This window comes from Slackia heliotrinireducens DSM 20476, from assembly GCF_000023885.1.
Lineage (GTDB): Bacteria > Actinomycetota > Coriobacteriia > Coriobacteriales > Eggerthellaceae > Slackia > Slackia heliotrinireducens.
Genome location: NC_013165.1, coordinates 2983656 through 3041326 on the forward strand (window position 1 = coordinate 2983656; position 57671 = coordinate 3041326).

A 57671-nucleotide genomic window follows, 5' to 3' on the forward strand; every position below is an offset into this window, starting at 1 on the left:
GCTCGACACCGGCATCAAACCTGGCCAACACGTCGATGACGGACGGGTACAGTGCTCTTCCCGACTTGGTCAGCGAGACGCTTCTGGTGTCTCGCACAAACAGTTTGAAGCCCAGTTCACGCTCGAGCACCGCCATGCGCTTGCTCAGATTCGGCTGAGACGTATGTACGGCCTCCGCCGCCTTCGTGAAATTCTGGCTTTCGGCAAGCACGACGAAGTCCCTGAGTACCGATAGATCCACGGCCCCTCCTTAGTAGCCAATGCATTCTCAGAGAAGGGTACCACCCTCAACACGTACCCGCCCCTGCGACGCTGCGTTGTTTAGGGAACGGTTATGGACGCGCGGCCTTCTCTACCACGTTGGCGATGACCTCCATGAAGGCGTCGTCGGTGCCCAAACTGGGCACGAAGGTGAACTTCGTGTTCATAATGCCCAGCTCACGGGCGGCCTCGGTGTGGGCCTTGCGCGCCTCGGTGTCGATGTCCCAGACGGTCTCGATGCAGTCCGTGGCGAAAATGGGGCTCACGGCGCACACGTCGAGCACGCCTTCGGACCCCAGCCGGGCCGCTTCGTTTTTCAACATGGGACCCAGCCACTTGCGGCTGTCGAATCGCGACTGGTAGGTGAGCACCCGGTCCTCGGGCGGGATGCCCAGCCGCTCGCCCACGCGCCGCATGGTTTCTGCGGTGGTATGGGGATACGGGTCGTGGCCCTTCGTGATGTACGAGATGGGAATGGAGTGGTACGTCATGATCAGCTTGGAGCCCGGCTTGTACGTCCAGACCCGCGCGATGGAGTCCGCCAGCGCCTCGATGTAGCCCGGCTCCTCCCAGTACTCGAGGACCTTGATCAACTCGGGGCCGGCCTCGCCGAACACCTTCTTATATTGGATGTCGAATTCGTCCAGCACGGTGCCGGCACAGGGAATGGTCCACTGCGGATAGAGCGGCAGCGCGACAATGCGGTCGCAACCGGCGTTCTTGCAGGCCTGAAGGGCGCTTTCGATGGACGGGTTGCCGTAGCGCATGGCCAGTTTCACCAGGTAGGGCTCGTCCAGGCGCGACTGCAGCTTCTCGTTTACAATGCGGCACTGCTCCTGGGACGTCAGCATGAAGGGGCTGCCTTCCGGCGTCCAGAAGGCCTGGTAGCGCGGCAGGGTCTTGCGGGGTCGGTTCGGCAGGATGAACAGCTCCATCACCGGTTTCCAAATAATCGGCGGCACGTTGATCAGGTGCCGATCCGCAAGAAATTGGCGAAGGTACCGACGGATGGCTTCCTCCTCGGGAGCGTCCGCCGTTCCTGTATTCGTAACGATGATGCCGAGCATGCTCGTCCTCTTCCCCATAACGGGCACGTGCCCGCAAGCGTCCATACTATGCGTTCGGCTACGGCGACGGTGCATGTGTGCCTTCGCACGAACGCGTCCCTACGTTTATATCATTGTTCGAGCCTATTGAACCTAGCTAAACCGTCTGGGATTTGCTGCCTAATCGCGCTGCGGCACGCCGAACAGCGTCAAGATCACCATGCCCGAAAGCGCCACGATGTTGGGGATGAACACCACCAGCATAGGAATGACCGTCGCACCGTCGCTGGAGATGAACTGGGCACACAGGATGGCCGCCAGAATGAGCGCCGCGCCGACGAACATGCCTGCGCATGCCAGCCAGCGAACCCCGCGCGTGCACGACAGGGACACGACCATGGCCGCCACCAGCCACGCCACGAACAGCAGCCATATCTCAGGCCGCATCAGTACGTGCAGCAGGCTGTCGTCCATGCCCGACGTGATGAATGAATGGGCCAGCATGCCCCAGCCCGCCAGCGTCGACGAGCCCGTGCAGGCCAGCGCGAAAGACACCACGCCTCCGAACGCGGCCGATGCCAGCGCGTCGCGCCACCTGAGCAGGTAGCCGCCCAAAAGCGGAGCCGCCGAGGCAATCCACATGCCGCCCAACAGCGGAGCGGCCAGCCCGCAGAACGTCTCCTTCATGCCGAAGCGCCCGCTCAAGAACCACCACACCGCTCCCGCTACGCCCACGACCAGGCCTAACACGGGATTGCCCGCCAGCACCAAGGCCGTTGCCATCACAACCACCGCCGCCAGCGAACCAATGGTGGGCAGCGCTCCGCCCAAAACAACCATGGCCGCCAGCACGCCCCAGAACACCGCCGTGGCGTTCGCGCCCAGCGACTGGAGCTGGTCGATGCCCATGAGCGACAGCGCGCCGATGAACCCGCATTCGACCGCCGCGGCCAGGCGCCCGAGAAACTCCCAGCCCCGGCTGCCGATGCGGTCCACGTAGGTTATGTCCGACGGCGGCATCTCCGCGGTGTCGCCGATGCCCGAGTCCTCCCGTGCGTCGCCCACGATGACCGCCAGCTCGCGACGTCCGCGGCGGGCATCGCCCAAATGCGGCTGCAGCTCGGCGGCGAACTCCTCCACGGAGTCGTAGCGCCCTTCCCGCTCGATGGCCAGCGCCTTGAACAGCACGTCGTCGGCTTCTTCCGAAAAATCGTTTCTGACCTGCGACGGTATGACGATTTCCGCGTTCTCGATGGCCGATTCGGCCGCTGCCAGGTCGTTGGCGTAAAAGGGGTTGTCGCCGGTCAGCATCTGGTAGGTCATGGCCGCCAGGGCCCACTCGTCGGTGCGCTCGTCCAGCGCCTCGAGCCGCATCTGCTCCAGCGGCATGTAGCCGATGGTGCCGCCCACCGCCCGGCCGTAGCCCGCCTCGTGGGACAGCTGCGCCAGTCCGAAGTCGGACACCTTCACTTCGCCCTGCCGGTTGATCAACACGTTGTCGGGCTTGATGTCCATGTGCAGCACCAGGTTGTCGTGGGCGAAATCCAGCGCGTGGGCCACCGCCCCGAACACGCAGGCGCACACGTCGGCGGACAGCATCCCCTCGCGCTGCATGAGCTCGGTCAACGTTACGCCGTCCACATATTCCATAATCAGATACGCCATGTCGCCTTCGATTTCGAAGTCGAGCACGCCCACGATGGAACGGTCGCTCAGCATGGCGGCCGTGCGGGCCTCGGTCAGACCCGGAATCTCGGATTCGGGCACGTCAAGACCGATGGGCATGTTGTCCAGCCGCAGGCATTTGATGGCCACGCGGCGCTGGATGCGGGTGTCCCACGCCACCTGCACGGTGGCATAGCCGCCCTTTCCGGCCGTACCGAGTGGACGGTATCTGTTCAAGATGAGATTTTGCACGTGACAAGCCTTTCATCTACAATGAAGAGCTATTATATAGGTCTTAAGCTCACATGAACTATAACCGCAGAAAGGCTTGAGGTTTCCATGGGTTTTTTCTCTAAATTTGAAGGCAAAATGGAGGATACGTTCGAAGGTACGGCGAACAAAATCTCCAACGCCCCTATCTCTCCGGTCCAAATCGTGAAGAAAGCCGAAAAGCAGATGCGCCGCGAACGCGTCGTTTCCGCCGGCAAGGAGTACGCGCCCACGCTGTACACCGTTCTGGTCAACGCCGACGACGATCAGCGCCTGTTCGGCTTCTACCCCACGCTGGCCGGCGAAACCGAAACCCGCCTGGCTGCCACCGCAAGCGACGAGGGCCTGTTCATGGACGGCCAGCCCCTGGTGCGCTTCATCGTGGATGAAAACCTGAAGCACGGCAAATTCGACGTCATCGCCGAAGTGGTCAGCGCGCCCATCATCGAGGAGCTGCGCAAGGAAGAGATGCAGCGCTACGGCATGGCCGCATCTGAGCAGTCTGTGGTTTCCGCCCAGCCCGTCGCCATGCCCGACCCGCAGCCTGTCGTGGCCCAAAGCCCCGTCCAGGTCCGCCCGGGCCTCGATTTGCCGGACATCTTCGGCGCCGACCCCGAGCCCGTCGCTGCCGTGCCCGCCTTCGCACAGCAGCCCTTCGGTTACCAGCAGGACGCCTACGGCATGCAGAACGGAGCCTATCCGCAGACCGCTAACGATATGGCCTACCCGCAGGCTTCCGACTACCAGCCCGTCGAAGAGGTCAAGCCCCCTCTGCCCTATGTGCCCGAGGAGGAGATCGACCGTTCCATCGATTACGGCGAGTACACCTTCGACAGCCACAATTTCACCGATTACAACGCACCCCAGGAGCCTGAGGCCGAAGAGCAGCCCGCTCAGAACGCCGCCCATCCCGTGACCTCCAATCCGCTGGTCGCAAGCGGCACCGCTCTGCCCGACCTGCCTTCCACGGCTCCGGACAACGACACCTATGCGGCCCAAGGCCAGGTATTCGGCGCACCTGCCGCCCAGGTCCAGGCTCCGCAGCAGTATCAGCAGCCCCAGTACCAGCAGCAGTACGGCTACCAGCAGCCCTACCAACAGCCCTACGGTTACCAGCAGCCTGCCCAGCAGTACAACCCCTATGCGCCCGCTACCAGCGCGTTCGTCGGCGGCCAGCAGCAGGTCGGATATCCGCCTGCGCAGCGTGCGGCTGTAGCGCGCCTTATCGACACGGCGTCCAACCGCGCCTACGCACTGGCAACCCAGCGCGTACTGGTGGGTCGCGAAACCTCCAATGACATCGTGGTGAACGACCTGAACACCAGCCGCCACCACGCTGAAATCCACTTCGAGCCCCAGGGCGTCTGGGTCATCACCGATTTGGGCTCCACCAACGGAACCTACGTCAACGGCCAGCCCGTTTCCCGCCGCGGCCTGCAGGAAGGCGACCGCATCACCCTGGGCGCCACGGATTTCATCTTCACGCTGCGCTAACGTTAGGAGACTTGCTTGATTGACGTCATCCTGCTCGGAGTGCGTTTGCTCTTCGTAGCGCTGCTCTACCTGTTCCTGTTCGCCATCATGCGCACAGGAGTCGGCCTGGTCAAAGGCCAGCGTAAAAAAGAAAAGGCCTGGCGCCTCATCGTGGAGAAGGGGCCCAAGGAGCTGCGCGGCGTGAAAACGCCGGTCCACGGCCCCATCATCGTCGGCCGCGCCCCCGGCGCGGACATCGTCATCGGCGCCAGCTACGTGTCGGGCCGCCACGCCCGGTTCTCCCTCATGGGCCAGAACCTGTTCGTGGAGGACCTGGGCTCCCGCAACGGCACGGCCGTCAACGGCCAGCGCATCGGCCAGCCCACGGCACTGCATGACAACGACCTCGTCAACGTAGGCGACGTCGCCATCCGGGTGAGGTTCGAATAATGGCTTCATCCGGCACTACACGCGGAAGGCACGCCAGGGGTTCCGTCCTGACCTTCGGCTCCCGCACCGATGTGGGCCTGGTCCGCGACCACAACGAAGACAGCCTCGTGGTGCGCGCACCGTTCTTCGCCGTCGCCGACGGCATGGGCGGGCACGCCGCAGGAGAGGTCGCCAGCGAAATCGCCGTGCAGACCCTTTCCGCCGAGGCGCCTTCCACCGCAGACGCCGACAACCTGGCGCGCGCGGTGGTTTCCGCAAACCGTAACATCATACGCGCAGCTCAAAGCGGCAAGGGCCGCAAAGGCATGGGCACCACCGTCACCGCCGCCATCGTCGAGGGCAAACGCCTGGTGGTGGCTCAGGTCGGCGACTCCCGCGCCTACCTTCTGCACGAAGGATCGCTGCAGCGCATCACCCGCGACCATTCCCTCGTGGCCGATCTGGTCGAAAGCGGCCAGATTACCGAGGAGGAGGCCCGCGTGCACCCCAACCGCAGCGTCATCACCCGCGCGCTGGGGTCGGATTCGCATACCCTGCCCGACATCTACGAGCTCAACGTCAACCCTGGCGACCGCCTTATGATCTGCTCCGACGGTCTGTCCAGTATGGTGCCCGACGAGGGATTGGAGAAAATCCTCGCCGGCATCGCCGACCCTCAGGCCTGCGCCGACAAGCTGGTGGCTGCCGCCCTGCGCGAAGGCGGCCACGACAACGTGACCACCATCGTCGTGGACATCCCCGGTGACGAGGAGCGGGTCCGCCGCCGCGTCAGCCGCAAATCCCGCATCTCGGCCATCTTCGGGCTGATCATATTCCTCGCCGTCATCGCCGGGGCCGTGTTCGGCGGCAACGCCTACCTGAACCACGTGGCGTTCCTGACCGCCAACGACACGGGCGAAGTGGTCATCTGCCGCGGCCTGCCCGGCAAGGTGCTGGGCTTCCAAACCTGGGAGGTCGACACAGCCACCGGCGTTTCCGTCGAGGACCTGGACCTGCCCACCACCACCATCGAACGCCTGACCACCGAAGGCATCCGCGTGGATTCCGTCGAAGACGCCGAGGGCCTGCTTGCCACCTGGCAGGAGCAGGCGAAGGACTCCACGGCAACACCCGGCGCCAGCAGCACCGATGCCGCCGTGCCCGGCGCGGAGGGCGCCACCTTCGAAGAGATGGAAGACCCCGCTGCCGACCTGACCGACGAGGAGCAGCAAGCCCTTGAGAACAGCAACGTGGAAGCCGGCGGCAACGCCGTCGCCCCCTCGGGAGGTGATCGATAATGTCTCGCCGTACCACCGAGCTTCTGCTGCTCTGCCTGGCAGCCCCCATCGTGCTGCTGCTGTTCGCCAGCATCCTCATGCACGACGGCCTTGCCCTGTCCGTGGAATCTCTGGCCGTGCCCATCGGCCTGTTCGCCGCCTTCGTGGTGGCTCACGTGGCCGTGCGCATCTTCGCCAAGAACGCCGACCCGGCCATCCTGCCCATCGCCTTCGCACTTTCGGGCATCGGCATCGCATTTGTCACACGACTCGCTCCTGACCTGGCAATACGCCAGGTCGTCTGGCTGTTTGCCAGCATCATCTGCATGGTTGTCGTGCTGGCGGCCGTCCGCAACTTGGACCGCCTCATCCGGTACAAGTACACGCTCATGCTGGTCGGCATCATCCTGCTCATCTCGCCGATGCTCCCCGGCATCGGCATGGAGGTCCTGGGCAGCCGCATTTGGCTGCACATCGGCCCCTTCAGTTTCCAGCCCGGCGAAATCGCTAAGGTTTGCATCATCTTGTTTTTGGCCGGATACCTGGCCCAGAACCGCGAGATGCTGTCGGTCTTCACCGTGCGCGTAGGCCGCTTCCGCATTCCGGATCTGGCCACCCTGCTGCCGTTGCTGCTCATGTTCGCCATCTCGTTCCTCATCGTCGTGTTCGAGAAGGATCTGGGCTCGGCTCTGGTCTGCTACGTCCTGTTCCTGGTCATGCTGTATGTGGCCAGCGGCCGAAAGCTCTACCTGGTCGTGGGCTTCGGCCTGGCCGGCATCGGCGCCGTTGCGCTGTACATGCTGTTCGGCCACGTGCAGATTCGCGTCAACACCTGGCTCGACCCCTTCTCCGATGCCCAGAACACCGGCTACCAGCTGTGCCAGTCCATCTACTCGATGGCCGACGGCGGCATGCTGGGCGTCGGTGTCGGAAACGGCCTGGCTCAATACATCCCCGTCGTGGAATCCGACTTCATCTTTGCCGCCATCGCCGAGGAAATCGGCCTGTTGGGCGGCGCGGCGGTTCTGCTGCTCTACCTGTCGCTGGCCATCCGAGGTTTCGCCACGGCGGCCCGCGCGAAAAGCGACGTCTCCGCACTGGTGGCCGTGGGCTGCACCACCGTCATCGTGCTCCAGGCCTTCATCATCGTGGGCGGCGTCACGCGCCTCATTCCGCTGACCGGCCTGACCCTGCCCTTCATCAGCCAGGGCGGCTCCTCGCTTCTGGCCACCTTCATCGAGATAGCCCTGTTGCTGCGCTGTGGCGACGAGGGCACCGGCCTGACCAGCGAAATGACCGACGGCACTCGCGCCATGAAGCCCATCGGCTCGCACGCCAGCCTCGCCGATGACTCCGGCGTGCTGGGCCGCGTGGCCTTGGGCAAGCGCCTGACCGCCTGCATGGTAGCCTTCGCCCTGCTGTTCGCCGCGTTGGTCGCCAACCTGACCTACGTCATGATCGTCAAGGCCGACGACTACCAGAGCTATCCGGGCAACAACCATACGCTATACACCGAGGCGAAGACCGAGCGCGGCTCCATCTCAACCTACGACGGCGTGGTGCTGGCCCAAAGCGTCCGCCAGGACGACGGCACCTACGTGCGCGAATACCCGCAGGGTTCCATGGCGAGCCACGTGGTGGGCTACTACTCGCAGCAGTACGGCCTGTCAGGTATCGAAGCCTCCATGAACGACGCCCTCAAGGGGCAGTCCAACTACGCCACCTGGCAGGACGTCGTCGACAGCATGGCCGGCATCGAGTCGCCGGGCAACGACGTAACCCTGACGCTGAACTCCGAGATCCAAACCCTGGCCGAGCAGCAGCTGGAAGGCTACGCCGGCGCCATCGTGGTTATGGATCCGTCCACCGGCGCCATTCTGGCCTGTGCCAGCGCACCCACCTACTCCAACGACCAGATCGATGCGATCCTGGCAGGCGAAGGTTCCGACGGCGCGCTGGTCAACCGCGCGACGGGCGCCCTGTACGCTCCGGGCTCCACCTTCAAGGTGGTTTCGCTGGTGGCCGCCATCGAAAACGACGTGGCCGACGGCGACACGCTCATCGAGTCCCCCGCCGAGATGGAAATCGGCAACGCCAGCGTCACCAACCTGCATGACTACGACTACGGCCAGATCACGCTGGCAGAGGCCTTGGCAGTGTCCTCCAACACCGCCTTCGCCCAGCTGGGCGTGGATGTCGGCGCCGAGAACCTGGTCGCAACCTCCGAGGCCTTCGGATTCAACCGCGTGCTCAACGGCTTCGAGCTGCCGCTGACCACCAGCCTTATGCCCGACCCCGACGAGATGACCACGTGGGAAACCGCCTGGGCCGCCGTGGGTCAGCCCGTCGGCGAGCACGAGAGCCCCGCCGGCCCGCAGGCCACGGTCCTGCAGATGGCCATGGTGGCTTCGGCCATCGCCAACGACGGCGTGCTCCAGCAGCCGTATTTTGTGGAAGGTGTATACAATGCCGACGGCGAGCGGAGTTATGCCGCCACGCCGCGTTCATTGGGCACTATTATGAGTAAGAGCACCGCAGAAGAAATGACCGACATCATGATCGGCGTGGTCGAAGACGGCACGGGTACCGACGCCGCCGTCTACGGCACGACAGTCGCCGGCAAAACCGGCACCGCCGAAACCGGCAAGGAGAACCCGGACAGCTGGTTTATCGGGTTCGCCCCCGCCGACAACCCCACCGTGGTTGTGGCCGTCCTGATAGAGGAAGGCGTCAACTACAGCACCGACGACATGGCCGGTCTGGCCAGTGCCCGTGCCTCGGTCATCATCGAGCGCACGCTCGAGCTGGAAGGGGTGCTATGATGCCCTTGAAATGCCGTTTTACCCGAGGATTCGCCTCGGTTGCTTTGATAGATTACATCCCCGCTTGCGGGATGCCGACGTATACGAAGGAAGTGCACCGTGATAGGTAGAGTGTTCAGCGATCGCTATGAGATTACCGAGCGCATCGGTATCGGAGGCATGGCCGAAGTCTACAAGGCCCAGGACCAGGCGCTCCGTCGAGTCGTGGCCGTCAAGGTCATGCTGCCGCAGTACGCCGCCGACAAGGAATTCACCGAGCGCTTCCGTCTGGAGGCCGCGGCGGCCGCACAGCTGTCCAGCCCCTACATCGTTAACATCTACGACTGGGGCCAGGATTCCGGCACGTACTACATCGTTATGGAATACGTCCGCGGCATCGATCTGAAGAGCGCCATCCAGCAGCGTGGCGCCATCAACCAGCGCAAGGTCGCCGAAATCGGCAGCCAGGTGTGTCAGGCCCTGTCCGTCGCACACGGCCAGGACATCGTGCACCGTGACATCAAGCCGCAGAACATCATGGTCCAGCCCGACGGCAACGTGAAGGTGATGGACTTCGGCATCGCCCGCGCGAAGAACAGCGTGAAGGCCCGCACCTCCAACGTGCTGGGCACGGCGCACTACATTTCCCCGGAACAGGCCCAGGGCAAAGAGCTCACGGGCACGTCCGACATCTATTCGTTGGGCTGCGTGCTGTACGAAGCCGCCACGGGGCATCTGCCCTTCGACGGCGAAGAGGCCGTCAACGTGGCGTTGAAGCAGGTCCAGGAGCCGCCCGTTCCGCCTTCGCAGGTGAACCCCAACATCGACGCCGACCTTGAGGGCATCATCCTGAAGGCTATGGAGAAGAACCCGTTCAACCGCTTCCAGACCGCACAGGAGATGAAGCGCGCGTTGGACGATTACCTGCGCGGACGCGCCGTCAACCTGGGCGCGGGCGCCGCAACCACCACGATCATGGGCAACAACGCCCAAACCCAGGTCATGGGTGCGAACGACTACGGCTACAACAACTTCGCCGGCGGCACCGAGGTCATGACCCCCATCGAGGGCACGAGCAAGACCGCCGTACGCGACTTCCGCGTCGACGACTCCGCCCAGAAGAAGAACCGCAGCCGCCGCATTGCGGTGGGCATCACCACGGCGGTGCTGCTTGCGGTCATCGCGGCGATCGCCGCATGGGCACTGTTCTTCAACCAAGACGACGGCCTCGCTAAGGTTCCCGAGCTGTCCGACCTGACCCAGGCTCAAGCAGAGGCCGCCATCGAGAAGGCCGGCTTCGAACTGGGCGACGTGGAGGAAGTGTACGATGCCGACACGGTTGCCGGACACGTCTGCGGACAGGACCCGGAGGCCGGAACCGAAGCCGAGAAGGGCACGAAAATCAACATCACGCTTTCCTTGGGTGTGGAGAAGGGTCAGATACCCAATTTGAAGGGCCTGTCTGCGGATGAGGCCCAGGACGCCATCGAGAAGGCCGGTTTTGTAGCCAAGTTCGGCGGCAACGAAAACTCCGACGACGTGGAACAGGACAAGGTCTGCCGCCAGGATCCCGAACCGGGCACCGAAGCGGACGCCGGCACCACCATCACGTACTGGATCTCCTCCGGCGTCGAGAGCGTTTCTGTTCCTGACGTGCGCGGATATCCCGAAAGGGACGCCATCGCCACCCTTGAGGGCGCCGGTTTCGTGGTCGAATCCCAGGCCGGCGACTACAGCGAAGCCTACGACGAGGGCACGGTCATGAGCCAAAGCCCCAACGGAGGCAAGCTTGAAAAGGGCGAAACCGTCACCATCTACATCTCCCAGGGCGTCGATCCGTCCACCCTGTCGAAGGATGTTCCCGACGTATCCGGCATGTCCGAAAGCGCGGCCATCAGCGCGCTCAACAACTACGGCTTCCAGAACGTGAGTTCGGAGTACCGCAACTCCACCGAAGTGCCCGAAGGCAACGTCATCGGCCAGAACGTGTATTCCGCCACGGCCGATTCGCAGATCGTCATCTATGTGTCCATCGGCCCGGCCGCCTCCACTCCGGACGACGGCGGCAACAACGGTAACAACGGCAATAACGGCGACAATGGAGGAAACAACGGCGGCAACGGGGATAACGGCGGCAACTCCGAAACCCCGAACACCGACGACCAGAACACGAATCCCAACGAGAACCTGTCCACGGATCCCAACCTCTAGCGACATCGGCAGCCGTCCGTAATCCGGCACGCCACTTCGCTGGCATTCGATACAACTTATCGGGGCAGCAGTCCGACCGGTTCGGATTGCTGCCCCGACGTTTCGCAAGAGAGGATGCGAACCGCCATGAACGCCAACAAAGAAAGGCATCTGCACCTGCCCGTCTGGGTATACAAGGGCATGCTTCTGCTTGCCGCCGCCGTCTGGGGCCTGGGCACCGTCGTGCTGAAAGACACGGTGGACGCGCTGCCGCCGCTATGGCTCATCGCCGTGCGCTTCGTGTTGGCGGGCATCATCCTGGGTGCGGTGTGCTACCCACGCATGCGCGACCACCTGGACCGCGACACGCTTCTGGCCGGTGCCTTCCTGGGCGTGTTTGTCGGCGTGAGCTACGGGCTTAACACCATCGGCCTGCTGTACACCACCGCTGCGAAAAGCACGGTGCTCACATCCGCTTACTGCGTCATGGTGCCGTTCGTGGCCTGGGCCGCCTCGAAGATCAAACCCAGCCTGTTCAACTTAGTGGCTGCCGCGCTCTGCCTGAGCGGCGTCGGGTTCGTGTCGCTGCAGGGCAGTACCGAAGGCCTGTTCACCATCGGGCTCGGCGAAAGCATCACGCTGCTTGCCGCGGTGTTCTTCGCGCTGCAGATCGCCTACATGGCCAAGCTGGGAGACGGACGGGACGCCATGGTGCTTACGGTCGTCCAGTTCCTGGTCGGAGGCGGGCTATGCGCCGTCGGCGGCCTTCTGTTCGAAGGACCCCTGCCTCTGGAGGCCTTTTCCGACCCTGCCGTCGTGCGGAACCTGGCCTACCTGATCGTCGTTGCTTCCTGCCTGGCGCTGTCGCTGCAGAACGTCGGCCTGGCGCACGTATCCCCCGCCCCCGCGGCGCTGTTTTTGGCGTCCGAGAGCCTGTTCGGCGTTATATTCAGCATTCTGTTTTTGGGCGAGGCCGTATCTGCCAACGTGATCGTCGGCTTCGTGCTCATCACGAGCAGCATCGTCATCAGCGAGACGTTCCCCTACCTGCGTTCACGTTCCGCCGATAATCGCTAGCGGGCACGCTCCACGGTAACCGAAACGCACCCGAAGGGCAGCGGGATGGGTGCGCGGGGCTTCTTCACGGTCAGACGCAGGCTGTCCACTTTGTCGAATCGCTCCAGGATTCCAGCCGCCAGGTGTTCGGCCACGGCTTCGATCAGGTCGAAGGTCACGGCGTGCATCTCGTCGTTGATGTAGGCGCACACCTCGGCGTAGTTCACGGCGTCGTCCAAGTTGTCGCTTTTGCCGGGGGCGCTCAGGTCCATGCGCAGCTCCACGTCAACGTAGAACGTCTGGCCCTGTTCCCGTTCTTCGGGCAACACCCCGTGATGGGCGAACACTTCCAAGTCGTTGATGCATACACAATCCATGGCGTTAAATCCTCACGTTCATGTTCTTCTTCTCATCGGGCCACGAGCACGTGCCCCTGGCATCGCAGTCGAAGCACAGGCGCGACGCCTTATCGGCCGCATACAGAATGCGACCCAGTTCGGAGGAAGACCTGTCGTAGCGGCGATGCTCCCGAACCGCATGCACGATCTGCTCCTTCTCCTGATCCGTGAACCCGTCGATATCCGAAAGAATCTGGCGCGCGATGCCTTCGCCCACCACCTCATGGGGATCGCCGCATTCGTACTGCGCCGCCTTGCCGATGTCGTGCAGCAGCGCCGTGGCGTAAATCAGCTCTTTGGAATAGGGAAGCCCCTGCTCCAGCACCATGATGTAGGCGATGCGCGCCGCGCCGATAAGGTGGTCGGCGCCGTGGCGGCAGTATTCCCGGTCGGTTTCGCAGTCTTTCAGACGGGCATACCACTTGCAGTAGAGCGGATGTGTCCGGATGGCCTCCACCTCAGGCATGACCGCAAAGGGGCGCAGCTCAGTGGCCTCGGTGGGATGATATGTCAGTTCTTTGTCGTCCATGGCTGCATATTATAGGACGAAATGCCGCAGGAGTCCCATTGTTTGCGCCGTATATGTGACAACCGCCCGAACATTTGCTGCCACGCGTACGTTCAGAAAAGCCCCGGATGGTCGCTATAAAACAGGAAACCTGCCAGAACCGCACAATAACAGCAAGAGAGAGGAATGCGCCGCCAGCGGCCCCAGCAGGCAGAGGAACTATACCACTTCATGGCCAGTCTGCATTGCGCTGCCAGATTTCAACACAATAATATCCATGCTGTGCATATTATTGATTATTTATACAACTATTCTGCATATTGGCGATTCACTACCTTGCAAATACCGATATGGACGGCCCTTTCTTCCCCATGTGCATGCCACCAGACGTCAGCCCCGATGCATGTCTTGCGAAATACTGCCCAATTCTTTTCAGTAATGCTAGAATAGCCGCATGCCTCCGTAGCTCAGGGGATAGAGCACCGCTCTCCTAAAGCGGGTGTCGACGGTTCGAATCCGCCCGGGGGCACCATGAAGCGCCAGGTCGACCGCTCATATTGCGGTCGACTTTTGTTTTCTGGAACGCACATGACGTTCCGACCCGTCGGATGCTGAACCAACATGTTCCTATCGTCGGGAACTGTTACAATAACTATACCCTACAGTCAACCAACGTAGGCGTGACCGCGCTTGCGCGAGCTGCGGAAAGTGGCGTCGGCCATGAACAAATGGCGGAGCACCCTTTCCACTTTGGGCCATTTCTCCTCGGCCCGCTTGACCCTGAACAGGTACGCGTACCAGTTCAGATATGACTGCAGGTTCTTGACGTCCATGCCGACGTAGCCGTGCAGGTAGCGCCTGATCCAGGAGCACAGGTTGTTCACCATCGCCATCTTCTCGAGGTACTCCGGGTCCTTCGTGTCGGCCTTGTAGGGCCGGTCGACGCCCTTCACGGCCTTCACCAGCGACTTGTGGGACTTCTCCATGTCGTGGAAGATCTCGGAGCCCTCGGCGATGCTGGCCTGCAGCGCGTCCTTGATGCGCCTGGCCGAGGGCTTGCCGTGGCCGCAGCGCACGGCGACCACGTTCTTGTGGACGTCGATCGCGACCGCTATGCAGACCTTGTCCTTGCTCAGGCCCCTCTTCGGCCTCCAGCCCGGGCCTCCCTTCAGGTCGGAGTCCGTGACGTACATCTCGTCTATCCAGACCTTGTCCCGCAGGACGATGCGGTCCTGGTAGCCGTCTATCGTGCTCATGACCCGGTGGCGCCACTCCCAGGCCGTCTGGTGCGACATCCCGCAGAGCTCCGCCGCAGCGTCGAGCTGCACGTTGTAGCACATGAGGCGGATGAAGAGGACCCATGCGGACAGGGGCTTCTTCGAGGATTCGAATATCGTGCCGGCCAACGACGTGTACTTGCGACCGCAGTCGCGGCATTCCCAGAACCTGCGGCCGGCACCCGTGCGGCCTCGGCCGACGGTCTCGCCGGAACCGCATCTCGGGCACGGGGGCCGGGGCCTCCACTCGTCGGCAGCCTCGTCGTAATCTCCGACGCCGACGGACTCGCGGCACCTTCTCGTCTCGACGGCCTCTTGCAAGAGCGCGAAATCGCCCTCATCGAGGGCGTTGACCCGCTTCGCGAACGGGTTCGTACGGGTGGACATGGCGGTATCCCATCCGCCCAGGCGCCCATCCGATCGGGATCGTCGCCAAACAATGGACCGGATGGGCACCTGGGCTGATCATTGTTTGGCTCCGCCATTATAGCCTTTTGCACAGCACGGCGGCCGACTGCTCGGGAGTGCCTAGCATGCCTACGTTGGTTGACTGTAGGATAACTATATTTGTCCGACAAACCAAAAGGAGTGATGCACTATGTTCTGCCCGCAATGCGGAACCGAAAACCCCGATGGAACCGCCTTCTGCGCCAACTGCGGAACGACCCTCGGTGCAGCCGCTGCGCCTACGAGCGCCCCAACCCCCGAGCCGGTTGCGGCACCCGTGAACGCTGCGTACGACCCTCAGCAGCAGCAGCAATATCAGCAGCAATATCAGCAGCAGCAGTACCAGCAGTATCAGCCGGCCAACGTCTACACCGGCCCCATCGAGGGTGACGCCAACAAGCGCGCCTTCGCCGCCAGCCTCTATTGGAACAGTCTCATCGGCGTCATCATCGCTGTCGTTACCGGCAACATGACCGACCCCTTCATCAAATTCCATGTGAACCAGATCGTCGTCCTGCTGATTTCCTACGTCGTCTGCGGCATCCTGTCCATCATCCTCATCGGCTTGATCGCGATGATCTTCGTGTTCGTCTGCCAGATCCTGGGCACCGTCGCTGCGTATCACGGCGAGATGAAGGAGATGCCGCTCCTCGGCAAGCTCCACATCATCAAGTAGCACCACACTGCGCATTCACGCACCAATCGAAACGCCCGACGTCCTTGCAACGACGTCGGGCGTTTCTGTTTTTTGGTGCGTTGGCTTCGGCATCCACACGCAGGCACCGCCATCGCCCCGCCGTGCAACGAAAAACCAATCTCGGGAGCACTTGAGGGGATAATCTGCCGCGAAAGCCTCCAAATCGCTTGCTTTCGGCTTAATCCATCAAATGTTACACCACAGATTTACTTGATTTGTGGTGTAACTCTTGGCGAGACTTGATACGAAGCCTCGTCGAACGCTGTCGGGTTGCAGATTATCGCCCTAAGTGCACAGAAAACGGAGGCGTCGTTGCACGAGCTGGGAGATTAGGAAATGTTTGGCCGTGGGTTCTGGCGCTTTGGTATATGTTCCCTGTTATGTATTGAGGAATATACTTGGAATCACGAGGCGTGATGAGGGTCAGACGCTTCATACAAACTAGAGGGAAAATCGAGGGGAGAATCCACGATGAAGAAACTGCTTTCATCTAAGCTTCTGCTTGCTACCGTATTCGCAGCAGCGCTTGCACTGTGCATGGTAGCTTGTTCCGGTGGTTCCGGCACCGCAAACAGCGATGCCGAATCCACCGACACGGCCGCAACGGAAGAAGCCGCCACGGAAGAAACGACCGAGGAAGGAACCGCGCCTGCCGCGCCTGAGAACCCGGTCATCCGCGTCTCCACCACCACGTCGGTCAACGACTCCGGCCTGCTGCCGTACCTGCAGCCCTACTTCGAAGAGGATACGGGCTATCAGCTGGAGGTCACTTCCGCCGGTACCGGTGCCGCCATCAAGAAGGGCGAGACGGGCGACGCCGACGTGCTATTGGTCCATGCCAAGGCGAGCGAAGAAGAGTTCGTCGAGGCTGGCTTCGGCGTCGAGCGCGTTTCGTTCATGTACAACTACTTCGTGATCGTCGGCCCCGCCGATGATCCAGCAGGCGTCGCCGACTGCGCAACGGCCGCCGACGCATTCGCTGCTATCGCCGATTCCCAGTCCGCATTCGTCTCCCGCGGCGACGATTCCGGCACGAACAAGAAGGAACTCCAGATTTGGGAAGCCGCTGGCATCAACCCTGACGGGCAAGAGTGGTACATCAACGCCGGTAGCGGCATGGGCGCAACGCTGACCCAGGCCAACGAGCGCCAGGCTTACACCCTCTCCGACAAGGGCACCTTCCTGTCCAACGACGCTAGCGAATCCCTGCAGATTCTGCTGGGTGAATCCGATGACATGAAGAACACCTACACGATGATCGCCATCAGCCCCGAAGCCTGGCCCGACACCAACATCGACGGCGCCAATGCCTTCATCGAGTGGATGACCAGCGACAAGGCTCTCCAGCTCATCGCCGAATACGGCACCGAAGAGTACGGCGAGCCTCTGTTCTACATCCTCGAGTCGTAAATCGGATACTCCGCGGCCGGCTGGTCACGACCTTGCCGGCCGCAGTTCTTGATTATGAACGAACTCATTCAGGCATTCAGCTTGGTGCTCACGCCGGGCAGCGAGTTGTCGCAAATCGTCCTTCTGACCCTTCGGATGTCCGTCTTCTCGACGGTCATCTCGACTGCGATAGGCGTCCCGCTCGGCGTATGCATCGGGCTGTACCGTTTTCCTGGGAAACGGCTCGTCATGCGCATACTCAACACACTCATGGGATTGCCGCCGGTATTGGCGGGTCTCATCGTGTTCTTCATCCTGTCGCGCTCTGGCCCGCTGGGCACGCTCAAGCTTCTGTACAGTTTGACAGCCATGGTCATCGCCCAGGTGGTGCTTATCACGCCCATCGTTTGCGGCCTTTCCGCCACTGCCATCTCCGGCGTGGCGCCTCTCGTGCACGAAACCGCCCACGGCATGGGGCTCTCGCGCCACCACGAATTGCTGTGCCTGCTGTACGAATGCCGCTCCCAACTGTTCTCCATCCTGTTTGTAGCCTTCGGTCGTTCCATCGGCGAAGTGGGCGCGGTCATGCTCGTCGGCGGTAATGTGCAGTACAAGACCCGCGTCATGACTACCGCCATCATGCTTGAAACGAACATGGGGCACTTCGAATACGCCGTCGCTCTGGGCATCGTGCTGCTCGTCGTGTCATTCGTCGTCAACTCCGTGGCCCTGACGCTGCAGGAGCGCACAGGCACCACCAAGGTTCAAGGCGCCTGGAGCACATCCCGTGGCGGGAAGCTGGGAGGCAAAGCATGACGTCCGCTCGCTTCACCATCAACATAGCAGGCCTGACCAAGGCCTACGGAGAACGCACCGTGCTCGATGTCGATTCCCTCACGTTGGAATCCGGACATTCCTACGCCCTGGTCGGCCCCAACGGCAGCGGCAAATCCACCCTCATCAAGGTGCTGTCCGGCGTTGAGCCCATGACCGCAGGGCGCGTTGACGTGGGCGGCTCGGCAACCCGCGAAGACCTGGCTGTCGGTTACATGCCCCAGCGCAGCTACGCGTTCGGCTTCTCGGTGTTCCGCAACGTAGCCATGGCGCTCCACGACTCCGGCAAGCCCCGCGACGAAATCAACCGTCGGGTGCGTGAAGCCCTCGAGGCGGTGGGCATGGCCGACATGGCCGACAGCCGCGGCTCTGGTTTGTCTGGCGGCGAGGCGCAGCGCGTTGCGTTGGCCCGCATGCTTGTGCAGGATCTCGACGTGTTGCTGCTTGATGAGCCCACGGCATCGATGGACATCGCCGGCACCACATTGGTCGAAGGCGCGCTGGCCGCCTATCGCCGTCGAACGGGATGCCTCATGCTGACCGCCACCCATGCGCCCTCGCAGGCGCGCCGCATTTCCGACAGAGCCGTCATGCTCGCCGAAGGCCGCATAGTTGAGTTCGGCGACACCGCAACGGCACTTTCCTATCCCACAAGCAAAGCCGGGCAGGAATTCCTCTCATACTGGGCCGTATAGCAGTAAAACCGCGCTCTTCAAGACGCCATCCGGCGGCGATATGCAGCGCACAATGCCGATTCGCAGGCCCAAAAACCACCGTAATTTAATCATTAGTACTGATAATAGCTATTATAATTCTGAATAATAAAAGCCTTCATATGGGACACGTGTCTCATAAAGTGCCGATTCATAGAATTTGTTACTAGAAATCGTCGTGTCTATACGCGAATCGCTTTATTTTGCAGCATCTCAACAATCATGTTTATGCTATACTACCCGCCGCACGGCCCATCTGCACATAGGCCGTGCGCACGAAGGCAAACATGCCCGATGGTATGGGTCCCGTTCTTCTGATTCCGAACGGACCGCCTGTTTAGCATATCTACGCTCACGTTCTGCATGCGAGCGCATCCTCTGCAACATACGAATACAGCTGTTTATTGACGCGGGAGGCATCCTTTGATTTCGCGTTTCATGCAGTCGCGAATGGCCCCGTCGCCGATCCGCGAAGCTTATGAGCGTGCTGAGCGCCTAAAAACCGAATACGGAGCTTCCGAAGTTTTCGATTTCAGCATCGGAAACCCGACGGCACCCTGCCCCCAGGGTGTAGCGCAAGCATTGTCTGCGACGCTGGAATCCAGCGGCCCCGCCATCCACGGCTACATGCAGGACTGCGGGTACCTCGAGGTGCGTCAAGCGGTCGCCGACTCCTTGAACAGGCGTTTCGGCAGCAGCTTCGGCCCTGAGCACATCGTGATGACCGCAGGTGCGGCCTGTGCGCTCAACGTGCTCATGCGCGCGGTGATCGACCCCGGCGACGAACTGGTGGTCTTTGCGCCTTACTACGCAGCCTATCGTACGTTCGCAGACAACTGGGGCATCAAACTGGTCACGGTCCCTTATGACGAACGGACCATGTTCCCCAACCTGGACGCCTTCGAAGCTGCCCTGACCCCCGCCACCCGCATGGTGCTGGTCAACACGCCCCACAACCCCACCGGCCTGGTGTATCCCGACGACGTGGCCGAAGGCATTGTGGACGTGCTCAAGCGCCGGAAGCAGGAAACGGGCCAGGACATCCTGCTTGTGTCCGACGAACCCTATCGTGAGCTGGCTTTCGACGGAACGAAAGCCCCCTGGTGGCCGGCGCTGTACGAGAACACCGTGGTCGTGTACTCCTGGAGCAAGTCGGCCTCGATTGCAGGCGAGCGCATCGGATACGCAGCCCTGCCGCCCACTATGGAAGGCGTCGACGAACTGTGCCATTGCATACGCCGCGGCATCGGCGAGCTCGGTTTCGTGAACGCGTCAGCTACCGCCCAGCGCATGGCAATGGCCTGCGTGGACCAGACGGTTGACGTCTCCTATTACGACGTCAACCGCAAGGCCCTTTACGAAGGGTTGCTGGACTGCGGCTTCTCCCCCATTAAGGGCAACGGCGCGTTCTACCTGCTGCTGCCCGCACCCGACGGAGATGAAGAACGCTTCCTCGAGAACCTGGCGGCCCACCGCATCGTGGCCGTAGGGGGCTCGGCGTTCGAATGTCCCGGCTACGTGCGCCTCTCATATTGCATTTCCAACACAGCCATCAAGGCATCGCTGCCCCGGTTCGCCGAGGTCGCACGCCTGTATTTCGGATAAAGAAGGGAACGCTCAGTGAACGATATCGTTGTCGAAGACCTCTCATTCGCCTACGAAGGCACCGACAGGCTCATCCTGAACGGCATTAACATGAAGATCAACCGCGGTGACTTCGTCTGCCTGCTGGGACAATCCGGCTGCGGCAAGTCGACGTTCCTGCGTCTGCTCGCTGGCTTGGAGAAAGCCACCACGGGCAGCATCAAGATGGACGGCCAGGAAATCACCGGCGCCGACCTGGACCGCAGCGTCGTGTTCCAGGACTACGGCCTGTTCCCTTGGATGACCGCCGGCGACAACATCCTGCTCGCCCTGCGCCAGCGCTACCCCAAGCGCAAGAAGTCCGAACTGCAGAAAATCGCCCTTGATGTGCTGCAGGACGTCGGTTTGAAGCCGGATGTCTATAAGAAGTATCCCAAGGAGCTTTCCGGCGGCATGCAGCAGCGCTGCGCCATCGCCCGCTCGTTCAGCATCGACCCGTCGGTCATGTTGATGGACGAACCCTTCGGCGCCCTGGACGCGGTCACCCGCGCCAAGCTGCAGGACATGCTGCTAAACCTGTGGAGCCACGAAGACCAGCACAAGACGGTGTTCTTCGTCACCCACGACGTGGAGGAGGCCCTGCTGCTGGCCACGCGCATCTTCGTGTTCGGTCAGTCGCCCAGCAAGATCATCTTCGAGCACAGCGTCAAACCCGAGGAGCGCCCCACCCGCGCGAACCTCTACACCAGCGAACCCGTCGCCAAACTGCGCGAAGCGCTGATCGCCAACATCAACCAGGACGTCATGTCCCATATCGAATAACCGTGTACATCGGGCACCATGCCCGTGGAATCCTTAGAGAAAAGGAAGGGAATCATCATGAAGAAGAACATGAGCCGCCGCAACTTCGTTGGAGTCGGTGCCGTCGCCGCTGCTAGCCTTATGCTGCCCGGCTGCGCCAGCGACGGTGGCGACACCACCGAACAGGCCGCAGAAGAAACGGCCACCGAAGCCACGACCGAAGAGGCCGCCTCTGAGGAGCCCAAGCCTCTGACCAAGATCCGCATGGCCTACGGCGGCGCCGGCCACATCACCACCGAGGTCGCCATGGACCAGGGCTACCTGGCCGAGGAAGGCGTCGAGGTCGAGTTCGTCCAGTTCGAGAACAACGTCGACTGCTTCGCCGGCGTCTTCTCCGACAAGGTCGACGTTCTGGCCAGCCAGGGCACCAACATGCCGCTGCAGCAGATCGGCTCCGGCAACGAGCTGGTCATCTTCGGCCGCTACATGATGCAGGGCTGCATGCCCATCGTCGCCAAGACCGGTACCAAGTGGAACGGCCCCGAGGATCTTCTCGGCAAAACCCTGGCCTCTTCCGGCAACGAATATGCCGTCATGGGTCCGCTGCTGGATGCCGGCCATGATCCGCTGAACGAGATCAACCTCATGGTTCTGAACAACCATGCCGACCGCCTGGAAGCCGTCCGCGCCGGTGAGGCCGACTACGCCATCGTCGGCACCTCCCAGAACTACAACGTCAGCCAGATGGACGACCTGGAGGTCATGGCCTACGAGAGCGACGTCACCCCGAACTACTCCTGCTGCGTCGCCGACTGCAGCGCCGAGTTCCTGGCCAACAACCGCGACGCCCTGAAGGGTCTGCTGCGTGCTTGGCTGCGCGCCCTGTCCTTCTACAACCGCAACAAGGACTACTGCATCGAGCTGAACGCCAAGAACGTGAACTCCCCGAAGGAGTACATCGAGATCTTCGCCAACAACGACCACTACAAGATGATGGTCGACCCGGGCCGCTCCGTTGTCGATCGCGCCTGGAACTGGATGGGCGAGCTGGGCTTCCTGGACGAGGGCTGGGAGAACATCAACCTGGACGACCACATCGACATCTCCCTGTACGAAGAGGCACTGGAAGAAGTTACCGCAGCTCACGGCGACGAGGACCCCGAGTTCTACGAGCAGTGCGCCAAGGACTTCGCTGAACTCAACGCATAAACAACCATGAAGAAGACTACGAATTTCATCAAGCAGTACTGGATCACGGCGGTTCTCTTCGTCGTTCTGGCGGCCCTGTACACGCATGCCACCAACGTCGGCGCCCTTGACCCTGTGCTGTTCCCCACGGTCGAAAAAATCGGCAACGCCATTACCGGCAACATTGACCTGCTAGCACCGAACTTCGTCTCATCCATGGCGATCCTCATCCCGTCGCTGATCATCGGTTGCCTCGTGGCACTAGGACTGGGCATTCCCATGGGTCTGTACGGCCGCTTCAGGAAGACGATCTATCCGCTGATCTACGCGATCAGCGTTATTCCCGCCATCCTGCTTTCGCCGTTCGCCCTGCACATGATGCCCAGCTTCTTCTCGGCATCGATTTTCTTGATCGTGTACGGATCCATTTGGGCTACGTTGTTCTCCACCGTCAACGGCATCATGACCATTGACAAGCGGTATTTCGACAACGCCGACACATTGAAACTGACCGGATTCAAGCGCCTGATCCACGTAATTCTGCCGGCGGCCATGCCGTCGATCATGTCGGGCATGGTCACTTCGCTGCGTGGCGCGTTCCTCATGCTGTGCTTCGCCGAAATGTACGGCTCCCAGTACGGCATGGGCTACTTCGTCAAGCGCAACGCCGACATGGGCCTGTTCGACAACATGTGGGCAGGCTTCATCTTCATGACCATCGTCCTGGTGATCATCATGCAGCTGTTCGAGCAGTTCAAGAACTACGTCTTGCGCTGGACCATCGATTAAGCAGGATTTTTAATGAGTGGTGAATTCGTAGACAAGGCTTACAAAATGGGTGCGGGCCGCTACCTGCAGGAGAAAGGGGTCATTACCCTCCTAGGCTCCGAAGTGCTTCTGCTGGGTTCGAAAGCCTTCGTGCTTGGCGGCCCGTGCTCGTATCCTCTTGTTCGCGATGCGGTGGAGAGTTCTTTCTCCGCCGCATCGGCGGCTTTCGAGGCAGTCACCCACGAGGCCCCGGCCACGCGGGATGACGCCCGAAGGCTGGCCGACCAGGCACTGGCCTGCGGCTGCGACGTGATTGTGGGCATCGGCGGCGGACGCATGATGGACGTCGCCAAAACCGTGTCCTGCAGCGCAGGGCTGCCCCTGATCGAAGTGCCCACAAGCATCGCGACCTGCGCGGCGTACACGCCGCTTTCGGTCATGTACGATGCCCAGGGCAAAGCCGACGGAGTCTGGCGCTTCACTCGCGAAGTGGACGCCGTCATCGTCGACATGGACATCATGGCGAACCAGCCGCCTCGGCTGATCGCCGCCGGCGTGCTTGACGCCATGGCCAAGATGCCCGAAATCAGCAACGGCGGCACCGGGCTTACCTGCGACAACTCGCGGGTGGATCGTTTCGCCGCATACCAATACGCCTGCATCAACTACGACCTGCTGCACCGTTACGGCACGCAGGCCTGCCAGGATGCGGCCAACGGCCAGGTGACCGAGGCGCTTGAGCGCATCACCTTCGCGAACATGGCCCTGACCGGCATCGTGAGCGCGTTGACGCGAGGCTTCCATCAAACCGCCTTGGCGCATCGCTTCTACGACGGGATGCGCACGTTCTTCGGCCAAGACTCCAAACCGTGGCTGCACGGTGAGCTAGTGGCCATCGGGCTGATCATGCAGTGCACCTTCAACGGTGCGCCCGATCAAGCCCAAGAGCTGCGGGAATTCATGCGCTCGATGGACATGCCATGCTCCCTTGCGGACATCGGGTTCAGCGGCGACGACCCGCGAACCGCCCAGGTCCGCGACTACGTGGCGCATACTGAGTTCGTAGACGACAGTCCGGAATGCCAGGAGCGTTTCGCACAGTCGTTTGCCAAGATCATTTCCTAGTTTTACGAAAGAAGACCAACCATGAATACAATCGATTGGAGCACCGTGGGATTCTCCACGCTGGCAGTGCACGGCGGCCAGGATCCCGACCCCGCCCACGGCTCCCTCGCTACCCCTATTTACCAGACGTCCACGTTCTGCTTCGACACCCGCGAAGACGGTACCGCCATCTTCCTGGGTGAGAAGCCCGGCTTCGCATACTCCCGCGGCGGCAATCCCACCGTACGCGCGCTGGAGACCAAGATCGCCCTGCTCGAAGGCGGCGAGGAATGCATCGCCACCGCTTCCGGCATGGGCGCCATCAGCTCCGTCCTGCTGACGCTTCTGTCCTCCGGCGACCATGTGGTCATGGGCAACTGCGTGTACGGCTGCACCAACGTGGTCATCCAGGAGGTGCTGCCCAAGTTCGGTATCACGATGACGGCCGTCGACACCAACGACCTCGCCGCCGTTGAAGCCGCCATCCAGGACAACACGAAGATTCTCTACTTCGAAACCGTCAGCAACCCTATGACCCGCGTTGCCGACATCGAGGCCCTTTCCGCCCTGGCGAAGGCCCACGGCGTCAAGGTGATCGTGGACTCCACCTTCGCCCCCACCCCGCTGGTCCGCCCGCTCGCACTGGGTGCCGACATTGTGGTCCACAGCGCCACCAAGTACCTCAACGGCCACGGCGACGTGATTGCCGGCCTGATCGTGGGTAAGAAGGAAGACCTGGGCCCCATCAGGACCTACGGCTCCACCAAGGCCTGCGGCAGCACACTGAGCCCGCATGACGCATTCCTCGTCCTGCGCGGTCTGCAGACGCTGGGCCTGCGCATGGACCGCCATTGCAGCAACGCCATGAAGGTGGCGCAGTTCCTCGAGACCTGCCCCCAGATTCAGACCGTGCTGTACCCTGGCCTGGAGTCGCACCCCGACCACGACATCGCCGCCAAGCAGTTCAAGAAGGACATGTTCACGGGCATCCTCTCCTTCGAGATGAAGGACGGCATCAACGGCATGACCAGCCTTGAAGCCGGCACCCGCATGGTGAACGCCCTCACGATTCCGCACATCGCCGTGAGCTTGGGCGATCCTTCGTCGCTGGTGGAGCACCCCGCCACCATGACGCATCGCAACGTTCCGCCTCAGGAGCGCGTGCGCATGGGTATCTCCAACGGCCTCATCCGCTTCTCGGTGGGCTTGGAAGATCCCGAGGACCTCATCGCTGACCTGCAGCAGGCCCTGGCCACGCTGGACTAACGTTCCGTAAACCAATTCGCCTTTCCCGAATGGGACAAAGGGGGACAGTCCCCTTTGTCCCATTTTTGCGTCGGCGAGGACACTTCCCGACCTTGCCAGCCTGCCTCCGCCTCGCCGAAAAAGGGACAAAGGGCTACGTCCCCGTTGTCCCGCCTGAAAATGGGACAATGGGGACTGCCCCCTTTGTCCCAAGCGTCTAGCGCATCTCGTCGCACAGCTGCTGGAGCTCGACAAGGAACGCCTGGGCGGGCTTACTCGGCGTCACCTTGCGCCACACCACGCCCTGGGTCGATTCGATCATGGGCGACAGCGGCACAAACCGCAGGTCATCGGAGCGTTTCTCATCGAACAGCCCACCGTAGGTCATCATGGCGCCAAGCCCCTCGCGCACCAGGAACTTGCCCACGTGCGGCAGATTGTAGGTTGCGCTCACCACCAGGTCGTCGTAGCGGTCGCCCAGCCAGTCCTTCATGCGCGCCGAGCCCACGCCCTGCTGAGACATGATGATGGGCGTGGTCACGAACTCGACAGGACCCACGGCGTCCAGCTTGGCCAGGGGGCTGTCCCCGCGCACGATCAGGCCCCACTGGTCCTTGACCGGCAGTTTCAGAACATTCAGATTCACGTGCGGCCGCACTTCGCATTCCAGCAGGAAGTCGTAGCGACCCTTATTCAGGCCGTCCATCAAGTCGGCGCTGTTGCCCGCGCTCAGCTCGAACATGATGTTCGGGTATTCGCGCCGCGTGCGCTCCATGGCCTGGGCCAGCATGGCCACGAGCTTGGTCTCACCCACGCCGATGTGCACGGCGCCGGCCACGGTGTGCTCGGGCAGCGAAATCTCCTCTTCGCACTTCTCGGCCAGGCCCACGATGGATTCGGCGTAGCGGTACAGCACGTTGCCCTGCTCGGTCAGGCTGATCGTCTTGTGTCCGCGCGTGTACAGCTGCACGCCCAGCTCCTGCTCCAGCGTGGCAAGCTGGCGCGACAACGTGGGCTGCGTGACATGCAGCGCCTTGGCCGCGTTCGTGATGTTCCCCTCGCGCACTAACGCTATGAAGTATTTCAGCGTCCGAAGCTCCATGGATCCCCCCACCGTCGAGCCGTCCGGCCGACGGAATCGCGAAGGCTTCCCTGGCGACGGACACGTCTCGTCCGGCCTTCGGCCGGCGTTGCGCGCAGCTCCCATAACATCGCACCCTTCTCATATATGTGTTCAGCATGCGCCCTTGCGGCAGCACGGCCGCGCCATCCCCACAGCGCAACCATGCCTTTCACGCATACTTCCGAAGGCATCTTAATTGAAAGGCCTTCGGCAATGCAAGCGCCCGTCCGCCACAGGCGGCGGAATCAGCCTTCAAAACCGTGCGTATCCCCTGTTCACATAGGGCGCGTTCGCGCTATCATAGCGTCGGACATCACCCCCGTGCCAAGGAGGCGAGAATGGATACGAGCATGCATCATGGTCATGTCGGCGGCTTGCGCGACGAACTCAATTTCCGGGAGCTGGGGGGTTACCGCACGGCGGACGGACGCACCGTGAAGCACGGCGTCTTCTACCGCAGCGGAGCGTTGGGCGAAGCCACGCCCGAGGAGCTGGAACGCATTTCCGACCTGGGACTTCGCTTTGTTTTGGACCTGCGCTGCCAAGAGGAGGCCGACGAGCTGCCCGACCCCGTCATCTCCGGCGCCGAACAGATCCGCATCAGCGGCTGCATGGACGCCGACGACAACGAGGTGAACCTTTCGCCCAGTTCAATCTACAAATTGCTCGTGAACCCGCGCCGCAAGGACCCCGACCGGGAGGAAAGCATCGAGGCGGCCGTGGCCGAAATCTACTCGTCGCTGGCCTTCGACAGCGTGGCCTACCGTCGCCTGTTCGCCGAGATCGAATCGGCCAACGTGCCGCTGCTGTTCCACTGCACGGCTGGCAAGGACCGCACGGGCATCGCGGCCATGCTCATCCTGATGGCGCTGGGCGTGAGCGACCAGGACATGATCGACGACTTCGCGCTGACCAACGTGTACCGCCGCTCCCGCATCGAGGCGAAGCTGGCCGACAAGCCGCTGCTTTCCAAGGTGGACGTGGTGGAGAAGCTGATCCGGGCCTCCGAAGGGGTCCTTCCCCACTTCGGGGAACGGGTCCTGAGCGAAATCCGCCAGGAATACGGCTCTTACCAGGAGTTTCTGAATAAGGAACTCGGGCTAGACGAGGAGCGCCTGACCGCGCTGCGCGACCGCTATCTGGAGTAGCCGCACCCGAAACAACTCGATTCGACAACGGCCCGCACCTGCCATGCGGGCCGTTCTCATACACCCTGCTGCACACGCATGCTGCAAACCATGCCTTTCGCGCATAGTTAAGTAGTCATCATAGGCATTTCAACTTCAACAACCCCGCTTTTAAGATATGACCAGGGGGAATCAATAAGCGAGATTCCAAATCACAATCGAAAAGTGGGGGAGGTCGAGCAAGCATGTCCTTGATCGATAAGAGCTTGAAGCGCCGCGATTTTCTTACGCTGAGCGCCGGTGCCGCCGCCGCAACCGCATTGGGCTTGAGCGCCTGTTCGCCCAGCACAAGCGGCTCCGCGGACACCGCACCGGAAACCAGCGAGACGGCATCCGAACTGACGCCGCACGTGGTGGCGTCCGACACCGACATCATCGACGGCAAAGGCGAGTGGATGCCCATCCACTGCCACCAGAACTGCAACCAGATGTGCCTGAACATGGGCTACGTGGTGGACGGCGTGGTCGTTCGCCAGAAGACCGACGACTGGCACGAAGACAGCTTCGACATGCCGCAGCAGCGCGGCTGCCTGCGCGGACGTTCGCTTCGCCAGCAGGTGTACAACGCCGACCGCATCAAGTACCCCATGAAGCGCAAGAACTGGCAGCCTGGCGGCGGCGAGAACGCCCACGGCGAGCTGCGCGGTAAGGACGAATGGGAGCGCATCACCTGGGATGAGGCCCTGACCTACGTGACCGACGAGCTCAAGCGCGTGTACGACGAGTACGGCGAGACGGCCGTGGTCATCAACGGCTGGCGCTGGGCTCCCGCAACCGCCATGTTCCCGCACCTGGGCGGCGGCATCTACAACACCGAGACCGAATCCTTCGGCTGCTGGGCCTTCCAGACCGAGGCTCTGGGCATGTACAGCTGGGGCGACCATCCCGACATCATGATGGCTCCCGACAAATACGACCTGCCCAACGCCGACACCATCGTGCTGTACGGCTGCAACCCCGCATGGGCGACGCACTCCTCCATGTACTGGCTGAAGAACGCCAAGGACGCGGGCGTCGAGTTCGTGCAGGTTGGCCCCGACTACAACCAGACGGCCGCCACGCTGGGCAGCAAGTGGATCCGTGTGCGCCCCGGCACCGACACCGCGTTTTTGCTGGCCGTCATCTACGAGATGATCCGTCTGGACGAGGAGCAGGGCAACATCATCGACTGGGACTTCATCAACGAGAAGACCGTCGGCTTCACGCCCGAGACCATGCCCGAAGACGCCACCACCGAGGAGAATTTCCGCGATTACATCCTGGGCAAGTACGACGACACGCCGAAGACCCCCGAGTGGGCCACCGAGATCTGCGGCACGCCGGTGGAGGACATCACCTGGTATGCCCAGATGGCAGCCAAGGACAACAACGTCATCTTCCTTCACTCCTACGCTGCCAGCCGCTACCTAGGTGCTGAGAACCTGCCGCAGGCGTTCATGACCGTAGGCGCCCTGGGCGGCCACTACGGCAAAAGCGGCAACGGCTGCGCGGCCATCTACACCTGGGACGCCGGCGACTCCGGCTACCGACTGATTCAGCATGTCGGCGGCGACTACGGCTACGTCGACGCGCTGGCTGCGGCCCCGGCCAAGCCCAACATCCTGATCGAGGGCAACTCCTGGTGGTCCAGCCTGGCCGAAGGCAAGTACATTTCCACATCGGCTGGTCCCTACGACGCCGGCAGCTCGCCTGAGGACGACCCCACCAAGCTGCGCGCCAACACCCCGACCTACCACGAGGCCAAGGAGATGCCGGTCAACCCGCGCATCCTGTTCCAGACCTGCTCCAACTTCCTGCAGACCCGCGGAAACCTGAGCACCGGCATCCAGGTCATGCGCCAGGCCGACGCCTGCTTCAGCTTCGAAATCAAGATGTCGCTCACGGCCCAGTTCGCCGACATCATCATGCCGGTGACCACCCATTGGGAAGGCAACGACGACGAGACCTGGGGCGAGCTGTGCTGGCCCTCCGCGTTCGGCGACGGCAACGGCCAGAAGCAGCGCAAGGACGCTCTGTTGGCGTGGAAACCGCTGGTCAAGCCCATGTGGGAAGCCCGCGAGGAGAAGGCCGTCTGCCGCGAGATCATGGAGCGCATGGGCGCCGATCCCGATGCCGCATATCCCAAGAGCAACTACGACCAGTGGCTGGGCTACTTCCTTGGCATGCGCGTGCTGAACGAGGACGCCACCAAGTTCGAGCCCGTTATCACCTGGACCGAGGCCGATCAGGAGAAGTACCACTCCACCTATCCGGTTCAGGAAGGCAAGGTCGGTTTCGACGAGTTCATGGCCTACGGCAGCTACGTGGTGGAGCGTAAGGAAGGCGACGCCCGCAACTACGTAGGTTACCTGAACGACAAGCTGGGCATCGGCGAAGACGGCGAAACCGCCGTGGTGGCCGACACCGCCTGGCCGCGCCCGAGCCTGTCCGGCAAGCTGGAGATCTACTGCCAGTTCAAGGCCGACAACGTGAACCGCATCGGCCTGAACCCCGAGCCCATCAAGCCCTACGCGAACTACTTCGTCCCGCGCCGCGGCTATCAGGAAACCTTCGTCGACGGCAAGATCGGCGGCGAGAAGGCAGCCTACCCGCTGCAGGCCTACACCCCGCACTACATGCGCCGCGCCCACACCTGCTACGACAACATGGTGTGGACCCAGGAGGCCTTCCACAACCCGGTGTTCATGAACGCCCAGGACGCCGCCGACCGCGGCATCAAAGCCGGCGACACCGTGGTGTGCTTCAACGACTTCGGCAAGATGCTGCGCAAGGCCCAGCCGATGCAGGGCATGATGCCGGGCACCGTCGGCATCCCCCACGGCGTGCACAGCGTGTTCGACGAGTCCGGTGACGAGATCATCGACCGCGGCGGCTCCGAGCAGATGCTTTCCGACGGCACGCAGTCGAACTACTTCCCGCAGGTGGACGGCTACAACAGCCTGCTGATTGAAATCGCGAAGTACGACGGCCCCGAGCTGGAGGAAGACTACGAGCGCGGACCGTTCCTGGCGGCCGGCGTCGACGCCGACTCCGACGAGACCTACGTGACCGACGGCATCTACGCGTAACAAGGGAGAGATAACCATGAGCCTTGGATTCTATGTTGATATGACGCAGTGCATCGGGTGCCGCACGTGCCAGGTTGCCTGCAAAGACCGCATGAACCTGCAGAGCGCCGGCCCCCGCTGCCGCCGCGTGGACACCTTCGAATGTGGCGAGTACCCCGAGGTGGGCATGTTCACGAGCGTCATCTCGTGCAACCACTGCGAAAACCCCGCCTGCGTGGCGAACTGCCCGGTGGGCGCCATGTACAAGGACCCCGAAACCGGTCTGGTGCTGCATGACGACAACCTGTGCATCAAGTGCGAGACCTGCATGCGCAGCTGCCCCTACGGCGCTCCGCAGCACGACATGGTGGAGGACCTGATTATCAAGTGCGACACCTGCAAGGACCTGCGCGCCGCCGGCATGCAGCCCACCTGCGTGGCCGCCTGCCCCATGCGCGCCCTCGACTTCGGCGAGATGGACGACCTGCGCGCCAAGTACGGCGACGACCTGGTCAGCGAGCTGCCCTTCCTGCCCACAGCCGACACCACGACCCCGAACCTGCTGATCAAGCCCAGCGAGTCCGCCAAGAGCGAAACCTTCAACCCCGTCGTGATGTAAACCCCTCTTCGGCGGCGTCCGATGCGGCGCCGCCGGTCCCCTCCATTGTTTTGCCACCCTTGGACCTCGTGTAAGGAGCATTCCATGTCCGAAACCACCGCTGTTACGTTCGACCCAGCCGACGCCTGGGGACTCGAGGCGCTGCTGATTTCGCGAGTGCGCCTGTACACGCTGTTCCACAAACTGTTCGGCGGCAACACCACCCCCGAGCTGATTGACGAGCTGTTGGGCCAAGGCACGCAGGACGCGATCGAGGAGGTCGCAGGCGGTGCTGTCGAGATGCAGAACCTGCTTGGATTCCTGAACGACCTGCGCAAACGCGACCGCTCTGAACTCGCGGACACAGCCAAGGACGAGTACACGCGCCAGTTCGTCGGACCCGGCACGCTTCCCGCCCCTGCGACCGAGTCGCCATACCTGACCCGCGATGCCTCCACTGTACAGGAGAACACGCTTCTCGTGCGCATGGAGTACCGCATGTACGGCCTGCAGGCGAAGCGCTTCCAGCGCGTGCCCGAAGACCACGTGGCCATGATGTGCTCCTTTATGGCATCCCGCGCCAAGAAGGCCCTGCAACTTCTGCGCGCCGGGACCCTGCCCGAACTGGGACAGGAGCTGTACGACGAGCGTGCGTTCGTCGTGAACCACATGGCCAACTGGCTGCCCGAATTCGCGAAGCTCACTCGCAACCACACCAAGACCACGGTGATGTTCCCGCAGCTCATCGAGGCTTTGAGCGTGTTTGTGAACGTAGATGCAACCATGCTTGCCGAAGGTGCCTACTGGGCCGAGCAGGTGGAGCTGCCCGAGGCCGGCATGCCCGCCCTGCCCGACGAGCTGGCCGAGTCGTTCGCCCAGGCAGAACAGGGCATCGGCGCCCTGGAGGCCATTCGACTGGTGGGCCTTGAGGACGTCGAGCTTATCGCAGTCGAGAACTAGGTGCGGGCGCGGCCGCACGGCGAATTCCGCTTCCCTGGGATTCCGCTATCCCCAGGTCAAACCCAATCCTATTTCTCAGGCAGGCGCTGCTTATGCGGCGCCTGCTGTTGTTTTGGGGCGGTTCGCATGTTGGATTTCGAATGCAAATGCGGACGCCCCACTGGCCCGTTGCTCAAGCTCTCAGTTGGCGAAACCGCCGAATTCTGCACGAGATTCGAAGTTGTGCATTGCGATTGCCTGGCGAGGCGTCGCCGGGCACGGAAAACCCCAGGTCAGCTTTTCTACAAACGGCCGAATTCTCACAGGTCGTCGAAACCAGAATGCACAACTTCGAATCCGGAGCAAAAATCGTCCGATTCGCCAACGCAAAAGCGCCAAGGGCTGCGTCTCCTGGCAACTGCAACCCCCGCGCCTTCGACCGCCCTCCCGTTGCCCAATGGCGCGGCGCGCCCGCCCATACAATGGGTCTCGTCAACAAGAGACAGGAGAGCCCATGACCGCAAAAGCACAGTCCACGTCCAAAAGACCGTTACTGGTTATCGCAGCGATCGTCCTCACGGTTGCGGTCTTTGCAATCGAGTACGCGAACGACATGACCAACTCGCAGGCCATGACAGAAGAAGTCGCCACCGAAGCCAGCAACACCGCCGAAGACGATTCGCAGGCCGCAGCCGAAACGGAATCCGAATCCGAAGAGGCCAAGGCGGCAGAAGCGAGAAACAGGGCTGCCGTGAGGGGGTCTGGGGGCGAATCGACCGATGCTGAAGAAGTTGGCGAGAGTGAAGAGGCCGAAGAATATAACGTCATAGCAATCGGTACGCTTCCGATGGATGACTTCGAGGCGTATAAAGCCGGTGAGGCCAGGTTCGATTTGGCCCTCTGCGACGGAAGCATTGCCCTGTGGGATAATAAAGCCACTGTGAAGTTGATCCGCGACGGCGAATCGGAGCAACACAATTTCATCCGTTATGAGAATGGGCCTCAAAAAGAAGGCGTTCGGCAGTATTTTGAGCGGGGCGGGGAATCTTCGTGGGTCCTCGTTGTGCCTGACGAACACAACGGCACAATGAGGGTTTTTGATCGCGATGACGATGGTGAGTCCTTATATGTGCTTAGGGTTGAACCGGCAGGAGCAGCGGTTGCAGGAAGCGAGCAGTTCGTCGGCACATGGCAACGTCAGGAGGGCGAGTCTCTGACAATCACGCCTGGTGGAACGGTTCTTTTCATGGATCTGGAAGGCAATCTCGGTTCAGTAAATGACTACACGATTGACGGTGAAGTGCTTACAACCGCGGACGGTTTTGTCACTCTTGAAATCCAAGATGAACAACTTGTCCTGATGCGGGATGGCTACGAAAACTTATATTTTGACCGCGTCGAGTAGGTCTGGCGACCTCGTAAAACGGGCCGGTTGGCAGCGTGCGGACCGGCCCGTTTGTTGTTTGGGCTTTAGCTAGGCCACGAAGGATTCCATCAGGTAGCGGACGATGTCGCTTCGGCTGACGGTGCCAACCAGGCGACCGTTCTCCACGACAGGCATCTTCTTAATGCGACGGCCGTTGAGCTTGGCGCACACGCTGTCGATGGGCTCGTCAGCGGATGCGCACACCACGTTCTCGGTGGCGTAATCCATGACGTTGCGGCCCAGCAGGTCGTGCACGCGATCGCCGAAAGCCTCGTCCTCCGCCATGGCAGCCAGGTAATAGCCCAGGTCAACGGCTTGCGTTTCGGACTTCGACAAGGCGCGCATAATGTCGCCGTCGGAAATGAAGCCGAGCACCGCGCCGGCCTTTCCCACCACGGGCACGCCGCTGGTCTTGTTGGCCACTAGGATGCGAGCCACATCGGCTACGGTGGCGCTGGCGGGCACCGTGTAGGCGTCTCGCTTCATGACGTCGGCCAAGCTCGGGACCGTCGCGCCCGAGGCGATTTCAGTTTCGGACGCATGCACAGCCGCAGGTGCCGCACCGCGCTCTTTATAGGAATACACCACGGCCACGACCAGGCCGAGCACAGCGATACCTGCCGCTACCAGCACAGCTTGGGAGAAACCCGCCGCGTTGCCGACGTTGGCGGAGGTTCCTTCCGCCGACGCCTTCGCCGCACCCGACGACAGAATGCCGATGAACAGCGACGGTCCGATGGAAGCGGCCACCATGTTGAAGGTGTTGATGATGGACACGCCCGCACCGTGCTCCTCGCGGGGCAGCGTCCGCAGGCCGGCGGTTTGGGAGGGCGACATCATGAGGCCGACGCCCGCATACACCGCCACCGACGCGACTACCACAACAACCAGCGACATCGATGCGCTGAACGCCGCGATGGCGCACTGACCTGCGGCGGCCAGCAAAAACCCCACGGGGATAAGGGGCCAAGGGCCGGATTTGTCCATGATGCGCCCGCCGATAACAGCTGTTATCGCATTGACCACGATGGCCGGCAGGATAAGTAGGCCAGCCAGCAGCGCCGTGTGGCCGAAAGTCCCTTCGAAGTACAGAGGAAGCAACACGCTCATGGAGAACGTGGTCATCATGGCCACGATGACCAGGATGCACGCCACCGAGAATCGGGGATCGGTCATGGGGCGCATGGTGAGCATGGGATTGGGAATGACGAACTGACGGCGCACGAACGCTGCAATGACCAGGACCGATACGGCGATGCAGACAAGTGCCAGTGGCAGATGGGTGGTGATTTCGCCAAGGCCGAAGACGAAGACCGTGAGACCCACGCTGGCCAACGCCAGCGATGGCGCATCCAGCTTGACGGACTCGGGCTCGCCGATGTTGCGCAGCAGTTTCGCACCTGCAACGGCGAGCAACGCCACAACCGTGAACGGCACCACGTGGATGGCTCGCCATCCGATGAAGGTGGCCGCCACGCCCGAGACCACAGGCGCAAAGGCGGGGCCCAGCGTGATGGCCGCCGAGCCGATGGACAGGTAGGTGCCCATTTTCTCGCGGGGAGCCACCGCCAGCACCGTACCCATCATGAGAGGGATGAACACGCCTGACCCTACAGCCTGGAGCAGACGCGCAGCCAGCAGCAACGGGAAATTCGGCATGACAAAGCTTGCCGCCTCGCCCACCAAAAAGCATGCCCCAGCAACATAGAACAGCCGACGCAACGTGAACCGTCGCGAAAGGAACGACATCACCGTTACGATGATCGATGTCACGATCATATAGCCTGTGACCAGCCATTGCGCTGCGCTGTAACTGATGGAGAATTCGGCCATGATGTCCACCATGGCCACATTGATGATGTTCTCGTTGAACGCCGCAATGAACGCCGCCAGATAAAGGATGACGAGCATCGGCTTGTAATTTGTCTTCTGCATTGACGACCCTTTTCCGTCCCGTCGGCACAGGCGAGCAAGGGCATAAAAAGAGCCCGGCGCACGACCTCGTGCCAACCGGACTTACGTAAAAAACAACTCGTTGGACCCGACCAGTATACGCTTCTCTTACGCTGCGGCACGATTTCTCCATCTCGGAACCAGACATGGCTAGAGCCTGACTCGAGCCTGGCACGACGGAGCAAGGGCCATGTCCCACGTTGCAGGGCATCGCCCGATTCGCCAACGCAATGCGTCAAGGGCGGCGTCTCCTGGCAACCACCATGCCCGCGCCTTCGACGACCCTCCCCATTGCCCAATGGCGCGGCGCACCCACCCATACAATGAGGACAAGCAAAGGATGGGAGGTTGCCATGGACGGCGACAGCAAGAAAACGGTCATCGCCGTTGCGGTTGTGATCTGGATCATCGGATACACCTTTATAGGATGGAGCCCTGATTGGCCGTTTGAGATCCTGTTCAATTTCTTGCACGATATCGGCATCGGTTACGGAACAGCTAGCGGATACCCCTGGAGCTAGCACGATACAAGGAGGCAAACCGTGCTCGCGCATCGCCGCACATCGCTATTTCGTCTTGCTGTTGTATGTCTTATGGCCGCAACCCTGGCTTGCGGACTTGCGGCATGCGGCTCGTCAGGCCCAAGCTCAAGCTCGAGCAACAGATCCAGCTCAGGAGACTGCCCCTACGAGGGCGACTACGCGCTTGTAATCAGCTTCGATCTTACCGCTAGCCAAGAGAGCGGCACTATGGAGGATCCCTATCGAGAATCCGGAACGGTGCATGTCGACAGCGACACCACGACCTTGACCTACGAATCCGAAGACGGCACCCATACCATCGAAGGCTCGTTTTCAGAGGTGACCGACAGGGGCGTGTGGATGTACCAAGTCGATAGGAACAAGTATCTGGGCATCGGAGAAAACACGGATATGGGCGCTACGTTTGCCATACTAGCCATCGGAGGCGCCACTCCGGCAGACGACATTTACATCGGCATTTTGCTTGAACCCGTGGAAGCCGTCGCCGGCAGCGACGCCGTCGTAGGCGTCTGGGAGTCGGAATACGGGACCACCGTGGAGTTCACGCCCGGCGGCACCATGATCGGCAGCGATTCGGTAGAGACGTGGTACAACTTCTACACCATTAACGGCGACGTTCTCCAGCTTACAGGCATACCTGATTGCTTCCTAATCGGCGACGGTCAGTTGACATACGTTCTTGATGACTATGAAATCCCATTCTATCCGGAGGGATAGCAGTATCGGCAAGTCAGCAGAACCCCGAACCCGGGCAAACGAAGGGTCGGGGCGCTTTTCGCCCTCCAGGCGAAACAGCCCCGACCCGGCGGGACGGCTTTTCGAAGCAGAGGAAGACGCGGCGCGCTCCGACGGGGTAGCCGCTGTTGGAAGTTGGGCGGAATGCGCGGTGCGCAACGCTTCAATCCCTCAAACAAAAAGCTCCGATGCGCATGCATCGGAGCCATTCGAAAACCGTAGATTGGAGCCCGGCGCATAGCCCCGAAGGGGCGGTAGCCGGGCGGGCGTTGCGCACCGCGCATTCCGCCCAGCCCCATGTCAGGCTATTCAGTCCTGAGCGCGGTCACCGGATCTTTCTTAGCCGCCATGCGAGACGGGATGATGCCGCCGATGAGGGTCAGCAGCACCGAAATCGCCACCAGGGCAGCGCCGGCGCCGGCTGGGACGGCCGCCATGTCCTTCACGCCGGAAACGTGCTCGATGATGATGTTGACGGGTATGTCCAGCAGCACCGTCAGCCCGACGCCGAGCAGGCCGGCAAGCAGGCCGATGATGAAGGTCTCGGCGTTGAACACGCGGGAGATGTCCTTCTTCGAGGCGCCGATGGAGCGCAGGATGCCGATCTCCTTGGTGCGCTCAAGCACGCTGATGTAGGTGATGATGCCGATCATGATCGAGCTCACGACCAGGGAAATTGCTACGAACGCAATCAGAATGTAGGTGATGGAGTTCACGATGCTCGTAACGCTGGACATGAGGGTGCCCACGATGTCGGTGTAGTGGATGACCTGGTCGTCTTCACCCGAAGCCTCCATGCGGTCGTTGTAGTCGGCGATAATCTGGTCCACGACCTCCTTGGAGTTGAAGTCCCGCGGATAGATGCTGATGGCGAAGGGGCTGTCCACGTCGGAAACACCCAGCTTCTCAAGGTTGCCCTCGTAGGAGGCGTCGGCGGTGTTGGCGGCCATCTGTTTCTGGAAGGCATCGACAATCTCGTCGTCGGTCATGCCGGCGTCGCGCAGCTGGTCAATGTAGTCGCGAACCTGATCGCCTTGGGCCGAAGGCATCTCGGCAATCATCTCGTCGATGCTCTCCATGGTGAGTTCGTCCTCGTCGTCATCGGGAAACGCGTAGCCCGTGAACACGTCGTTGTTGGCGTTGGCCTTCTGCTCCTGGACGATCTCGGAATCCTCAACCAGCTGGATGGCGTGCTCCATCAGGTCGCGGCGGTACAGGATGCCGCCGGTCTGGGCCGCGTTGGACGAACTGTCCTCAGTAGCCTGCACGATGCCAACCACCTTGATGACCTCGGCGTCTTCCAGCTGTTCGATAACGAAATCATCGTCGTCTGAACGGTCGACCCAAGTGTCGTCGTCGCCCTTCTCGTAGTAGGCGGTCTGCGGCAGCAGCTTGAATTCCAGGGCCATCAGTTCGTCGTAGGTGTAGGTGGTCTGTTCGAATTCCTTAACCTTCTTGCCGGCGATGGCATCGGTCATCAGGTCTTTCAGCTCGGCCTGGTCCAGCAGGCCGAGGGAATACAGCGTGTAGTCGGAAATGGAGCCGTATTCGTCAAGCACGATGACGACCTCGTTCCACGCCTCGGGCATGGACCCTTCCACCAGCGTGAAGTCGCGTTCGAAGCTTTCGGGGTTGTCGAGCATCTCAAGCCACACGTCGTAGCCGCCGCCCACAGCGGACATGCTGCTCAACATGGCGCTCTGCGTGCTGCCGGCGGTGCTGATGCCCAGCGAATCCATGACGGTTGCGGGGTTGACCTGCACCAAGCCGTCTTCGGTGTCGGCTGCATATATATTGATAGGGGTTTTGTACGAGTACTGGATGTCCGTCACGTAATCCTGAATGTCGTCGGGATTCGATTCCAGCCACGACTTGATAGATTCCATGTCGTTGGTGTCCGCATCGTTCACGATGCTGGTCACCATGTCGGTCACGAAATTGAACGAAGGCACGACGCCTTCCTCGTGCTGCACCTCCTCGGAATTCGAACCGCCCGACATGCCCACGATCAGCGACGCCAGGTTCATCGACGTTTCCTGGATGGTGATGGGATACTGCCCCATCGCGGCTTCTTCCTGCTCGTTGATGTAGTTCTGCGCACCGCTGGACAGCGACAGAATCAGCGCGATGCCGATGATGCCGATGGAGCCGGCGAATGCCGTCAGAATGGTGCGGCCCTTCTTGGTGAGCAGGTTGTTGACGGAAAGGGAGAAGGCGGTCAGCATGCTCATGGACGTGCGTCCCGAGCCGAACTGGGCGTTGTCTTCGATGCGGCGGCGGTCCTCTTCAGAAATCTCATAGGGGTCCGTGTCGCTTTGGATGACGCCGTCGCGCAGCACCACGATGCGGTCGGCGTATTCTTCAGCCAGCTCAGGGTTGTGGGTGACCATGATGACCAGGCGGTCCTTTGCCACCTGGCGAAGGATGTCCATGACCTGCACGCTGGTTTCGGTATCAAGGGCGCCGGTGGGCTCGTCGGCCAGCACGATGCTGGGATCGTTCACCAGGGCACGGGCGATGGCCACGCGCTGCATCTGGCCGCCGGACAGCTGGTTGGGGCGTTTGTGCATCTGCTCGCCCAAACCCACGTCGATCAGGGCCTGTTCGGCACGCTTCTTGCGCTCACCGCGGGAAACGCCCGACAGCGTGAGCGCCAACTCGACGTTGGCCAGCACCGTCTGGTGCGGGATGAGGTTGTAGCTCTGGAACACGAAGCCGACGCTGTGGTTGCGGTACGAGTCCCAATCGCGGTCCATGTACTTCTTGGTTGATGTGCCGTTGATGACCAGGTCGCCCGAGGTGTACTGATCCAAGCCGCCGATGATGTTCAGCAGCGTGGTCTTGCCGCAGCCGGACTGGCCCAGGATGGCCACAAACTCCGAATCCCGGAACTGCAGGCTTACGCCCTTGAGCGCCTGGACGGTGGTGTCGCCCGACACGTAATCTTTCTTAATGTTTTTGAGCTCGAGCACGGGCCCCTCCTTGTACACGTATCCACAGATGGCAGGATACCCCACCCTGTCGAACGAATTCGGCAATGCCAGGAAAAACTGTATCCATGTTGCCAAATTGTTGGGATGCACAAGGAGCAAAAGCGCAGTTGATATGCCGAAACCGCTTCGACTGGAAGCGCGATTGCAAAAGACGGCCATCATGCCGATCGAACGACAGACGCAAAAAGCCGGCCCGACGAGTCGGACCGGCTTTCCTAACGCTACCAGGGAGGGGTGAGTGCAGAAGGCGGGTAGCGTCGGATGGTTTAATACACGAGGAGCACAGGATAACCCACCATGTAGACGACCACGCGGAACATGATCGACGTGGCGAATGCGGCAATCAGAGCCACAGCCATCAGCGCCTTAGATGCCTCAGGGTTCTTCTTCGCCATGAAGGCGCATACGGCTGTCGCGGCGGCACAGACCAGGGAGAGCCAGAACAGCGGAGCGCCGGCACCCGTCAGGGCGATGGATGCAACATTGTCGATGTGGGTTGGAGCGGTGGTCATGAGCGTGGGATTCAGATAATGCCCCACATCTGTAAACTTCGTACCAGCAGCCAGGGCGATGAAGATCACTTCGGTCACGAGAGCGATGATGCCGCCGACGAACGTGAAGTTGATGCTGTCGGCCAGACACTGGTTGTCAGCCTTGACTGCGGTCAGGGCCCACAGGACCACGGGGCCCAGCAGACAGGCGTTGCCTAGGTAGAAGAATTCCAGACCCACGCCCCAAGCCGGACGACCGGCCATCCAATAGGAGTGGGCAGTAGCAGCCACCATGGCGATTGAGGCAATAAGGGTTACCCAGGCCAGAGCCTTGTTGGTCTTCTGGCCGCGAATCATGACGAACCAGATGACGATGAGCACCGCCAGCACCACGCAGCCTATAAGCTCTTGGGTAATGCCTGAAGTAATGTGGCCGAAGCCGTTGAAGATGCGCTCCCAATGCTGCAGGTGTGTGAAGGACCCGACACCGCCGACGACCAGCGAAACCGCGGCCAGAATAACTGCGGGCATCTGGATCTTCTCGGCCTTATCCTTCAGGGCGAAGATGGACAGCATACCGAGCGTACCGCTGGTCACGCAAACAAACAGGGTGAAGATGACCAAGGGCCATTGCGTTTGCATTAGTTGTCACCGCCTTCCCACTTGTGACGACGGAGGATGTAAGCAAACGAGGGCTTGTTGCCGACGTCCGGCAGGTGATAGATGTCTTCCTCCGAGAAATCTTCCAAGAAATCGACCATCTTGCGCTGTTCGCCCAGCGGGTCGTAGGAACCCACGAAGCTGTCCAGGCCTTGGTCCAAGTCGCCGATCCAGCGGGCGTTGCCGCCGCACTGGGACACGCATTGAGGCAGCTCGCCCTGCTGGAGCTTCTGCTCGCACAGGGTGCACTTCTCGACGACGCGCTCTTCCTCGTTGAGGTAACGAACGCCGTAGGGGCAGGCCATGACGCAGAACTGGCAGCCGATGCATTTGGCCTTGTCAATCTGAATCGTGCCGTCCTCGGCGATGTGGGACGCCTCGGTGGGGCACACCTTCACGCACTCGGGGTTTTCGCAGTGCTGGCAGCCGACAGTCACGAAGTACATGTACACGTCCGGATACTGGCCGGATCCTCCCTCAATGGGATTCGGCCCCACGCGAACGACCTTGTTCCAGAAGTTGCCGATAGGGACGTTGTTTACAGCCTTGCACGCAACGGAGCAGGCCAGGCAGCCAACGCAACGGTTTACGTCGGTGATGATAGACATCCGAGTCATGGGTTACTCCCTCCCTTCGTAGGTGGGCAGCCATTCCTTCAGACGCGGGTCGTCGGAGGTATGGATGATGGGCACACCGTCGACGCCGCAGGGAACGGGATTGTTGAACGGGCTGTTCTCAGGGGTTGCCTTGTAGATCTTCACCTGGTAGGCGCGCAGGTTGGAAGAACCGGCATGCGGGTCCTGAGCATGATGGTCGATGAGGTTGTTCACCGCGGAGAGTTCGATGCCGTGGCCGGCGTTCTGCGACAGCTCCGGATACCACCAGGTGTGCTCCAGGTTGACAACATCCTTGTCGACGCCGTAGTACAGGTCGGCAACTTCGCGAATCTTGCCCCACTCGGACTCGATCCAGACCCAGTCGCCCTGCTCGATGCCGTATTCGGCAGCGGTCTCAGGGTTGATTTCGATACGAGGCACGGGCCAAAGCTCGCGGCACCAGGGAAGCTGGCGATGCTCGGAGTGGAAGTACACCGGGATGCGGCGGCCTGTGGTAGCGGTCAGCGGGTACTCTTTGATGCGGTCGCCGTCCTTCGGCCCGTGAGGCGGCTCAACCCAGCTGGGCAGGAACCACTCGGGCTTGTCGGGGAAGTGGCTCTCCATGACCGTAGACCACAGCTCCTGCTTCATGGTCGGGGTGAAGAAGCCAGGCTTCCAGTCGCCGATGCCGTTGCCGGCGGTGTAGTCCAGACGGGCCCACACGCGGTCGCGGGCGCGGAAACCGCCGGTCTGATAACGACGGTAGGTGCCCCACTGCTTCGGGTCCACGTCCTTGGCCTGCCACCAGCCATCGCGCTGGAAGGCCTCGACGTACTCGTCCCACGTCTTGTACTTAGGCGTGAGGTCCTCAAGCTTCGTACCCTTGCGTTCGAAGGAAACCTCGCCGTCCTTGACCTCATACTCGGTGTAGGTCCATTCTTCGTCGCTGAAGAGTTTGATGGCGTCGGCCAGCTGCCACTCGATGTCGGGCCATTCGTTGCCCTCTTCGTTGTTCCAAGGCACGCCCATGCGACGAGCCAGGTCCATGACGATCTCGGGATCGTACTTGGCCTCTGCGGGAGGCTGTACGCACTTGACTGTAGCACCCATGGCGCCCTCGGAACCCTGGCTGGCACGAGGCGAGTTGAGCTCAATCCAGTGGGCAACGGGCAGGATGATATCGGCGGCGTCGGTAGAAGGCGCATGCCACAGGTTCAAGTCGACCATAAACTCCAGGTTGCACAGGGCCTCCCATGCACGGGCGGTGTTGGTCTGGCTCATGAAGTTGCCGGACTCGTTCCACAGCGCCTTCAGCGGATAGGGGTCGCCCTCGAGCACGGCATCCCAGCAGGTGGATGCGTCGCTCCAGTACTGCCACCAGTGCAGCAGCGGGAAGCGCTCCATGCCGATCTGCTTCTCCATGATCTCGGCGGGCGGGGTGGAAGCACCTGGTGCCCATGCGGAGAAGCCCTGCAGGTCGCCGTCGATCGGCACCATGGTGGGGCCGCGCATGCCGCCCGGAGTGTCCATGTTACCGGTGATGCCGCACAGGTTGTCCAGCGCGCGGCTGTTCTGCACGCAGTTGCATGCATGCTCCTGCGCCAGCATGTACTGGATGCCGCCGTTGCCGTAGCCGCTCTCGGGGTCGAGGCGGGTGCCGTACACGGTTGCTGCTTCGATGATCTGATCGGCGGGGATGCCGGTGATCTCAGAGGCAACCTCGGGGTTGTACTCGGCAGCGCGGGCTTTGTAGTGCTCCCAGACCGGTTTCACCTTGACGGTGCGGCCGTCCTTGAGCGTGATCTCGAATTCGCCTTCCAGAGCCGGATCGATGGCCGGGTCGAAGGGCAGCAGGTCGGGCAGCCAACCCTGGGTCTGGCCAGGCAGCAAGTTGGGTTGCTGGGCCTCATGGCCCTCATAGGCTTTTGTGGTGGAGTAGTTCTCGCCCTCCCAGAAGCCGCCGGTGTTGTCGATGCGGGCTTCCTGGTCGGCGTTGAACCAGGTGAATGCGCCGTACTCATGCTCGACGCCCTGTTCTTTAAGAGCTTCCCAGTTATTGTCGTATACCAGGAACTTGAAGGGGCTGCCGCCCTCTTTGATGTCGCTTTCCTTGACGAGATGGGTCTTGACATCCCAGTACGAACCGTCGGTGCGGACGGTGGGGAAGCCGTTCTCCAGCATCCATTCTTCGTCGAAGTCTTCGCAGACCAAGAACGGTGCGTTGGTCCACTTCTTGACATACAGTTCGTCGTAGAGCTTGTTCTCGATGATGACGTTGGTCCAAGCCAGCGCCAGCGCGCCATCGGTGCCAGGACGCAGGCATTGCCAGTAGTCGGCTTCCTTGCCCATGTTGGCCATACGCGGGTCAACGCTGATGTGATAATCGGCGCGGCTTGCGCAGTCGACGGTGGTGCGGCACGATGTGTCGTAGTTGGACAGCTCGGAAGCGCCTGCCCACTGCACGTAGACACGCGGGCGGCCGATGGTCTCCATCCAGCTCAGGGCGAACTGGCTGACCATGGTGGTTGCAAAATGACGCGGACCCTTGCAGATCTGCCAAGCTTCGATGTTGTTCGGCGTGCCCAGCAGGTTCTTCAGGATGGATTCCGAATGCATGCACCACACGCGGGACGTACCCACCTGGCATGCAATGGATTCAGCGCCGTATTTCTCCGTGATCTCGGCGAAGTTCTTGATAATGGTTTCCATGGCCTCGTCCCAGGAAATACGCACCCAGCCCGGCTCTTCGCCCTTGGGGTTCGTGCGCTTCATGGGGTAATGAAGCCTGTCAGGGTGATACGCAGCCTGAATGGACGACTGGGACTTCGTGCAGCAGTTGCCCATGGACTGCCAAGCCCCTTCGTCGCCCTCGATGCGGATCGCCCGACCGTTTTGGACAATCACCTTGACGCCACATTCCATCTTGCCGCAGCCGCGGCAACATGTCTTGACCTCTACGGTGTCTTGGCCGGAAACCTCGGGATAGGTTTGATCGGCCAATGCGGACTGCGTAGACGTTCCAAACGCTGCAACAGCAGCGCCGGTAATGGCAGCTGTCTTCACGAATGAGCGTCGAGACATTGTGAGATCGCCCATAATCTCCTCCTCCTTTTTGTATCTCTTATGCAGTTCGAATTATTCCCCCATCGCGTCGAAAGCAGTAAAAGGGGGCTGACGCGATGACTGCACTCTACGCCGCGCACAAGGGCCGGCACATCTTCAAAAACCGCTGATTCAGGGTGTTCGGCGTATCATAAAAAACTCTGATTATTGGAGGAATCAGTATCATAATGACGTTTTGAACTGGGTTTTTATCGATTCCTTTTCGGAATGGATGTTTTGCGGTACAATCCTGGTATTCGACGCCATACCATACGAGGGGAATATATGGCAGACACGGTTTTGAAATGCAACGGGCGCACGCACGAAAGCAGAACCGCAGGCAGCGATCTGTCGTTGAAACGCATCGCAGGTCTTGCCCTCGACCGACTGTGGATGTACCTGACCTTCTACAGCATCATCCCTTTCGCCGGGTATTCGGACATGCGTTATTCCATGTATCTGTTCCTGTCGGTGTCTCTGTGCGCCCTTGCCGCAACGATGGCCATTGTGGCTTTAGGCGTACGACATGGCGAAGCTTTAGGCAGCAACAAGCCGCTTGTCGCCGGCGGCGCATTGCTCATGAGCGGCGGTCTCGTTTTGGTGCTGGCAACGGGCGCCTTCATACGTGGCGACAGCGCAATCGTCGCGGTCTGTGCTGCAGGCATCGCCACCGGCATCGGGTCTGCCGTTTTACTCCTGAGCTGGCTTGAAGTCCTGTCAACCGCTGGGTTTTCCTGCATGCTTTCCGAAATGGCCCTGGGATGCGGTGCAGCCCTTCTCGGGAGCCTGATTCTGTTGTTCTTCCCCACCGCCCTGGCTAACGCCATCATTCTGATCTGCCCCTTTGCCTCAGCTTTTCTCCTTCAGCATTGCCTGCGTGAAATAGACGGCATCCCGACCGATGGAGCAGACGCCCCTCGTTCGGGCAAAACCACCGTATTGTTCATAAAAGGCCTGGTGGGAGCATTTTCGTTTGGCGCTCTTGCCGGTTTCTACGACGCCTTTGCGGGATTCAGGACCTTCGACGTGGACATAGGTTACGGCGTGTTTCTTTTGGCTGCAGGCACCGTTGCCATGCTTGCTATCGCCCTGATCAGCGTCTTCTGTAAAGAGGATTCCCTGTCGCATGCCTACCGCTTAGCCATGTTGGTCATATGCTTCGGTTGCCTGTTGACCCTGTTCATGGCCGACTCGAACACCCACTCCGGTGGCGTGGTGTTTGCCGGGTACGAGACGTTCAACATCTTGGTCGCCATCTGCGCCCAGCAAGCGTCCCAATCCTTCAATATCCCTCCCGCGCGGACCTTCGGCGTGGCGTTGGCAACGTTGTATTTCGGCGAAATGGCCGGTGTGTTCAGCATCTACCTGTACGGCGATACCATCTTGAAGCTGGGGCTTGCCACCATCACCGTCATCGCCATGATGTGGTTGCTCTTCTCCCATTTGTACCTGTTTACCGAGATTGACCTGATCAACTTGGAATTGGGCGAACAAGCTGCCCCAATTCGGCCCAGCGAGGCCCCAAATTCGGAATCAGAGGACACTACGTCTGAGGGAGCTAGAACGCCGGCCTCGCCTACGCCCGTTGGAAACGAGCAGGTATGCCAAGAAATCGTGGAACGTTACGGGCTTTCCAATCGCGAAACCGACGTGCTTGAACTGCTGCTGCAAGGCCGCACCATTGCCCGCATCCAAGAGGCGTTGTTCATCTCAGCTGGCACCGTGAGCACCCATGTACGCCATATCTACCAGAAGACGGGGTCCGCCAACAAACAGGACCTTCTTGACATGGTTGAGCAGATTCGGGTCGAAATCGAGCAAGAAAGCGCAGGTAAATAACTATGGAGCTTGAGCACTTGCGGGAATACGTGATGCTTGCCCGCAACGGCAGCTTTACCGATACGGCCCGTTCATTGCACATCACCCAATCCACGTTGAGCAAGCACGTGGCGGCGCTGGAACGGGAGTTCAACTGCGTGCTCATCACTCGCAGCCGCGAAGGCTCGATGCTCACCGAGCCGGGGCGCTTGCTGTACCTGCGAGCCATCGACATCATCAACGCCGTCGACCGCACCCGTGCAGACATGGCCATCTTGACGCCGAACTCCACGGCCACCGCCATCGACACGGCCGTCAAGCCCGATCCGCGGCTTCGCAAGGCGTGCAGAATCGCCGCCGAAAAACACGGTCTTACGCCACAGCAAGCAGGTGCATTGGCCCTGTTCGTCGAGGGTATGCCCCTTGATGACGTGGCCATTGCCCTCAACGGGACCCGCGACGATGCCGGCATGTTGCTCGCCGACGCTTACCGCGCGCTGGGTGTTGAATCGCGCCAGCAAGCCTATGATTATTTGCATTCCATTTTAGAATGCAACTAGACAAAAGGCGTGCGATTCGATTAGATTGCGCGGTGTAAGCACGTTATGAAGCTGGGGGGCTTCGAAAGCAGGGCTTCATCCGTTTAGGGATGGAGGCCATACGTGAAAGCGTGCACCGTCTCCTCAATCGAGGAGCTCAATTCATATCTTACAAACGAACTGGCGCAGAGCGTCTGCATTACGCATGCCCGCGGCATCGACATGTCGCAGACCGCCGCTACAGCAGCTGAAACCTTCGCAAGGGAACATCCGAAAGTCCGCGTTGTCTGCTCGACGGAAGCCGAGGCCCAGCGCGTACGCAGCCGCACCGACAACGCCGCCATCGAAGTGATGACGGCCAAAAATCTGAGCTTGCTCATCCTGGCCGATGAGCGTGTGCAGGTCGCCGTCGGACGCCGCAACAGGATCCTTGATACCAACGAAGTCGACGTGCTCATGGAAGACATGAAGGTCACCGGCATGAAGGCGCACCGACTGCGTGAAATGACGAAGTTCTTCTTCAAGAGCCTGACCGACGGTTTTGCCGACACGGAAGGCTGGCTCATTACCGGCGAAGAGCAGCGTCAGTTCTCCGTACTGGAAGAAAACCTGGAATCCCGCCAGGCTCTGCTCTCTTACGAACTTCCCCGTAAAGCACTCGAAGGCTTGAATGCGGTTCCCGACGCCATCGAAACCGCCCCTGCGGTCATCGTTGGTTTCGAGCGCCTGGCCACGCTGATGCAGAAGCTGGTGCTGGAAACCTCTGACCAGACATTCGTGGCCATGGGATGCACGAACGCATCGCCCGGCCTCGACGAACCCTACCCTAACGTAGACGGCCTGCAAGATTTGGCCGACCGTGATGAAGTGCAGGCCGTCAAACTGGACATGGCGCAGCCAGCCGTTCCGACGACCACGACATCATGTGCAACACCTTTCGACGAATTCACCTTCGTCGCCGATGCCGTTGCCGAAACGCTGGCCAAGGCCCCCGAAACCGAAACCATGCTGATAGCAACGCCGAACGGCATTTGGACCCGCTACATCGTTAAACAGCTGGAGGCCCGCGGTATCCAACCGTCTGTCATCTCGCCAGAACGCAAAGTGAAAGGCGACCCCCGCTCCCCCCAGGCCAACGGAGAGCTGAAGCTTGCAGCCCTGGCCAAGTTGATCAAGGACCGCAGCGATATGACGGCGCTGCGGTCCTGGATCGGCCTGGGCGACTGGCTGCTGCGCTCCGATGCGTATTTGGAGCTCATGGCGTGGGCATGCGAACACGGCATGCCCGCATCGCAGGCCATCGAGACGCTGCGCGCCACACCTGCCGACGAGCGCAACACGCGCGTGTTCTACAAGATCGAACAGCAGCTCAATGAGCTTGACCAGGTGATGGAAGCCGTGGGCAACGCCGACATCGCCGACCTGGAGGGCGTGCTCAAAAGCTACGGCATGTCCGTCCCCGCCTCGGTCGCCAAAGCCGCTGAAACCAAAGAGGACCTGTTCGCGGCCGTGCTCGCACAGCCCGTCAACACCTACGACGCCCGCGTTGCGGTGGCCCCCTTCGACCAGTGCATCGGCATGACCGCCGACCATCTGTTCCTGACCGGCATGGTGAACGGCTATCTGCCCCAGCTTGACGCCCTCGACGACAAGCACTCCATCGACCAGAAACTGCGCGCCACCATCCGTGACCGCGAACGTTTCGACGACCTGATGGCCATAGGCAAGGTATCCGTCACTGTTTCCTTATTCGAGACGGACGCCGCCTCCAACGCCGAGCGGCTGCCCATGGACGTCAGCCGCATTTACCAGCAGGGTTCCACCCGCATGGTCCGCATAAACCCCAGCATCTTTCTTAATAGATAGGAGTACGCATCATGAGCGATATTGAAGTTTTCGAACTTGACGACAATTTCGACCCCTTGGAAGACATCGGCCTGGTTGACGAAGAGGACATCGAGCATCACGACTATCAGATGCCCATTCCCGACGCCGAGCTCAGTGTTGTCCCCGAACCGGTGCAGCTCACGCCCCGCGAGAAGATGGACAAGCTGATTGCCGGCATCCCCGGCCATAAGCAGCGCATCGTCGAGGTCATCCGCATTTGCGAAGAGCCCTTGACCGCCTCCGAAATCGAAGAGCGCCTGAACGATACATACCCCCAATCCGCCAGCGTATATGATGCGGCCCGCATCGCAGATCTGCTAGTGGAGGCCGAAGGCCTGGTGCGCCTGAACGCCGAAGAGGGTGCCGACGAGGAAACAGTCGCAGCACCCAAAACCGATACCGAACACCCCGAAGCCGACGTCGACGCCGTCGTCACCCCTCACGCCGGCGTCGACGAGACCGGCGATTACCTGGAAGTACAGCCGCCGGAGCCGAGCCGATATGTGGCGACGGACGAAGGACTCGCTTTTGTAGCAGCCATGACCGACATGGCCCCCGTGATGGAGCTTCTTGAAAAGGAACCCCGCTACCTGCCCATTTACGAACGCATCCTGCGCATGACCTCCAATGAAGAAGGTTGCGGCAAAGCCGAGCTGAACAAGGCGATCGATTCCGACGAGCTGTGCCAGGAGCCCCGCCGCTACACTGAGTATTTCCTGTTCCGCCTGCAGGAGGTGGCCGCCGTTCGCTGGAATCGCGTGTGGTACGCCACCGACCTGGGTACGTCCGCTCTCAATTCCAACATCTTCACCAAATAAAGGAGAACACCATGACCGCATCGTCCGAACTCGCCCAGATTCTGCAGGGCCGCATGGCCACCTACCAATTCCTCTCCCGCATGTTCCGCGTAGAGGTGGACGACAAGCTGTACCATATCCTTCTGAGCATGCGTTTTCCCGCCCATACCGGCAACGACAAGGTAGACGAGGGCTATAGGCTCATCGCTTCGTACCTGAGCAGCACCGCCGACAACGTGCTGCTGGACCTGGCCCGCGACTATGTACGCACCTTCATCGGATCAGGCAACAGCGGATTCTCCGCAGCCTATCCGTACGAGTCGGTGTACACCAGCCCGAAGCGCCTGATGATGCAGGACGCCCGTGACGAGGTGCTGATTCTGTACCGCGCCGCCGGTCTGGGCAAGAAGGAAAGCTGGAAAGAAGGCGAAGATCACATCGCCCTGGAGCTCGAATTCGAGCAGATTCTGGCCCAGCGTTCCCTGGAGGCTCTCGAGGCCGGCGACACGGACGCTTGCCTGAAGCTTCTGCTGCAGCAGCGCAATTTCTTGACCGACCACCTGACCAATTGGTTCCCCATGATGGCCGAAGACATCGCGAAGTTCTCCCAGACCGACCTGTACCGCGGCTTGGGCAAGCTGACCAGCGGCTGGCTGGAGAACGACCTGGAGTTCCTCGAGTCCATTCTCGAAGAGAACGGCATGCTTGAAGATGCACCCGAACGCATTACGGCGCAACTTCCCGCCATCGAGGAGGTCGGTGCATGATGGCTGCCGGCCCGAGCATCTCACGCCGCACCTTCGCCATCGGCGCTTTGGGCACGTGTGCGATGGTTGGCTTGGGCGGCGCCAAATACCTTCCCACCCAGCCCACGGTACGTCCTCCCGGAGGCCAGGACGAGGTATGGCTCACCAGCACCTGCATCCACTGCGAGAAGTGCCGCGAGGTCTGCCCTCAGGGGGCCATCTCCCCTGCCCATCTGGAACAGGGCATCCTGAGCATCCGCACCCCCCGCATGGATTTCAAGAAGGGCTGGTGCGACTTCTGCGAAGAGGAGCCCGGCGGTCCCCGCTGCATCGCGGTGTGCCCCACTCACGCGCTGCAGAACGTGGATCCCGAAACCACCGTCATCGGCATCGCAGTCCTTAACCGCGACTGGTGCCTGGCCGCCCGCGGCATGGGCTGCCACGAGTGCGTCGACGCCTGCGAGTACGAAGCTCTCGAGCTTGGCTACGACCATGTTCCCGTAGTTGACAACGACGCCTGCAACGGATGCGGCGCATGCGAGCTGGCCTGCATCTCATTGTCTTCCGGTTCCATCACCGCCGGCGCCACCGACCGCGCCATCATCGTCGTACCAGAAGAGCTGATCGAGGAGGGATAACCGTTATGAATAAACGCAATACCGCTCGCATCAGGCTCTTCATCATGTTGGCCTTTGTGGCTGTCGCCGCCGTCGGATATTTCGTCAAGGGCGGCATCGGCAACTCCTGCGGCATAGGATTCGACGACATCACTCTGATCTGCCCCTTGGGCGCCATCCTTGTCATGATTTCCGAACGCACCGCCATTCCTCTAGCTGTCATGAGCGTCATGGCGGTCCTCATCATGTGCATCGTCTTAGGCAAGGTCTTCTGCTCGTGGCTATGCCCCGTGCACTTCATGACCGAGCGACGAATGCTCAGCAGAAAGGCGAAAAAAGCTGCCAAGGAGGCCCGGCAAGCCGCAAGGGATACGGGCAATTCCGGCATCGACACGTCGCAGGTCAAGGCCTGCGGCAAGTCTTCTGGCGTGAAATTCGATTCGCGCCATGCTGTGCTGGCGGCCGCCGTCGTCTCCACCCTCATCTTCGGGTTCCCCGTGTTCTGCCTGGTGTGCCCCGTAGGCATCACCTTCGCTTTGGTGCTGCTGATCATGCGCCTGTTCGTGTTCGGCGAGACCACCTGGACCATCATCTTGATGCTTGCCGTGCTGGCGATCGAAGTGGTAGTGCTGCCGAATTGGTGCCGTAACCTATGCCCCTTGGGCGCGTTGCACGGCCTGTTCAGCGGTTTGAACAAGACCTTCAGGCCCGTTATCGATTCCGAAACCTGCATCCAGGAAGGCCGCGGTGGCCACTGCAACCTGTGCGTGGATGCCTGTCACGAGAACATCAACCTGCATGACATCAGCCGGGGCGAAACCACCCTGGCCGACTGCAGCAAATGCAGGGCGTGCGCCGACGCCTGCCCGGTTTCGGCCATCACCTTCCCATTCCTGACCAAAGACGCATCCATCGAGCCTGAAAAGCACGACGCCTAGGAGGTACCCATGTCGCTGGTCGAAAATATGATTACCATGCTTTCGGGCATGGACGAAGCTGCCATCGAAGTGCACACCGAGCGCTGCGTGACCGTGCGCAACCGCCATGCCGCCTGCCTGCGTTGCGTGGAGGCATGCACGTCGGGCGCCATCATCTACGAGGACGGCGAGCTGCAGGTGCACCCTAAGAAGTGCATCGGATGCGGCACCTGCGCCACCGCCTGCCCCACCAGCGCCATCGAAGTCCGCAGCATCACCGACGATGACCTGACCGGCATGCTGAAGCGCTCGATCAAGGCCACGAAGGGGCATCCGGTATTCGCGTGCGAAACGGCGCTTGCCGCTCTTCAGACCGCCGGCAAAAGCCCTCTGCATCGCCATGACACGCTTCTGTCCTACAACCCCGACCGCATCGCCGCCGTACCCTGCCTGGGCCGTATCGACGAATCCATCCTGGTGGGCGCTGCGGCATACCGCAGCTTCGACGTGACGTTGGTTTGCGGTTCCTGCGAGAACTGCATCCATGCAACGGGCGGCGCCCTGTGCCGCAAGGTGGCAGAAAGCGCCCGCGGGCTGCTGCAGGCCTTTGGCAGCACCATGTCCGTAACCGTCACCGACGAGCTGCCCGGTCACGTAGCCCTCGGAAAACCTCAACCCGCCTCGTCTTTCAATACCGACGACCTGGGTGCCAGCCGCCGCGATTTCTTCCGCGAGGGCAAGGACGCCGCAGGCAAGGCCACCATTGCCGTCGCAACGGACAAGGCGGCATCGGTGCTGGGCGAAAACGCTGTCGCGCAGCTGAGGAAGGTCGACAAGAAGACCGGCACCCTCGATCAGGCAATCCCCACCCGCAGAACCCGCCTGTACAACTATCTGAAGCACGTGGGCGAGCCCGTTACCGATACGGTGTCGTCGCGGGTCATCGGCGCAGCCGTCATCGACACCGACGCGTGCACCTCCTGTCGCATGTGCACCGTGTTCTGTCCCACAGGAGCCTTATTCCGCGTAGATGAGGACGACACCTGGGGCGTTGCCCACCGGGCCAGCGCCTGCGTGCAGTGCCGCCTGTGCGAGAACCTCTGCCCGCAACACGCCATCCATGTGAAATCGGACGTTCCCGCACGCCAGTTCATGGGCAAGCAAGTTGTCCTGTATGATATGGAGAAGCCGACGTGGGAGCCGAACAAGCCGGATTCCATGTACAACAAGTTCCACTCCATCATCGGCGAAGACCTGGAAATGTGCATGTTCTAGACCCAGAAAGGAGGCGGGCTATATGATCAGGTATGAACTGCCGGATTTCACGGCGAACCTTGGCTTGAACCTATTTTTTGCGCGCCTCTTCATGGAGCGCCCCGACTGGATGCAGGACGATGTGTGCATCGATACGATGTACGGGTCCTTCCCCAATTGCATCCTGAACGGAGGGCGCACCTACCTGCGTGAACGTTATACAGAGCAGCAGATTGACCGGACCTTCGCCATTCTGGACGAATACGGCATCCGACCGCGGCTCACCTTCACCAACATGCTGGTGGACGAGGAATCGCTGGCCGACGGTTACGCGAACCTTATCCTGCGCAAAGCCTCTCAGCACGGCGGTCAGGTTATCGTCTATTCCGACCTGGTCGCCGATTACGTGCGCGAGCGTTTCGACATGCCCGTGATCCTGTCCACGACCCGGGAGATTCTGGACATCGACGAGCTCAACCAGGCCCTGGACCATTACGACTGGGTGGTGCTGAACTACAACCTGAACAAGCGAGACGACGTGCTTTCCCAGGTCAAACACCCCGAAAAGCTGGAGGTCATGGTCAACGAGTTCTGCATGCCCAACTGCCCGCATCGCCAGGACCACTACCTGCACAACAGCCGCGGTCAGCTTACCGGCGACCTTACGCCGTACCCCTGCGTTGCGAACAAGCCGGATTTCTTCCAACATCCCGAGGGGCATCCCACCATGTTCACCGATACCGAGGTGCGCGCCTATGGCGAGGATTACGGCATCGAGTATTTCAAGATCGTCGGACGCGGCACCGTATTCGACACGCTGCTGGAGTCCTTCTCCTATTACCTGGTGAAACCCGAGTACCGCCCGATTGTGAAACGCGAAGTCCAGCGCCTGCGCCAGAGATGACAGGCTCGGCTCATTCCATACGATAGCGCATAACGAAAGCCCCGCAGGTTGCGGGGCTTCTCCATTCTGCGTTGGTGTTTCCCGACCGGCGGCACCGCTTAGTCTTTGTAGCCGTTGGGGTTGGAGGACTGCCAGCGCCAGGAGTCTTCGCACATGCGGTCCAGGTCGTACTGGGTCTCCCAGCCGAACAGCTCCTTGGCCTTGGAGGCGTCCGCGTAGGTTTCCGCCAAATCGCCGTCGCGGCGGGGCTTGATGACGTAGGGCAGGTCGCGGCCGCACGCGCGGCTGAAGGAGCGAATCACGTCCAGCACGCTGGAGCCCTTGCCCGAGCCCAGGTTCACGATCTCGGTGCCGCTGCGGCCCTCCATCCACTTCAGGGCAGCAATGTGGCCTCGGGCCAGGTCAACCACGTGGATGTAGTCGCGCACGCCGGTTCCGTCCGGGGTGTCGTAGTCGTTGCCGAACACGCCCACCGCTTCAAGCTTGCCCACGGCCACCTGCGCCACGTAGGGCACCAGGTTGTTCGGAATGCCTTTGGGGTCCTCGCCGATGAGGCCCGACGGATGCGCTCCGATGGGGTTGAAGTAGCGCAGCAGCACGACGTTCCATTCCGGGTCGGCTGCGGACAGGTCGGTCAGGACTTGTTCGATCATCCACTTGGTCCAACCGTAGGGGTTGGTGGCAGGATGCTTCTGCATGGTTTCCACGTAGGGCACGGGGTTGCCTTCGCCGTACACGGTTGCGCTGCTGGAGAACACGATGTTCTTGCAGCCGTGCTCGCGCATGACGTCGCACAGGACGAACGTGCCGGTCAGGTTGTTGTGGTAGTACTCCAGCGGCTTGCGGACGCTTTCGCCCACGGCCTTGAGCCCCGCGAAATGGATGACCGCGTGGATGTCATGGGTGTCGAACACCGCCGAAAGGCTTTCCTTGTCCAGGATGTCTGCCTGGATGAATTCAACGTGCTCGGAGGCGCCAGCGGGAGCCTCACCTGCGGTTTCGGCATCGCGCACAATCTGGCGCACGCGTTCGACGGCTTTGACGTGGGAGTTGGACAAATCGTCGACAATCACTACGTCGTAGCCGGTCTGCAGCAGCTCCACGCAGGTGTGGCTGCCGATGAATCCGGCTCCGCCGGTGACAAGAATGGTCTGTTCGAATGCCATGGGAATGCCTTTCGTTCAAAAGCGAGCAGGCCAGAAGCCGCCGCAAGGCATCAGTATAGCCATTTCGGGCGGATTCGGTGCGGGCGCGTGCACGAACTGGCGAAGTGTACGCAACCTGCTGGGTTTCTCGGTTTCGTGCACGCGGCAGTCGTCCGCACGCCGCGGCGAGTTTGCGGTACACTGTGCCGTGAGAAACACGCGACTTCAGGAGCACATTATGCCGTACGTAAATTTCAGCAAGGACTTTCAGGAACAATTCGAACACGACCGGGCCGAAGGGATCGTCAACCCGTGGCGCTGCCCCGACGAGGCCGTGGTGCGCCGCAACCCGAAACGGGACATGTCGCCCAGGCTGCACCGCCCGCCTTTCCAGCGTGACATCGACAAGATCCTCAACGTGGCGCCGTACAACCGCTACGCCGGAAAAACCCAGGTGTTCAGCTTCATCCGCAACGACGACATCAGCCGCCGCGGGCTGCACGTGCAGCTGGTCGCCCGCACAGCGCGCAGCATCGGCCGCATGCTCGGGCTGAACGACAACCTGATCGAAGCCATCGCGCTGGGCCATGACCTGGGGCACACGCCCTTCGGCCACGCCGGCGAGCACATTCTGAACGACCTGTACCACGAGGCCACGGGGCGTTACTTCAACCACAATGTGCACAGCGTGCGCGTGCTTGACCGTTTGTACGCCCGCAACCTGAGCCTGCAGGCGCTGGACGGCATCATCTGCCACAACGGCGAAAGCAGTCAGAAGGAGTTCTGGCGGGGCGAAATCCACGACTTCGACGCCTTCGACCGAATGGTGGAGGAATGCTACGTGAACGAAACCACCATCGGGCGGCTGCGCCCGTCCACGTTGGAGGGTTGCGTGGTGCGCATTTCGGACATGATCGCGTACGTGGGCAAGGACCGTCAGGATGCCATCAACACAGGTTCTATCAGCGACGATTCGATTTTCTCCGGCGGCGTGCTGGGCGTGCAGAACGCGCAGATCATCAACAACCTGACGGTGGACATCGTCGAGCACAGCTACATGAAGGACCACATCGAGATGAGCGAGGACGCCTTCCGGAGCTTGAAGACCGCGAAGGCCGAGAACTACGAGCGCATTTACCTGGCCGACGGCCAGGGCGACGTCTACGACGAGCAGATTCGCCCCATGTTCGGCGAGCTGTTCGCCCAGATCGTGCGGGACATCGAAGCCAACAACCAGCAGTCGCCGGTGTTCCAGCATTTCATCCTGCCCACCGAGCGGCAGCGCTCGTTCTACGAGGCCGAAGACCCCTACCGCGCGTCGGACGCTCCCACCATTGCCACGGACTATCTGGCCTCCATGACCGATGAGTATTTCCTGTCGGCGCATCGGTTCATGTGCCCCGACAGCCCCCACGACGTGCAGTTCCGCGACTACTTTGACGGCATGCCCTACGCCCCCGTGCAGTAAACGCGGGGGACATTGGGGAGCATCGTAGCCCTTTGTCCCGCCGCGAATCTATCCCAGGGACATCGGGGACGTAGCCCTTTGTCCCGCCGCGGACAACGGGGACGGAGCCTTTCGTCCCGCCGGGGCGGACAACGGGAGCCCTTCGTCCCGTCGCGAACGGGAATAAGGAACGATGGGGCCCTTGTCCCGCCGCAGACCTGTCCCTACTGACACAAAGTTGAGTCAAACGGAAACGTCCCTACTGACACACTGACACATGGGACTGGCCCCTATGTCCCACTAATTGGTGCGGTCGGAAAGGGACGTGATCAGAAGGGCTGCAACCACCAGGCAACCGCCGACAATGACGTTGATCGTGAGGGGTTCGGACAAAAACAGGACCGAGCACACCACGGCGGCCACGGGCTCCAGCGTCGAGATGATGGCGGCGTCGGAGGGCCCCACCTTCTCAAGGCCGGTCAAAAACGCCCAGAAAGCGAACGCCGTGGAGAACAGGCCGATGACCGCGATGGCGAACAGGCCCGTCGCAGTTGTAGGCGGCTCGAAGCCGACGATCAGGTTCATGATGCCGAACACGATGACGGAACCTAAAATGATGAACGCAGTCGACTGGATGCCCTTGCCCTCTTCCACCACGCGCGAGTTGATCAGGATGTAAATGGTATACGACGCCGCCGAAGCCAGCGCGAACGCCGCACCGATGATGCTGCCGTCCAGCTGCCCCAGCGAAACCACGCAGGCACCCGCCAGCGCGAACACCAGCGCC

The 57671-nt window shown here is 61.2% G+C and carries 47 protein-coding genes and 1 tRNA gene (2 of these 48 cut by a window edge); 34 read left to right on the top strand and 14 right to left on the bottom strand.

Annotation, left to right across the window (positions count from 1 at the left end):
* From SHEL_RS13295 to SHEL_RS15770, 3 genes are all read right to left on the bottom strand, one after another.
* Positions 1–241 carry the 5' portion of a LysR family transcriptional regulator gene (locus SHEL_RS13295; protein ID WP_012799796.1) on the bottom strand. 710 nt of this gene lie to the left of the window's left edge, so 241 of the gene's 951 nt are visible here — the first part of the coding sequence; its start codon is at positions 239–241; the stop codon falls past the left edge of the window.
* Between the two features lie 91 nt (positions 242–332).
* A complete protein-coding gene (gene hemH / locus SHEL_RS13300) occupies positions 333–1328 on the bottom strand; it encodes a ferrochelatase (protein WP_050749597.1) in 996 nt (331 codons plus the stop codon).
* Positions 1329–1487: 159 nt separating this feature from the next.
* Positions 1488–3224: a serine/threonine-protein kinase gene (locus SHEL_RS15770; protein WP_012799798.1), complete on the bottom strand. Its 1737-nt coding sequence runs from the start codon at positions 3222–3224 to the stop codon at positions 1488–1490.
* Positions 3225–3341: 117 nt separating this feature from the next.
* Between SHEL_RS15770 and SHEL_RS13310 the strand changes: the two genes are divergently transcribed.
* The 6 genes from SHEL_RS13310 to SHEL_RS13335 all read left to right on the top strand — a co-directional run bounded on the left by SHEL_RS13310 (position 3342) and on the right by SHEL_RS13335 (position 12489).
* Entirely contained in the window at positions 3342–4736 is a 1395-nt protein-coding gene (locus tag SHEL_RS13310; RefSeq protein ID WP_232001604.1) for an FhaA domain-containing protein, read from the top strand.
* Between the two features lie 15 nt (positions 4737–4751).
* Entirely contained in the window at positions 4752–5165 is a 414-nt protein-coding gene (locus SHEL_RS13315; protein ID WP_012799800.1) for an FHA domain-containing protein, read from the top strand.
* Positions 5165–6442 carry a Stp1/IreP family PP2C-type Ser/Thr phosphatase gene (locus SHEL_RS13320; protein WP_012799801.1) on the top strand — a complete coding sequence of 426 codons (1278 nt, stop codon included), beginning with the start codon at positions 5165–5167 and terminating at the stop codon, positions 6440–6442. Before SHEL_RS13315 ends, SHEL_RS13320 begins: the two co-directional genes overlap by 1 nt.
* Complete coding sequence (locus SHEL_RS13325) at positions 6442–9243, top strand: FtsW/RodA/SpoVE family cell cycle protein (protein ID WP_012799802.1); 2802 nt, start codon at positions 6442–6444, stop codon at positions 9241–9243. Before SHEL_RS13320 ends, SHEL_RS13325 begins: the two co-directional genes overlap by 1 nt.
* A gap of 99 nt (positions 9244–9342) precedes the next feature.
* Positions 9343–11433, top strand: coding sequence for a Stk1 family PASTA domain-containing Ser/Thr kinase (pknB, locus tag SHEL_RS13330; protein ID WP_012799803.1), 2091 nt, complete (start codon positions 9343–9345; stop codon positions 11431–11433).
* A gap of 126 nt (positions 11434–11559) precedes the next feature.
* Positions 11560–12489: a DMT family transporter gene (locus SHEL_RS13335; RefSeq protein WP_012799804.1), complete on the top strand. Its 930-nt coding sequence runs from the start codon at positions 11560–11562 to the stop codon at positions 12487–12489.
* Here SHEL_RS13335 and folB read toward each other — a convergent pair.
* Together folB and SHEL_RS13345 are read right to left on the bottom strand one after the other, a co-directional pair.
* Positions 12486–12845 carry a dihydroneopterin aldolase gene (folB, locus tag SHEL_RS13340; RefSeq protein ID WP_012799805.1) on the bottom strand — a complete coding sequence of 120 codons (360 nt, stop codon included), beginning with the start codon at positions 12843–12845 and terminating at the stop codon, positions 12486–12488. The two genes, SHEL_RS13335 and folB, sit on opposite strands and share 4 nt — an antisense overlap.
* A 4-nt stretch (positions 12846–12849) precedes the next feature.
* The gene (locus SHEL_RS13345; RefSeq protein ID WP_197720363.1) at positions 12850–13395 is read right to left on the bottom strand and encodes an HD domain-containing protein; all 546 of its coding nucleotides are present in this window, start codon (positions 13393–13395) and stop codon (positions 12850–12852) included.
* A 435-nt stretch (positions 13396–13830) separates the two neighbouring features.
* On the opposite strand from SHEL_RS13345, the gene SHEL_RS13350 reads away from it, so the two are divergent.
* Positions 13831–13906 (top strand) — tRNA-Arg (locus tag SHEL_RS13350).
* 133 nt (positions 13907–14039) lie between these two features.
* Here SHEL_RS13350 and SHEL_RS13355 read toward each other — a convergent pair.
* Positions 14040–15038, bottom strand: coding sequence for an IS1595 family transposase (locus SHEL_RS13355; RefSeq protein WP_012797493.1), 999 nt, complete (start codon positions 15036–15038; stop codon positions 14040–14042).
* Positions 15039–15249: 211 nt separating this feature from the next.
* On the opposite strand from SHEL_RS13355, the gene SHEL_RS15500 reads away from it, so the two are divergent.
* The 10 genes from SHEL_RS15500 (at position 15250) to SHEL_RS13405 (ending at position 25442) form a co-directional block, all read left to right on the top strand.
* The gene (locus SHEL_RS15500) at positions 15250–15774 is read left to right on the top strand and encodes a zinc ribbon domain-containing protein (protein ID WP_012799807.1); all 525 of its coding nucleotides are present in this window, start codon (positions 15250–15252) and stop codon (positions 15772–15774) included.
* Between the two features lie 492 nt (positions 15775–16266).
* Positions 16267–17205 carry an ABC transporter substrate-binding protein gene (locus tag SHEL_RS13365; protein ID WP_012799808.1) on the top strand — a complete coding sequence of 313 codons (939 nt, stop codon included), beginning with the start codon at positions 16267–16269 and terminating at the stop codon, positions 17203–17205.
* Between the two features lie 54 nt (positions 17206–17259).
* A complete protein-coding gene (locus SHEL_RS13370) occupies positions 17260–18000 on the top strand; it encodes an ABC transporter permease (protein ID WP_041422603.1) in 741 nt (246 codons plus the stop codon).
* Complete coding sequence (locus SHEL_RS13375; RefSeq protein ID WP_012799810.1) at positions 17997–18713, top strand: ABC transporter ATP-binding protein; 717 nt, start codon at positions 17997–17999, stop codon at positions 18711–18713. The genes SHEL_RS13370 and SHEL_RS13375 overlap by 4 nt, the downstream gene beginning before the upstream one ends.
* 456 nt (positions 18714–19169) lie before the next feature.
* Positions 19170–20336 carry a pyridoxal phosphate-dependent aminotransferase gene (locus SHEL_RS13380; RefSeq protein ID WP_050749673.1) on the top strand — a complete coding sequence of 389 codons (1167 nt, stop codon included), beginning with the start codon at positions 19170–19172 and terminating at the stop codon, positions 20334–20336.
* A gap of 15 nt (positions 20337–20351) precedes the next feature.
* Positions 20352–21137: an ABC transporter ATP-binding protein gene (locus SHEL_RS13385; protein WP_012799812.1), complete on the top strand. Its 786-nt coding sequence runs from the start codon at positions 20352–20354 to the stop codon at positions 21135–21137.
* A 57-nt stretch (positions 21138–21194) separates the two neighbouring features.
* Positions 21195–22325, top strand: a complete 1131-nt coding sequence (locus tag SHEL_RS13390; protein ID WP_012799813.1) for an ABC transporter substrate-binding protein — start codon at positions 21195–21197, stop codon at positions 22323–22325.
* 6 nt (positions 22326–22331) lie between these two features.
* Positions 22332–23093 carry an ABC transporter permease gene (locus SHEL_RS13395; RefSeq protein WP_012799814.1) on the top strand — a complete coding sequence of 254 codons (762 nt, stop codon included), beginning with the start codon at positions 22332–22334 and terminating at the stop codon, positions 23091–23093.
* 12 nt (positions 23094–23105) lie between these two features.
* Positions 23106–24197, top strand: coding sequence for an iron-containing alcohol dehydrogenase family protein (locus SHEL_RS13400; RefSeq protein ID WP_012799815.1), 1092 nt, complete (start codon positions 23106–23108; stop codon positions 24195–24197).
* Between the two features lie 21 nt (positions 24198–24218).
* A complete protein-coding gene (locus SHEL_RS13405) occupies positions 24219–25442 on the top strand; it encodes a trans-sulfuration enzyme family protein (RefSeq protein ID WP_012799816.1) in 1224 nt (407 codons plus the stop codon).
* A 196-nt stretch (positions 25443–25638) separates the two neighbouring features.
* On the opposite strand, the gene SHEL_RS13410 is transcribed toward SHEL_RS13405, so the two are convergent.
* Positions 25639–26523 carry a LysR family transcriptional regulator gene (locus tag SHEL_RS13410; RefSeq protein WP_012799817.1) on the bottom strand — a complete coding sequence of 295 codons (885 nt, stop codon included), beginning with the start codon at positions 26521–26523 and terminating at the stop codon, positions 25639–25641.
* A gap of 359 nt (positions 26524–26882) precedes the next feature.
* Between SHEL_RS13410 and SHEL_RS13415 the strand changes: the two genes are divergently transcribed.
* From SHEL_RS13415 to SHEL_RS13435, 5 genes are all read left to right on the top strand, one after another.
* A complete protein-coding gene (locus SHEL_RS13415) occupies positions 26883–27692 on the top strand; it encodes a tyrosine-protein phosphatase (protein WP_012799818.1) in 810 nt (269 codons plus the stop codon).
* 224 nt (positions 27693–27916) lie between these two features.
* A complete protein-coding gene (locus SHEL_RS13420; protein ID WP_012799819.1) occupies positions 27917–30799 on the top strand; it encodes a molybdopterin-dependent oxidoreductase in 2883 nt (960 codons plus the stop codon).
* A gap of 16 nt (positions 30800–30815) precedes the next feature.
* Positions 30816–31397 (top strand): 4Fe-4S dicluster domain-containing protein, encoded by a 582-nt coding sequence (locus tag SHEL_RS13425; RefSeq protein ID WP_012799820.1) that lies wholly within the window; start codon positions 30816–30818, stop codon positions 31395–31397.
* Positions 31398–31481: 84 nt separating this feature from the next.
* A complete protein-coding gene (locus SHEL_RS13430) occupies positions 31482–32336 on the top strand; it encodes a TorD/DmsD family molecular chaperone (protein ID WP_012799821.1) in 855 nt (284 codons plus the stop codon).
* A gap of 493 nt (positions 32337–32829) precedes the next feature.
* On the top strand, positions 32830–33720 hold the full coding sequence (locus SHEL_RS13435) for a hypothetical protein (protein ID WP_012799822.1): 891 nt from the start codon (positions 32830–32832) through the stop codon (positions 33718–33720).
* 69 nt (positions 33721–33789) lie between these two features.
* Here SHEL_RS13435 and SHEL_RS13440 read toward each other — a convergent pair whose 3' ends face one another.
* The gene (locus SHEL_RS13440) at positions 33790–35676 is read right to left on the bottom strand and encodes an MFS transporter (RefSeq protein ID WP_012799823.1); all 1887 of its coding nucleotides are present in this window, start codon (positions 35674–35676) and stop codon (positions 33790–33792) included.
* A gap of 371 nt (positions 35677–36047) precedes the next feature.
* Between SHEL_RS13440 and SHEL_RS15350 the strand changes: the two genes are divergently transcribed.
* Positions 36048–36215 (top strand): hypothetical protein, encoded by a 168-nt coding sequence (locus SHEL_RS15350; protein WP_012799824.1) that lies wholly within the window; start codon positions 36048–36050, stop codon positions 36213–36215.
* 72 nt (positions 36216–36287) lie between these two features.
* Positions 36288–36953 (top strand): hypothetical protein, encoded by a 666-nt coding sequence (locus tag SHEL_RS13445; protein WP_144298197.1) that lies wholly within the window; start codon positions 36288–36290, stop codon positions 36951–36953.
* 323 nt (positions 36954–37276) lie between these two features.
* Here SHEL_RS13445 and SHEL_RS13450 read toward each other — a convergent pair whose 3' ends face one another.
* From SHEL_RS13450 to SHEL_RS13465, 4 genes are all read right to left on the bottom strand, one after another.
* Entirely contained in the window at positions 37277–39943 is a 2667-nt protein-coding gene (locus SHEL_RS13450; RefSeq protein WP_012799826.1) for an ABC transporter ATP-binding protein/permease, read from the bottom strand.
* 287 nt (positions 39944–40230) lie between these two features.
* Positions 40231–41097, bottom strand: a complete 867-nt coding sequence (locus SHEL_RS13455; RefSeq protein ID WP_012799827.1) for a DmsC/YnfH family molybdoenzyme membrane anchor subunit — start codon at positions 41095–41097, stop codon at positions 40231–40233.
* Entirely contained in the window at positions 41097–41732 is a 636-nt protein-coding gene (locus tag SHEL_RS13460) for a 4Fe-4S dicluster domain-containing protein (protein WP_012799828.1), read from the bottom strand. The genes SHEL_RS13455 and SHEL_RS13460 overlap by 1 nt, the downstream gene beginning before the upstream one ends.
* Positions 41733–41735: 3 nt before the next feature.
* Positions 41736–44807: a molybdopterin-containing oxidoreductase family protein gene (locus SHEL_RS13465; protein ID WP_012799829.1), complete on the bottom strand. Its 3072-nt coding sequence runs from the start codon at positions 44805–44807 to the stop codon at positions 41736–41738.
* Between the two features lie 291 nt (positions 44808–45098).
* Between SHEL_RS13465 and SHEL_RS13470 the strand changes: the two genes are divergently transcribed.
* The 9 genes from SHEL_RS13470 (at position 45099) to SHEL_RS13510 (ending at position 54292) form a co-directional block, all read left to right on the top strand.
* Positions 45099–46652: a response regulator transcription factor gene (locus tag SHEL_RS13470; protein ID WP_012799830.1), complete on the top strand. Its 1554-nt coding sequence runs from the start codon at positions 45099–45101 to the stop codon at positions 46650–46652.
* Between the two features lie 2 nt (positions 46653–46654).
* Positions 46655–47191, top strand: a complete 537-nt coding sequence (locus tag SHEL_RS13475; protein WP_012799831.1) for a LysR family transcriptional regulator — start codon at positions 46655–46657, stop codon at positions 47189–47191.
* Positions 47192–47293: 102 nt separating this feature from the next.
* Complete coding sequence (locus tag SHEL_RS13480; RefSeq protein WP_012799832.1) at positions 47294–49036, top strand: hypothetical protein; 1743 nt, start codon at positions 47294–47296, stop codon at positions 49034–49036.
* 11 nt (positions 49037–49047) lie between these two features.
* Positions 49048–49875, top strand: a complete 828-nt coding sequence (locus tag SHEL_RS13485; protein ID WP_012799833.1) for a helix-turn-helix domain-containing protein — start codon at positions 49048–49050, stop codon at positions 49873–49875.
* A gap of 11 nt (positions 49876–49886) precedes the next feature.
* Entirely contained in the window at positions 49887–50621 is a 735-nt protein-coding gene (locus tag SHEL_RS13490; RefSeq protein WP_012799834.1) for a TorD/DmsD family molecular chaperone, read from the top strand.
* The gene (locus SHEL_RS13495; RefSeq protein WP_012799835.1) at positions 50618–51238 is read left to right on the top strand and encodes a 4Fe-4S dicluster domain-containing protein; all 621 of its coding nucleotides are present in this window, start codon (positions 50618–50620) and stop codon (positions 51236–51238) included. The genes SHEL_RS13490 and SHEL_RS13495 overlap by 4 nt, the downstream gene beginning before the upstream one ends.
* Positions 51239–51243: 5 nt before the next feature.
* Positions 51244–52155 carry a 4Fe-4S binding protein gene (locus SHEL_RS13500; protein ID WP_012799836.1) on the top strand — a complete coding sequence of 304 codons (912 nt, stop codon included), beginning with the start codon at positions 51244–51246 and terminating at the stop codon, positions 52153–52155.
* A gap of 9 nt (positions 52156–52164) precedes the next feature.
* Positions 52165–53409 carry a 4Fe-4S binding protein gene (locus tag SHEL_RS13505; RefSeq protein WP_012799837.1) on the top strand — a complete coding sequence of 415 codons (1245 nt, stop codon included), beginning with the start codon at positions 52165–52167 and terminating at the stop codon, positions 53407–53409.
* 22 nt (positions 53410–53431) lie between these two features.
* A complete protein-coding gene (locus SHEL_RS13510; RefSeq protein ID WP_012799838.1) occupies positions 53432–54292 on the top strand; it encodes a hypothetical protein in 861 nt (286 codons plus the stop codon).
* Between the two features lie 98 nt (positions 54293–54390).
* Here SHEL_RS13510 and galE read toward each other — a convergent pair whose 3' ends face one another.
* A complete protein-coding gene (gene galE, locus SHEL_RS13515; RefSeq protein ID WP_012799839.1) occupies positions 54391–55458 on the bottom strand; it encodes a UDP-glucose 4-epimerase GalE in 1068 nt (355 codons plus the stop codon).
* Between the two features lie 217 nt (positions 55459–55675).
* Between galE and SHEL_RS13520 the strand changes: the two genes are divergently transcribed.
* Complete coding sequence (locus SHEL_RS13520) at positions 55676–56905, top strand: deoxyguanosinetriphosphate triphosphohydrolase family protein (RefSeq protein ID WP_012799840.1); 1230 nt, start codon at positions 55676–55678, stop codon at positions 56903–56905.
* 279 nt (positions 56906–57184) lie between these two features.
* Here SHEL_RS13520 and SHEL_RS13525 read toward each other — a convergent pair whose 3' ends face one another.
* Positions 57185–57671, bottom strand: the 3' portion of a protein-coding gene (locus tag SHEL_RS13525) for a DMT family transporter (protein ID WP_012799841.1). The gene runs 383 nt beyond the window's last position; the window shows 487 of its 870 coding nt (coding positions 384–870); its start codon lies off the right edge, out of view; the stop codon is at positions 57185–57187.

Coding starts and splice junctions, on each gene's coding strand:
- hemH (WP_050749597.1), bottom strand. CDS start 1,328: ATGCTCGGCATCATCGTTACGAATACAGGAACGGCGGACGCTCCCGAG.
- SHEL_RS13310 (WP_232001604.1), top strand. CDS start 3,342: ATGGAGGATACGTTCGAAGGTACGGCGAACAAAATCTCCAACGCCCCT.
- SHEL_RS13320 (WP_012799801.1), top strand. CDS start 5,165: ATGGCTTCATCCGGCACTACACGCGGAAGGCACGCCAGGGGTTCCGTC.
- SHEL_RS13325 (WP_012799802.1), top strand. CDS start 6,442: ATGTCTCGCCGTACCACCGAGCTTCTGCTGCTCTGCCTGGCAGCCCCC.
- SHEL_RS13335 (WP_012799804.1), top strand. CDS start 11,560: ATGAACGCCAACAAAGAAAGGCATCTGCACCTGCCCGTCTGGGTATAC.
- folB (WP_012799805.1), bottom strand. CDS start 12,845: ATGGATTGTGTATGCATCAACGACTTGGAAGTGTTCGCCCATCACGGG.
- SHEL_RS13345 (WP_197720363.1), bottom strand. CDS start 13,395: ATGGACGACAAAGAACTGACATATCATCCCACCGAGGCCACTGAGCTG.
- SHEL_RS13355 (WP_012797493.1), bottom strand. CDS start 15,038: ATGTCCACCCGTACGAACCCGTTCGCGAAGCGGGTCAACGCCCTCGAT.
- SHEL_RS15500 (WP_012799807.1), top strand. CDS start 15,250: ATGTTCTGCCCGCAATGCGGAACCGAAAACCCCGATGGAACCGCCTTC.
- SHEL_RS13365 (WP_012799808.1), top strand. CDS start 16,267: ATGAAGAAACTGCTTTCATCTAAGCTTCTGCTTGCTACCGTATTCGCA.
- SHEL_RS13370 (WP_041422603.1), top strand. CDS start 17,260: ATGAACGAACTCATTCAGGCATTCAGCTTGGTGCTCACGCCGGGCAGC.
- SHEL_RS13375 (WP_012799810.1), top strand. CDS start 17,997: ATGACGTCCGCTCGCTTCACCATCAACATAGCAGGCCTGACCAAGGCC.
- SHEL_RS13380 (WP_050749673.1), top strand. CDS start 19,170: ATGCAGTCGCGAATGGCCCCGTCGCCGATCCGCGAAGCTTATGAGCGT.
- SHEL_RS13390 (WP_012799813.1), top strand. CDS start 21,195: ATGAAGAAGAACATGAGCCGCCGCAACTTCGTTGGAGTCGGTGCCGTC.
- SHEL_RS13395 (WP_012799814.1), top strand. CDS start 22,332: ATGAAGAAGACTACGAATTTCATCAAGCAGTACTGGATCACGGCGGTT.
- SHEL_RS13400 (WP_012799815.1), top strand. CDS start 23,106: ATGAGTGGTGAATTCGTAGACAAGGCTTACAAAATGGGTGCGGGCCGC.
- SHEL_RS13405 (WP_012799816.1), top strand. CDS start 24,219: ATGAATACAATCGATTGGAGCACCGTGGGATTCTCCACGCTGGCAGTG.
- SHEL_RS13410 (WP_012799817.1), bottom strand. CDS start 26,523: ATGGAGCTTCGGACGCTGAAATACTTCATAGCGTTAGTGCGCGAGGGG.
- SHEL_RS13415 (WP_012799818.1), top strand. CDS start 26,883: ATGGATACGAGCATGCATCATGGTCATGTCGGCGGCTTGCGCGACGAA.
- SHEL_RS13420 (WP_012799819.1), top strand. CDS start 27,917: ATGTCCTTGATCGATAAGAGCTTGAAGCGCCGCGATTTTCTTACGCTG.
- SHEL_RS13425 (WP_012799820.1), top strand. CDS start 30,816: ATGAGCCTTGGATTCTATGTTGATATGACGCAGTGCATCGGGTGCCGC.
- SHEL_RS13430 (WP_012799821.1), top strand. CDS start 31,482: ATGTCCGAAACCACCGCTGTTACGTTCGACCCAGCCGACGCCTGGGGA.
- SHEL_RS13435 (WP_012799822.1), top strand. CDS start 32,830: ATGACCGCAAAAGCACAGTCCACGTCCAAAAGACCGTTACTGGTTATC.
- SHEL_RS13440 (WP_012799823.1), bottom strand. CDS start 35,676: ATGCAGAAGACAAATTACAAGCCGATGCTCGTCATCCTTTATCTGGCG.
- SHEL_RS15350 (WP_012799824.1), top strand. CDS start 36,048: ATGGACGGCGACAGCAAGAAAACGGTCATCGCCGTTGCGGTTGTGATC.
- SHEL_RS13445 (WP_144298197.1), top strand. CDS start 36,288: ATGGCCGCAACCCTGGCTTGCGGACTTGCGGCATGCGGCTCGTCAGGC.
- SHEL_RS13455 (WP_012799827.1), bottom strand. CDS start 41,097: ATGCAAACGCAATGGCCCTTGGTCATCTTCACCCTGTTTGTTTGCGTG.
- SHEL_RS13460 (WP_012799828.1), bottom strand. CDS start 41,732: ATGACTCGGATGTCTATCATCACCGACGTAAACCGTTGCGTTGGCTGC.
- SHEL_RS13465 (WP_012799829.1), bottom strand. CDS start 44,807: ATGGGCGATCTCACAATGTCTCGACGCTCATTCGTGAAGACAGCTGCC.
- SHEL_RS13470 (WP_012799830.1), top strand. CDS start 45,099: ATGGCAGACACGGTTTTGAAATGCAACGGGCGCACGCACGAAAGCAGA.
- SHEL_RS13475 (WP_012799831.1), top strand. CDS start 46,655: ATGGAGCTTGAGCACTTGCGGGAATACGTGATGCTTGCCCGCAACGGC.
- SHEL_RS13485 (WP_012799833.1), top strand. CDS start 49,048: ATGAGCGATATTGAAGTTTTCGAACTTGACGACAATTTCGACCCCTTG.
- SHEL_RS13490 (WP_012799834.1), top strand. CDS start 49,887: ATGACCGCATCGTCCGAACTCGCCCAGATTCTGCAGGGCCGCATGGCC.
- SHEL_RS13495 (WP_012799835.1), top strand. CDS start 50,618: ATGATGGCTGCCGGCCCGAGCATCTCACGCCGCACCTTCGCCATCGGC.
- SHEL_RS13500 (WP_012799836.1), top strand. CDS start 51,244: ATGAATAAACGCAATACCGCTCGCATCAGGCTCTTCATCATGTTGGCC.
- SHEL_RS13505 (WP_012799837.1), top strand. CDS start 52,165: ATGTCGCTGGTCGAAAATATGATTACCATGCTTTCGGGCATGGACGAA.
- SHEL_RS13510 (WP_012799838.1), top strand. CDS start 53,432: ATGATCAGGTATGAACTGCCGGATTTCACGGCGAACCTTGGCTTGAAC.
- galE (WP_012799839.1), bottom strand. CDS start 55,458: ATGGCATTCGAACAGACCATTCTTGTCACCGGCGGAGCCGGATTCATC.
- SHEL_RS13520 (WP_012799840.1), top strand. CDS start 55,676: ATGCCGTACGTAAATTTCAGCAAGGACTTTCAGGAACAATTCGAACAC.